The 57671-nt window shown below is 70.7% G+C and carries 37 protein-coding genes and 2 riboswitches (1 of these 39 running past the window's edge); of the genes, 18 read left to right on the forward strand and 19 right to left on the reverse strand.

Going from position 1 to position 57671, the window contains the following annotated elements; translation table 11 throughout:
* The 4 genes from BM430_RS10120 to BM430_RS10135 form a co-directional block, all read right to left on the reverse strand.
* The coding region (locus BM430_RS10120) for a beta strand repeat-containing protein (RefSeq protein ID WP_093567136.1) at positions 1 to 7660 on the reverse strand (7660 nt) is incomplete at its 3' end.
* 111 nt (positions 7661 to 7771) lie between these two features.
* Positions 7772 to 9619 (reverse strand): ShlB/FhaC/HecB family hemolysin secretion/activation protein, encoded by a 1848-nt coding sequence (locus BM430_RS10125; RefSeq protein ID WP_244539422.1) that lies wholly within the window; start codon positions 9617 to 9619, stop codon positions 7772 to 7774.
* A 461-nt stretch (positions 9620 to 10080) separates the two neighbouring features.
* Positions 10081 to 11526, reverse strand: coding sequence for a short-chain fatty acid transporter (locus BM430_RS10130; RefSeq protein ID WP_093567137.1), 1446 nt, complete (start codon positions 11524 to 11526; stop codon positions 10081 to 10083).
* Positions 11527 to 11548: 22 nt separating this feature from the next.
* Positions 11549 to 14908 carry a molybdopterin-dependent oxidoreductase gene (locus BM430_RS10135; protein WP_093567138.1) on the reverse strand — a complete coding sequence of 1120 codons (3360 nt, stop codon included), beginning with the start codon at positions 14906 to 14908 and terminating at the stop codon, positions 11549 to 11551.
* A gap of 204 nt (positions 14909 to 15112) precedes the next feature.
* Between BM430_RS10135 and BM430_RS10140 the strand changes: the two genes are divergently transcribed.
* The gene (locus BM430_RS10140; protein ID WP_244539423.1) at positions 15113 to 15808 is read left to right on the forward strand and encodes a GntR family transcriptional regulator; all 696 of its coding nucleotides are present in this window, start codon (positions 15113 to 15115) and stop codon (positions 15806 to 15808) included.
* Positions 15809 to 15848: 40 nt separating this feature from the next.
* On the opposite strand, the gene BM430_RS10145 is transcribed toward BM430_RS10140, so the two are convergent.
* The 9 genes from BM430_RS10145 to BM430_RS10185 form a co-directional block, all read right to left on the reverse strand.
* Positions 15849 to 17036 (reverse strand): MFS transporter, encoded by a 1188-nt coding sequence (locus BM430_RS10145; RefSeq protein WP_093567139.1) that lies wholly within the window; start codon positions 17034 to 17036, stop codon positions 15849 to 15851.
* Positions 17037 to 17054: 18 nt separating this feature from the next.
* Positions 17055 to 18278, reverse strand: coding sequence for an MFS transporter (locus BM430_RS10150; protein ID WP_093567140.1), 1224 nt, complete (start codon positions 18276 to 18278; stop codon positions 17055 to 17057).
* A gap of 850 nt (positions 18279 to 19128) precedes the next feature.
* Positions 19129 to 19923, reverse strand: coding sequence for an ATP-binding cassette domain-containing protein (locus BM430_RS10155; RefSeq protein ID WP_093567141.1), 795 nt, complete (start codon positions 19921 to 19923; stop codon positions 19129 to 19131).
* Complete coding sequence (locus BM430_RS10160; protein ID WP_093567281.1) at positions 19907 to 20893, reverse strand: ABC transporter ATP-binding protein; 987 nt, start codon at positions 20891 to 20893, stop codon at positions 19907 to 19909. The genes BM430_RS10155 and BM430_RS10160 overlap by 17 nt, the downstream gene beginning before the upstream one ends.
* 13 nt (positions 20894 to 20906) lie before the next feature.
* Positions 20907 to 21833, reverse strand: a complete 927-nt coding sequence (locus BM430_RS10165) for an ABC transporter permease (protein ID WP_093567142.1) — start codon at positions 21831 to 21833, stop codon at positions 20907 to 20909.
* The gene (locus tag BM430_RS10170; RefSeq protein ID WP_093567143.1) at positions 21833 to 22840 is read right to left on the reverse strand and encodes an ABC transporter permease; all 1008 of its coding nucleotides are present in this window, start codon (positions 22838 to 22840) and stop codon (positions 21833 to 21835) included. Before BM430_RS10170 ends, BM430_RS10165 begins: the two co-directional genes overlap by 1 nt.
* Positions 22841 to 22876: 36 nt before the next feature.
* Entirely contained in the window at positions 22877 to 24460 is a 1584-nt protein-coding gene (locus tag BM430_RS10175; protein WP_093567144.1) for an ABC transporter substrate-binding protein, read from the reverse strand.
* 16 nt (positions 24461 to 24476) lie between these two features.
* Positions 24477 to 25142: an AroM family protein gene (locus tag BM430_RS10180; protein WP_093567145.1), complete on the reverse strand. Its 666-nt coding sequence runs from the start codon at positions 25140 to 25142 to the stop codon at positions 24477 to 24479.
* A 232-nt stretch (positions 25143 to 25374) separates the two neighbouring features.
* Positions 25375 to 27537, reverse strand: coding sequence for a TonB-dependent siderophore receptor (locus tag BM430_RS10185; RefSeq protein ID WP_244539424.1), 2163 nt, complete (start codon positions 27535 to 27537; stop codon positions 25375 to 25377).
* Between the two features lie 376 nt (positions 27538 to 27913).
* Here BM430_RS10185 and BM430_RS10190 point away from each other — a divergent pair, with 376 nt between their 5' ends.
* Positions 27914 to 29380: a PepSY-associated TM helix domain-containing protein gene (locus BM430_RS10190; protein WP_244539425.1), complete on the forward strand. Its 1467-nt coding sequence runs from the start codon at positions 27914 to 27916 to the stop codon at positions 29378 to 29380.
* Between the two features lie 273 nt (positions 29381 to 29653).
* Here BM430_RS10190 and BM430_RS10195 read toward each other — a convergent pair whose 3' ends face one another.
* A complete protein-coding gene (locus tag BM430_RS10195) occupies positions 29654 to 30580 on the reverse strand; it encodes an AroM family protein (RefSeq protein WP_210188428.1) in 927 nt (308 codons plus the stop codon).
* A gap of 99 nt (positions 30581 to 30679) precedes the next feature.
* Here BM430_RS10195 and BM430_RS10200 point away from each other — a divergent pair, with 99 nt between their 5' ends.
* The 5 genes from BM430_RS10200 to bhcC all read left to right on the forward strand — a co-directional run bounded on the left by BM430_RS10200 (position 30680) and on the right by bhcC (position 38050).
* A complete protein-coding gene (locus tag BM430_RS10200) occupies positions 30680 to 31759 on the forward strand; it encodes a DUF917 domain-containing protein (protein ID WP_093567148.1) in 1080 nt (359 codons plus the stop codon).
* Positions 31756 to 33300, forward strand: a complete 1545-nt coding sequence (locus tag BM430_RS10205; protein ID WP_093567149.1) for a hydantoinase/oxoprolinase N-terminal domain-containing protein — start codon at positions 31756 to 31758, stop codon at positions 33298 to 33300. The genes BM430_RS10200 and BM430_RS10205 overlap by 4 nt, the downstream gene beginning before the upstream one ends.
* A gap of 320 nt (positions 33301 to 33620) precedes the next feature.
* Positions 33621 to 33718: riboswitch (glycine riboswitch) on the forward strand.
* A 3-nt stretch (positions 33719 to 33721) separates the two neighbouring features.
* A riboswitch (glycine riboswitch) is annotated at positions 33722 to 33814 on the forward strand.
* A complete protein-coding gene (locus BM430_RS10210; RefSeq protein WP_348273077.1) occupies positions 33772 to 35154 on the forward strand; it encodes a D-amino acid dehydrogenase in 1383 nt (460 codons plus the stop codon). (Overlaps the previous riboswitch by 43 nt.)
* A 229-nt stretch (positions 35155 to 35383) precedes the next feature.
* Positions 35384 to 36715: an MFS transporter gene (locus BM430_RS10215; protein ID WP_244539426.1), complete on the forward strand. Its 1332-nt coding sequence runs from the start codon at positions 35384 to 35386 to the stop codon at positions 36713 to 36715.
* 147 nt (positions 36716 to 36862) lie between these two features.
* Positions 36863 to 38050, forward strand: a complete 1188-nt coding sequence (gene bhcC / locus BM430_RS10220; RefSeq protein WP_093567151.1) for a 3-hydroxy-D-aspartate aldolase BhcC — start codon at positions 36863 to 36865, stop codon at positions 38048 to 38050.
* A gap of 128 nt (positions 38051 to 38178) precedes the next feature.
* Here bhcC and BM430_RS33885 read toward each other — a convergent pair whose 3' ends face one another.
* The gene (locus tag BM430_RS33885) at positions 38179 to 38853 is read right to left on the reverse strand and encodes a GntR family transcriptional regulator (protein ID WP_177303005.1); all 675 of its coding nucleotides are present in this window, start codon (positions 38851 to 38853) and stop codon (positions 38179 to 38181) included.
* A 151-nt stretch (positions 38854 to 39004) separates the two neighbouring features.
* Between BM430_RS33885 and BM430_RS10230 the strand changes: the two genes are divergently transcribed.
* From BM430_RS10230 to BM430_RS10280, 11 genes are all read left to right on the forward strand, one after another.
* Positions 39005 to 40432: an FAD-binding oxidoreductase gene (locus BM430_RS10230; RefSeq protein ID WP_093567152.1), complete on the forward strand. Its 1428-nt coding sequence runs from the start codon at positions 39005 to 39007 to the stop codon at positions 40430 to 40432.
* A 32-nt stretch (positions 40433 to 40464) separates the two neighbouring features.
* Positions 40465 to 41193 (forward strand): SDR family NAD(P)-dependent oxidoreductase, encoded by a 729-nt coding sequence (locus tag BM430_RS10235; RefSeq protein ID WP_093567285.1) that lies wholly within the window; start codon positions 40465 to 40467, stop codon positions 41191 to 41193.
* A 53-nt stretch (positions 41194 to 41246) separates the two neighbouring features.
* Positions 41247 to 42587, forward strand: coding sequence for an MFS transporter (locus tag BM430_RS10240; protein ID WP_093567153.1), 1341 nt, complete (start codon positions 41247 to 41249; stop codon positions 42585 to 42587).
* Entirely contained in the window at positions 42584 to 43456 is an 873-nt protein-coding gene (locus tag BM430_RS10245) for an isocitrate lyase/PEP mutase family protein (RefSeq protein ID WP_093567154.1), read from the forward strand. The genes BM430_RS10240 and BM430_RS10245 overlap by 4 nt, the downstream gene beginning before the upstream one ends.
* A gap of 342 nt (positions 43457 to 43798) precedes the next feature.
* The gene (locus tag BM430_RS10250; RefSeq protein ID WP_210188429.1) at positions 43799 to 44863 is read left to right on the forward strand and encodes a LacI family DNA-binding transcriptional regulator; all 1065 of its coding nucleotides are present in this window, start codon (positions 43799 to 43801) and stop codon (positions 44861 to 44863) included.
* A 157-nt stretch (positions 44864 to 45020) separates the two neighbouring features.
* Positions 45021 to 45860 carry a D-xylose 1-dehydrogenase gene (locus BM430_RS10255; protein WP_093567156.1) on the forward strand — a complete coding sequence of 280 codons (840 nt, stop codon included), beginning with the start codon at positions 45021 to 45023 and terminating at the stop codon, positions 45858 to 45860.
* 595 nt (positions 45861 to 46455) lie between these two features.
* Positions 46456 to 47991 carry a sugar ABC transporter ATP-binding protein gene (locus tag BM430_RS10260; RefSeq protein WP_093567157.1) on the forward strand — a complete coding sequence of 512 codons (1536 nt, stop codon included), beginning with the start codon at positions 46456 to 46458 and terminating at the stop codon, positions 47989 to 47991.
* Positions 47988 to 49013, forward strand: coding sequence for an ABC transporter permease (locus BM430_RS10265; protein ID WP_093567158.1), 1026 nt, complete (start codon positions 47988 to 47990; stop codon positions 49011 to 49013). Before BM430_RS10260 ends, BM430_RS10265 begins: the two co-directional genes overlap by 4 nt.
* An 81-nt stretch (positions 49014 to 49094) precedes the next feature.
* Positions 49095 to 50069 (forward strand): substrate-binding domain-containing protein, encoded by a 975-nt coding sequence (locus BM430_RS10270; protein WP_093567159.1) that lies wholly within the window; start codon positions 49095 to 49097, stop codon positions 50067 to 50069.
* Positions 50070 to 50312: 243 nt separating this feature from the next.
* Positions 50313 to 51365 (forward strand): sugar phosphate isomerase/epimerase family protein, encoded by a 1053-nt coding sequence (locus BM430_RS10275; RefSeq protein WP_093567160.1) that lies wholly within the window; start codon positions 50313 to 50315, stop codon positions 51363 to 51365.
* 13 nt (positions 51366 to 51378) lie between these two features.
* A complete protein-coding gene (locus tag BM430_RS10280) occupies positions 51379 to 52551 on the forward strand; it encodes a Gfo/Idh/MocA family protein (protein ID WP_093567161.1) in 1173 nt (390 codons plus the stop codon).
* Between the two features lie 49 nt (positions 52552 to 52600).
* Here BM430_RS10280 and BM430_RS10285 read toward each other — a convergent pair whose 3' ends face one another.
* The 4 genes from BM430_RS10285 to BM430_RS10300 form a co-directional block, all read right to left on the reverse strand.
* Positions 52601 to 53626 carry an SMP-30/gluconolactonase/LRE family protein gene (locus tag BM430_RS10285; protein ID WP_093567162.1) on the reverse strand — a complete coding sequence of 342 codons (1026 nt, stop codon included), beginning with the start codon at positions 53624 to 53626 and terminating at the stop codon, positions 52601 to 52603.
* A gap of 124 nt (positions 53627 to 53750) precedes the next feature.
* Positions 53751 to 55859: an ABC transporter permease gene (locus tag BM430_RS10290; RefSeq protein ID WP_280142271.1), complete on the reverse strand. Its 2109-nt coding sequence runs from the start codon at positions 55857 to 55859 to the stop codon at positions 53751 to 53753.
* Positions 55859 to 57400, reverse strand: coding sequence for a sugar ABC transporter ATP-binding protein (locus BM430_RS10295; protein WP_093567163.1), 1542 nt, complete (start codon positions 57398 to 57400; stop codon positions 55859 to 55861). The genes BM430_RS10290 and BM430_RS10295 overlap by 1 nt, the downstream gene beginning before the upstream one ends.
* A protein-coding gene (locus BM430_RS10300; protein ID WP_093567164.1) for a sugar ABC transporter substrate-binding protein crosses the window boundary here: on the reverse strand, positions 57397 to 57671 show its 3' end. Its footprint extends 853 nt past the window's final position; 275 of the gene's 1128 nt are visible here — the last part of the coding sequence; the start codon falls outside the window, past its right edge; its stop codon occupies positions 57397 to 57399. Before BM430_RS10300 ends, BM430_RS10295 begins: the two co-directional genes overlap by 4 nt.

The raw sequence follows: 57671 nt of genomic DNA on the forward strand, positions 1-57671 counted from the left end.
CATAGGTCAGGCTGCCGAGCGGCGCGGTGCCGGTGCCGTCGTAGACCTTCGTGGCGGTGCCCGCGAGCGAGGCGGTCAGCGACGCCTTGCCGACGTTCAGGGCGCCGTCCGCGAAGCTGACGGCATAGTTGGCCGAGGTCAGTCCGGACGGGGTGATGGCGTAGGAGCCGGCATTCACTGCGCCCTGCGCCGTGCCGCCATAGGTCAGGGTGCCGCCCAGCGCCGAACCGGTCTCGCCGTTGACGAGGCCCGCATACGAGACGCCGTTGCCGCCGGTGAACGCCTGACCATCGTAGGTCTTGCTCGCGGCGTTGGCGGTGACCGTCAGCGGCGCCGGTGTGATCGCGCCGATCGCCGCGGAGGCGGTGGTCGAGGTGAGCGCGTAATTGCCGGAGGCCGCGCCCGAGAGCGAGAGCCCCGAGACCGTCACGGTCTTGCCGGTGCCCGCCTGGGCGGAACCGTAGGCGGCGGCGGTGCCCGCCACCGTCACGGCGTCGGTGCCGACGCGGCCCGACAGGCCATAGGTCAGGCTGCCGAGCGGCGCTGCGCCGGTGCCGTCGTAGACCTTGGTGGCGGTGCCCGCGAGCGAGGCGGTCAGCGACGCCTTGCCGACGGTGAGGGCGCCGTTCGCGAAGCTGATGGCGTAGTTGCCGGAGGTCAGGCCGGACGGGGTGATGGCGTAGGAGCCGGCATTCACCGCGCCCTGCGCCGTCCCGCCATAGCTCACGGTACCGCCCAGCACCGAAGCGGTCTCTCCGTTGACGAAGCCCGCATAGGTGACGCCGTTGCCGCCCGTGAACGCCTGGCCGTCATAGGTCTTGCTCGCCGCCTTGGCGGTGACGGTCAGCGGGCCCGGCGTGATCGTGCCGATCAACCCGGAGGTCGTGGTGGCGGCGAGCTGGTAGTTGCCGGCGCCTGCCCCCGCCAGGGCGAGACCCGACACGGTCACCGCCTTGCCGGTGCCGGCCTGGGCAGTGTCGTAGGTCGCGCCCGAGCCCGCCACCGTCACCGCGTCCGTGCCGACGACGCCGGACTGGATGTAGGTGCGGCCGCCCAGCGGCTTGGCGGCGTAGATCGTGGCGCCGGACAGGGTGTAGGTGAGGCCGTCCAGCCCGGCGACGGCGTTGCCGTCATAGACCTTCGCGGCGACGCCCCCGATGGTCACGGCCAGCGTCTTGGCGTAGACGCTCAAGGCGCCATCCGCGAAGGTGATAGCGTAGTTGCCGGAGGTCAGGCCGGACGGGGCGATGGTGTAGGAGCCGGCATTCACCGCGCTCTGCGCCGTGCCGGCGTAGGTTACGCTGCCGCCGAGGACGGACGCGCCTTCGCCGTTGACGAAGCCCGCATAGGTGACGCCGTTGCCACCCGCATAGGCCTGACCGTCATAGGTCTTGCCCGCAGCCCTGGCGGTGACCGTCAGCGGGCCCGGCGTGATCGTGCCGATCGACCCGGAGGTCGTGGTGGCGGCGAGCTGGTAGTTGCCGGCGCCTGCCCCCGCCAGGGCGAGACCCGACACGGTCACCGCCTTGCCGGTGCCGGCCTGGGCGGTGTCGTAGGTCGCGCCCGAGCCCGCCGCCGTCACGGTGTCGCTGCCGACGATCCCCGACAGGGTGGTGGTGATGGCGCCGAGCGGGGCCGTGGCGGTGCCGTCGTAGGTCTTGGTGGCGCTGCCGCCGAGGGAGGCGGTGAGCGGGGCCTTGTTCACGGTGAGGACGCCATCCGCGTAGGTGATGGCATAGTTGCCCGCGGTCAGGCCGGACGGGGTGATGGCGTAGGAGCCGGCATTCACCGCGCCCTGCGCCGTGCCGCCGTAGGTCACGCTGCCGCCGAGGACGGAGGTGCCTTCGCCGTTGACGAGGCCCGCATACGAGACGCCGTTGCCGCCCGTGTAGGCCTGACCGTCATAGGTCTTGCTCGCCGCGTTGGCCGTGACCGTCAGCGGCGCCTGGTTCACGCTCAGGGCGCCGTCCGCGAAGGTGATGGCGTAGTTGCCGGAGGTCAGGCCGGACGGGGTGATGGCGTAGGAGCCGGCATTCACCGCGCCCTGCGCCGCGCCGCCATAGGTCAGCGTACCGCCGAGCACCGCGGCGGTCTCGCCGTTCACGAGGCCCGCATAGGCGACGCCGTTGCCGCCCGCATAGGCCTGTCCGTCATAGGTCTTGCTCGCCGCGTTGGCGGTGACCGTCAGCGGCGCCGGGGTGATCGTGCCGATCGCCGCCGAGGCGGTGGTCGAGGCCAGGACGTAGTTGCCCGCAGCGGTCCCCGACAGGCCGAGGCCCGTCACGGTCACGGTCTTGCCGGTCCCGGCCCCGGCGCTGTCGAAGATCGCGCCGGTGCCAGCGACGGAGACGCCGGGGGTGTCCGCCGGCGCCACGCCCGAAAGGCTGTAATTGGTCGGCAGCAGCGAGGCGGTGGTGCCGTCATAGGTCTTCGAGACGGTGCCGACCAGCGAGGCCGTCACCGTGGCGGGGATGATGGTGAGGCCGTACGGGTTCGGGACGGTGACGACGCGGTAGACCCTGCCCGCCGAGCCGGTCACCACCGCGTCCGACGCGGTGACGTCGTAAGTGCCGACGGGCGAGGTGAGGGTCGCGCTCGTCGAGAAGATGCCGGGATTGGTGACGAAATCGCCGGGCCGGAGGCCGGCATAGATCCCGACGAAATTCGGGTTGCTCGTGTTGTACGGGCGCCTGACGGAGACCGGCGTCACGCCGATGACGGGTGAGACGCCGTAGAGCTCCGGGTAGTGGGCGGTCGAGACGCCGCCCTGACCGGCCTGGTTCGGCGGGGCCCAGACGTATTCGAAGCTGAAGCCCGGATAGTTGGTCCTGAACGACGCCCGGTCCTGCATCTGCGCGGTGGTCAGGCCGGTGGCATTGGTATTGGCTGTATTGCCGTACGGATTCTGAACTCCCGCCGTGTCGACGTTCCAGTAGGCTCCATAGACGTTGCCGCCTTCGGCGCCGACGAGCGCGCCGACGTCGCCCTGGCCCGAGACGGCGCCGGTGGCGTAGACCCCGAAGATGAGGCCATATGTTCCGGCCCGGCCGGTCACTCCGCCGACGGCGCTCGTGCCGCCGACGTTGCCGGTGGCATAGGCTTGGCCAAGTTGGCTGAACGACCCGCTCTGGCCGATCAGGCCGCCGACGTCGAAGCGGCCGTTCACGTCGCCGCCGGCATAGGACGCATAGACGAACCCGTCGTTCGTTCCGATCAGGCCTCCGGTCCGGTCGGTGCCGAAGACGGGACCGGTGGCGTAGGACTGGACGATAGTACCGCCGTTGGCGCCGACCAGGCCGCCCACGTCGTTCGAGCCGGTGACGAGGCCGGTCGAGGAGGATCCGGTGATGGCGGCGGCGAGATTCTGGCCGACCAGTCCACCCGTGTATTGGCCGCCGGAGACCGGGCCGGTGTTGGAGGCGCGGGTGATGGTGCCGAAATTGAGGCCGACCAGTCCACCCGTGTATTGATTGCCGACGACGTAGCCGCCGACGAGGGCGATGTCGGTGATCGTGCTGGCGCTCCCGAGGGCGCCGATCAGCCCGACGGCGGAGCTCGATGGTCGGTTGATGGTCAGCCCGGTGACGGCGCGGCCGGCCCCGTCCAGGCGACCCGTGAAGGGCACGTAGAGGTCGCCGACCGGCACGAAACCGCCGCTCCCGAAGATGCCGGCCGCGTTCGTCCCCGCTGTCTCCCTCGCGTCGATGTTGGAGGCGAGCCGATAGCTGCCCGCGAGGTCCGTCCCCATCAGCTGCAGCTGGTGCAGGTTCGACACCGCGACCACGCCGCTGGCGTCGGCAGCGGCCGCCTCGGCGCGCAGGATCGGCCGCATGTCGCCGGCCTGGTACCAGGTGCTGGTGAAATCCCAGTTCGTGTAGCTCGACGATGACCGGGCGCTGGATCCAGCGCTGCTCAGACCCGTCAAGCCGACGACGTTGCTTGAACCGAGTCCCGTAGATTTACCGGAACTATCCTTGTCCCAAAAACTTGAGACGAAACTGCTTCCGCTTCCAATCATTCCACCGGCAAATCCCCCGACATGCGTGCTGCCTGTCACGTTCCCGGAAGAGTACGATTCGCTGATGCGGCCGAAACGGGAGGTCGAGAAACCGTTCAAGCCGACCAGGCCGCCAACGTAGTCTGTTCCCGTCACCTTCCCCGTCGAATAAGATTGGTCGACCTTCCCTACATTAAGCGTTCCGCCGGTTCCATCGTTTGCGCCGAGCAGGCCTCCGACCTGTTTAGCTCCCGACACCTCTCCGGACGCATATGACCGCGAGATGGCGCCTGTATAATTCTGCCCGACCAGGCCGCCGATCGATTCGCCGCTGCCTGTCACGCGGCCGGTTGCATAGGACAGGTTCACCGTGCTGTTGTTCCAGCCGACGAGGCCGCCCACGTAGCTCGCGCCCGAGACGCTGCCGGTGACGTAGGACTGGCTCACCATGCCGTAGTTGCGACCGACGAGGCCACCCACCATGCTGTCGCCGGTGACGCTGCCGCCGACGAGGCCGACACCGCTCACGGAGCCGCCCGCGTTGAGCTGGCCGATCAGCCCCGTGTAACTGAAGCCCGGACGGGCGATGGTCAGGCCTGTGATCGTGCGGCCCGCTCCGTCCAGAGTCCCCGTGAAGGCCGTTCCCGGGTTACCCACCGGTACAAAGCCGCCCGTTCCGAAGATGCCGGCCGCGTTCGTGCCCGCCGTCTCGCTCGCATCGATGTTGGCGGTGAGCTGGTACTGCCCGGCGAGGTTCGCGCCCATCAGCTGCAACTGGTGTGCGTTGGAGATGGCGATGACGCCGTTGGCATCCGCCGTCGCCGCCTCGGAGCGCAGGATCGGCCGCATGTCGCCGGCCTGGTACCAGACGGTGGTGAAGTCGAAGCCGGAGTAGTTCGAGGCAGAGCGCGCCTGCGCGCTGGTCAACCCCGTGGCGCCTGTCGTCGCGCCGCCAGCCGTCTGACCCGTGCTGTCCTTGTCCCAGTAGCTGCTCGTTATGACGCCAGAGTTGCTGCCGACCAGACCGCCCGAACTGCCGCTCCCGCCCGAGAGCGATACTCTGCCGGACGCATAAGACTGGATGACCCTGGACGCCCCGCCGCTGACGTTGCCGACGAGACCGCCGATCAAGCCGGTACCTACGACGCTTCCGGTGGCGTAGGACTGGCTTACAGTGCCGGCGAGGGCTCCGACGAGGCCGCCCACGCTACTTGAAGTGCCTGAGACACTGCCGGAAGCATAGGATTGGCTCACCGTGCTGCCTGTGTCGGCACCGCCGATGAGGCCGCCGACCCCGGCCGCCCCCCGGACACTGCCTGTCGCGTAGGACTGGCTCACCGCGATGCCTTTGGTGTAGCCGATGAGGCCGCCCACGAAGTTGCCGGAGCCCGAGACGCTTCCTGTGGCGTAGGACTGTCTCACAGTGCCGCCGTTGCTGTAGCCGATGAGGCTGCCCACCTGGCTAGCGCCCGAAACGCTGCTTCCGGCGAGTCCGACGTTGCTCACGCTCCCGCCTGAGCCGAGATAGCCGAACAGCCCGACGTTGCTCTGGGTCGGCCGTGTGAGGGACAATCCGGTGATCGTGCGGCCCGCCCCGTCCAGGCTGCCGGTGAACGTGGCGGCGTTGCTACCCACAGGCTTGAAGCCGGCGCCGCCGTTCCAAGCGACGGTGCCCGACGCATCCACGTCACCGGCCAGCTGATAGCTCGCCGCCCGGTAGCCCGCCGACGTACCCATGCCCTGCACGCCGTAGATGTCGGTCAGCTGGTACGGGCCGGCGCTCGTGCCCGCCCCTCCCGACGCCCGCAGGAACGAGCCCCCCGTCACCTGGAAGTCGCCGGCCGCGAAGCCCGGCAGGCTCGCGGCGTTCTGGATCCAGTCGCCGGACGTCAGCGCGAAGCGGCCCACCGAGACCGCGTCCGTCGCCGAGATCGTCTGGCCGCTGCCGGCGGTCAGGGTCAGGCCACCGGCCGTGGCGTTGATCGTGCCGTTGAGCGCGATGGTCCCCGCCGCCTGCAGGGTCAGCACCGCCCCGCTGCCCCACGCCAGCGGCGCCGCCACCGTGATCGTTCCGGCCTGGCTGCCGCTCGTCCCGGTCGAGACCGTCACGTTGGCGCTGCCGAGCGCCGTCAGCAGCGTGCCGGCATTGATCACCGAATCGTCGCCGGTCGCGGCAAAGCCGTCGCCGGTGGTCTGCACCCCCGACGAGATCGTCACGTTGTAGGGGTCGAGCAGCAGCGTGCCGAAGGCGCCCTTCGCGGCGGTCAGGTCGGTGCGGCCGTCATAGGCGAGGTGCCCCTTCGACGACACCTCCGCCTCGCCGCCGTTCCCGCTCAGTGCGCCGCCCCGGGCGCTGATCGTGCCGGCGAACCGCGTGCTCGCATCCGACCACACCACCACGTCGCCGCCCGTGCCGGCCGCGATCGCGTCCGCCCGGATCTCCGTCCCGGCATCGATCGTCACGCTCTGCGCGTGCGCCAGCCGCCCGGCGCCCTCGCGCCCGCCGCCGAGCCGCACCACGCCCCCGCCCGTCGCGCCGGAGACGTCGATCCGCGCCAGCGTCAGCGCCATCTCCGGCGCCGTCGCCACGACACGGCCGCCCTGGCCGCTCCGGCCCGTCGCCGAAAGCGTCCCGGTGAGCGCCAGGCCTTCCGTCGCCCGCACCGAGATCCGCCCGCCGCGCCCGCCCGAGGCGTCGAGGTTGCCCGCCACCGTCACGTTGCGCCCGGTGACCCGCACCCGGCCGCCGGATTCCGTCCCCGCCCCCGAGGCGTCGAGCCGCGCCTTGACGCCGACCGTCACCGTTCCGTCGCCGCCCGAGAGCGTGATGCTGCCGTTGCGCCCCGAGACCGCGCGCGCCTCGACCGTGCCGGACAGGTTCACTGCCTGGCGCGCCATGTCCCGCGCGGCGGCCGCCGTCAGCACCACGCTGCCGCCATCGGCCGAGATCGTGCCCGAATGCGAGACCAGCGCGCCGCGGCCCTTGGCGTTCGTCGGCACCTGCACCTGCAGGAACCCGTCGCCCGAGAGATCCAGCGTCGCCCGCTCGCCCGAGCCGAGGCCGACTTTGCCCATCGGCACCGCGATCGTGCCGGTGTTCGACACCCGTCCGCCGATCAGCGCCGCGTAGCCGCCGCGCCCGACCGTGATCGTGCCGTGGTTCGTCACCTTCGCCGAGGCGCCCGAGCCGCGGAACTGCCGCCGGCCCGCCTTGAAGTCCTCGTCGGCGATGCCGAGCGTCGAGGCGACGAAGCCGCCCTCGGCATTGACCCGGCCGGACCGCGTGATGGTGATGCCGTTCGGGTTGACGAGGTAGACCTGCCCGTTGGCATTGAGCTGCCCGGCGATGGTCGAGGGCGTGTCCCCGGTCACCCGGTTGAGGATCGCCGATTGCGCGTCGGGCTGGCGGATGTCGACCCGGTTGTTGCTCCCGATCGAGAAGCCCTGCCAGTTGACGATCGCCGACTGGCTCGACTGCGTGATCGTCATCGCCCCGCCCGAGGGCGCGCCGATCGTCACCCCGCCCGAGACGACGTGGCCGCCGGTCGGCAGAGCTTGTCCGCCCGCCGGCAGGCCCTGCGCCCGGGCGGGCACGATTCCGACGAGCGCGGTCGAGGTGAGGAGGACGGCGACGAGCGACGAGCTGAGACGGGCGACGGGCATCACGGCCGGATCCTCTGGGCATCCTCGGGTCGGCGCGCGACCGGCGCAGCCGCGACCCTGGTGCGGGAACGGGAAGGGGGAGGCGAGCGGACGCGCGACCCGCGCGTCCGCTCAGAACTGGAGCGCGACGCTGAAGGTCAGGCGGTTGTCGGCGGGCAGGCGGTCCGAGCGCTCGGACCGGCCGTATTCCACCGTCACCGCCGCGTTGGTGAAGCTGAAACTCGGGGCCGTCGCGATCCGCAGGCCCGCCCCGTAGGACAGGCCCCGCACCATCGGCCGCTCGAACGCCGTCGGCCGCTGCTGGCGCACCAAGCCGAACGCCCCGAACCCGTACGGGCTCAGCACGACGGCGCCGGGCGTCGCGTCCACCGGCGGCAGGCCGGTGCCCTGCTGGGCCGGGATCGACGGCAGGGCGAAGGGCAACGTCACCGGCACGATGAAGGGAAATTGCAGCTCGCCCCGGGTCACGTAACCCTCGTCGCCCTGGAGCAGGCCGGAATCGAAGGTCGAGAGCCCGGAGAGATTCGCGATGCCGATCTGCTCGGCGCGGGCGAGCGCCTGGTTGAACGAGGTCTGGGCCCGGGCCCGGACGTCGAAGGTGAGGTGCTCGGCCAGCGGCTGGGTGAAGGCGAGCGCGGCCTCCACCTTCTGGAATTCCGGCCGCGCGCCGAGGCGCGACAGGGCCGGCAGCCCGGCGCCGGCCAAAGGCGCCTCGCGCGCGCCGAGACCGTCGATGCCGAACGAGGCGGTCAGGCGCCCGCTGAGCACGCCCTCGCTGGGCAGGAACCACAGGAAGTCGGTGGCGCCGCGGGCGACGCGCAACCGGTCGAGGGAGAAGGGCGCCTCCACCGGCACGCGGATATTCACCCGCTCCTCCTGCGCGTCGAAGGCGGCCTCGGTGTTGAGGGTGAAGTCGCGCGAGCGGATCAGCGGGTAGCGCAGGCGGGCCGAGTAGCGCGAGAACTCGGAGCCGAAGCCGACCGAGCCGGGCAGCACCCGCGGAGTGGTGCGGGTGTCGGTGGCCTCGAGCGTCAGGGTCAGGCCGTCGGTGCCGAGCGGCAGGATCAGGCCGACGGCGAGCGCGCGATTGCGCGGTTCGCCCCCCAGGAAGGCGGCGGTGCCGCCGGTGGTCGGCAGGCCGAAGGTGCGGAAGTACAGGACCTCGCCATGGCCGGTGGGCGAGTTGAGGTCGAGCCCGAGCGAGGCGGTGTAGCGGCCGAGGGAGGAGGCCAGCACGTTGTCGATGCCGGTGAAACCTGTGACGGCCTTGTAGCGGGCCTCGACGACGAGGACGCTGGCGCCCGGCACCTGGCCCGGGGCGAGGGTGGAGCGCAACGCGGTCCCGGGCATGTCGCCGGCGAGCAGCAGCTTGCGCTCGAGGAGGCCGAGGGTCAGGCCGCGTGTGCCGACGAGGGGGGCGAGGATGGCGGCGGCGCGGTCGCGGATCTCGGGGGGCAGGGTGGAGACGTCGACGCGCTCGATGACGCCGTCGACGACGAGGAGGCGGACGTCGCCGCCGTCGCGCAGCTGCTGGGCCGGGAGGACGACGCGCACGAGGGCGAAGCCGGCTCTGGCATAGGCCTGTTCGAGCTCGCGCGCGGCGGCGAAGATCTCGGCGGCGGAGACGTCGCGTCCGGAGAGACGGGCTTCGAGGGCGGCGGTGGCGGCGCCGAGGGCGGGCAATCCGCCCTGGACGTCGAGGCGCCGGACGCGCACGGAGAGCGCCTCGGCGCCGGCGGGCGCTTCGAGGCCGGTACCCTCCGGAATGGCAATGGCGCCGCCCTGGCGCTGGAGCGGCGGGCTGAACGACGGCGGGGTGATCTGCGACGCGGTCTGGGCGAGGGCCGGAGCGGCGCTCAGGGCGAGGAGGAGCGCGAATGCACTGACAGAGCGTCCGACCCGGCGCGACGGATCGGAAAATATTCCGCCCCGGTTCGCGCTTTGAATGCTGATCGACACGCTCTCTCTCCGCCCACCCGACCCCGAAGCGCTGCACTTATAGGGTAAGCCCGTAAGTCGAGAATTGGTATTTTCGTTGTTCCTCGACCAAGAGCCAGAAGTGTTGCAATTTTGTGTCGCCAGCGCGACTTGCAATCAGAAGTTCATCAGATTTAAATCCTAGGTGTTTATTTTCTTATCTCTATGCATTTGTATTGCGCACGAATCTGATCGATGGACACGTCAAAGCTGTCAAGAGAAATATTATTCAACAGATGTGTTGTGAAAATATTACCTGCGCTCGACCTGAGCGTGCAATGCAGATCGCATTTCGAACAAACCATCTCTTCAATGTCGCAGCGTCATGATCGTCTCGGCTTCCGGATAGGAAAGTCCGGTTCCAGACGGATCATATCGTCAGGCGCGCGAGTCATACAGGCTCGGTCATGCCAAGCCTGATCTTGATTTCATCGAGCGACGCCCTACGGAATCACTGGCGGCGCGTAGGTGAAGGTCGTCATCAGGATGGAGGCCAGGATCATCACGATCGGGAAGTGGATGAAGAACTGCATCGACGTGTAGCCGATCAGGTCCTTCGACTTCAGTCCGAGCACGCCGAGCAGCGGCAGCATCCAGAACGGATTGATGAAGTTCGGCAGCGTCTCGGCGATGTTGTAGACCATGACGGTCCAGCCGAGATGGGCGCCGACCTCGTTGGCGGCCTTCATGACGTAGGGTGCCTCGATCACCCACTTGCCGCCGGCCGAGGGGATGAAGAAGCCGAGCGTCGCCGAATACAGGCCGACGATGGCCGAGAACGTGCCGGTGTCGTGCGCCAGGCTGACGAATCCGTGCGCGATCGTGTCCGACAGGGTGGTCCCGGAGGCGTTCTTCACCCGGGTCAGCATGTAGGCGATCCCGCCGTAGAACGGGAACTGGAGCAGGACGCCGGCGACGCTCGGCATCGCGTGCGAGAAGCTCGTCAGGAAGCTCCGCGGCCGCCAGTGCAGCAGGGCGCCGAGGAGCAGGAAGACGAAGTTGTAGGTGTTGAGACCCGACAGCGTGATGAGCGGGTTGCCGGCCCGGAAGGTCTCGTAGAGCCACCCCGCCGCCAGGACGACCGTGAGGATCGTCAGGATCGGGCTGAATTCGAGGAAGTCGCCGGGCCGGGTCGGGCGCTGCTCCGCGATCCGCGACTCCGCCACGCTCACGCCGAGATCGGACGCCGTGACGGCGTTGGCGTCGGACGGCGTGGTGAAATGGCAGATCGCCGCCGAGAGCAGGGTGCCGACGCCGATCACCACGAGGTTCTGCCAAGTCAGGATTGTCTCGTAGAAGCTGATCACGCCGGTGATCGGCATCAGCGAGGCCGGGATGCTGGCGGGCGTGGCCTGGAGCTGGGCGGCCGACGAGCTGATCCCGAGCGTGAACCCGAAGCCGAGGCCGAGATAGCCCGCCGCGCCCGCGGCGCGGTAATCGAGCCGGATGTCGGTGCGGCGGGCGATCTCGCGCACCAGCAGGCCTGAGAAGATCAGGCTCACGCCCCAGTTCACCAGGGACAGGAGGATGCTGACCACGCCGACGAAGACGACGGCGCTTCGCCCGGTCCGGGGCAGGGACGCCGCGCGGCGCATCAGCCGCGCCACCGGCGGCGACACCGCAACGACGTAGCCGCCGACCGCCACGAGGGCCATCTGCATGGTGAACGGGATCAGGCTCCAGAACCCGTCGCCGAAGGCCCGGCTGACGCTCACCGCCTCGCCGCCATGGAGGAGCGCGCCGGCGGCAACCAGGATGGCGGCCAGCAGCACGAAGACGTAGGCGTCGGGAAACCACCGCTCGGCGAAGGCCACCATCACCTGCGACAGGCGCACCAGGACGTTCTCGCGCGGCGGCGCCGCGGCTTTGGGAGCGTGGACGGTGTTCATGACGGGGATCCTTCTCGGAAAATCAGGCGTCGAGCACGCAATCGGCGAGCGGGACGGCGCGGCAGGTCAGGCAATGGTCGGGGGGGCCGTCATAGGCGGCGAGATGCGCGACCGACCCGGCCGCGACCCGGACCTGGCAGCTCTCGCACTGGCCGGTGCGGCAGCCGCTCGGCAGGCGGAGCCCGGCGGCCTCCGCGGCGTCGAGCAGGGTTCCCGCCCCGGGCGACCAGCGGAAGGTCGTCTCGCTGCGGGCGAGCGTGACTGTGCGCGGCGCGAGGTTCGCCGGGACCTCCGTGCGGGTGGTGAACAGTTCGCTCGCGATGTCGTAGAGCGGCAGCCCCCAGGCGAGCAGAAGGGCGCTGGCATCCGCCACGAACGCCTCCGGGCCGCAGAGATAGGCGAGGGGGCGCCGGCCCGGGAACGGTGACGTCATCGCGCGCAGGGCGAAGCGGGCCCGGTCGTAGTCCCGGCCGGGGACGTCCTCGGGTGCCGGCCGCGTGAAGATCTGCGTCGCAGTGAGGCCCGGCAGGCGGGAGGCGAGCGCCCGCAGCCGGGAGCCGAACGGATGGGCGCGCCCGTCGCGGCAGATCGAGACGAGATGGATGTCAGGGGGACGGGTGCCAGCCTCCGCCAGCGCCGCGAGATAGCTCACGAAGGGGGTGATGCCGATGCCGGCGGCGAACAGGAGGACGGGCCGGTCCCCGTCGCGGGGCGGGGTGAAGGTGCCCTGCGGCGCCTCCAGCACCAGGCGCGCGCCCGTCTGAAGCCCGTGGAGATGCGTCGACATCCGCCCCGGCGCCGCATTCCCCGGATCGACGCGCTTCACGGCGATCTCGTAGCGGTCGGGATTCTCATGCGGCCCGGTGAGGGAGTAGGACCGCGCCAGCCCGTCTTCCGTCGCCACCCGCACGTGCTGCCCGGGCCGGAAACTCGCGAGGGGAAAGCCATCCGCGGGGGCGAGCGACAGGGCGACGATGTCCGCCGCCTCGCGCCGGATCTCCGCGACCGTGAAGGCCCGCCCGCCGCTCCACCAGCCCCGGCTCCGCTCCTCGTCCCGGGCGACCTCGCAGGCGACCGCGCGCAGCGGCACCGAGCCGCTCACCGGATCCCGGTCCGCGTCGGAGAGCGCGTCGTTGACGTTCAGGGTGCCCGGTCCGGTGCTCGGGCTGCGCGGCCGGCCGAGCGGCGGGCAATCCTCCCACCAGCCGAATTCCGCGATGACGACGTCGTCCGCCAAAGCCGGGTCGATCCGGGCGCGCAGCCGCGCCGTCCCGTGTGCCGTGCGCAGGACGATCCAGTCGCCGTCCTGGATGCCCCTGGCCGCGGCGGCCGCGGGGCTGAGCTCGGCTTCAGGGTCGGGAGCCTTGCGGCGCAACGAGGCGACGTGCCGGTGCGAGCTGTGCACGTACCAGCCCGACTTCGCGGTCGAGAGCCAGAGCGGCAGAGCCGGGTCGCCGCCGCCGGCGGGCGGGACATAAGCCGCCAGCGGAGGCTGGCCGTGCGCCAGCAGGAGCTCGGAATAGAGCTCGGCCCGGCCCGTCGGCGTGGCGAAGCCCCGCGGCCGGCCGTCCTCGCCCGGCGCGGCGTACTTGCGCTCCGAGAGGACTTGCGGGACGCGGATGCCCTCCGGGCGGGCGCGCAGGTCCGCCACGGTGAGCCCGAGCGGCGCGAGCTGGTGGTTCCAGCCCGCCTCGACCGAGCCGCCGAAGAACGCCTCCGCGTGGCCGAGCCGGCAGGCCAGGTCGAACACGATGTCGTAATCCGCCCGGGTCTCGGGCAGGCCTGAGACCATGGCCTGGCGCAGCTGCACCAGTTCCGCGGCCTCCTGGGTGATCTCGAAGCCGACCCGCAGCGCCTCGCGCTCCCAGGGCATGCTGGCCGGGAGCACGATGTCGGCGTTCTCCGCCGTCGGGTTCAGGAACATGTCGACGTGGACGTGGAAGCCGAGGGCCCGCAGCGCGTCCCGGTTGCGCGACGACGCCCCTTGCGAGACCACGATGTTGGAGCCGAAGCTCATCAGCGCCTCGACCCGGTAGGGCTCGCCCTCGGTCACCGCGCGGGCGAAGTCGCGGGCGGTGATCCAGCCCCTTGACGGCGGACCGAGGGGAAGCGCGTCGATCCCGAGGGCCTTGGCGCGCTGGTGCGGCGCCAGCAGCCCGTAATCGTTCACGCTGCGGGAGGGCGGCGGCACGGTCCACAGATTGCCGCCGGCCCGGTCGCTGGCGCCGGTCAGCGCGTAGAGGGAGGCGATCGCCCGCTCGGTCTGGGTCGCGTTGGTGTGCTGCCCGACCCCGGTCCAGGAATGGTAGGCGAGGCGGGGCGAATCCTCGAACAGCGCGTTGAACCGGGCGATGTCGTCGGGCGGAAGGCCGGTGACCGCCGCGACGTGTTCGGGCGTGTAGGCCGCGGATTCTCGCTCCAGGAGCGTCAGCGCGGTCGCGCAGGGCAGCGCCCGCCCGTCGCGCGCCCGCAGGACATCCTCGCCCCGCAGCAGGATCGCGGCATCGTCGGGATTCGCGTCGGCCGGGCGCGGCCCGTCGGCACCGAGCACCACGAACGAGGCCTCCGCGCCGCCGGGCCAAAGCTCGCCCGCCCGCACGAAGCGGCCGGTGTTGCGGTTCACCAGGAACGGCGCGTTGGTCCAGCGTCGCACGAAGGGCGCGTCGTAGCGGCCGGTCGCGATCAGGTGCCGGATCGCCCCGAGGGCGAGGGCGGCATCGGTCCCGGGGCGGATGCGCAGCCACAGATCCGCGTCCTCGCCCGAGCCCCCGCGCTTGGGGTCGACCACCGCCACCGTCGCGCCGCGGCGGCGCGCGGCCGCGACCCGGGTCGCCTGGGCGAGCCAGGTCCGGGCCGGGTTGTGCCCCCACAGCACGATCGCCTCGGCCCGGTCGTAATCGGGCACGCCGATGCCGCGCCCGAAGGTCAGCGCCTGCGCGTAATCCTTGTGCCAACCGCAGACCTCGACCGCGTAGATCAGGTTCGGGCTGCCGAAGACCCGGATGAACCGCTCGACCCACTCGAAGCTGTCGACCATCGGCGTGCCGCTCGGCGTCGTCACCGCGAAGGCGACCGCCTCGGCGCCCCGCCGCGCCCGGATCTCGCCGAGGCGGGCCGCGACCTCGGCCAGGGCCTCGTCCCAGGAGATCGGCACGAAGCCCGGATCGGGATCGTGGCGCGGCCGCGTGCGCCGGAGCGGGACGGTCAGGCGCCGCGGGCTGCCGACCATCTCGGGCGCGGCCCGCCCCTTGGCGCAGAGCGCGCTGCCGGTCGGATGGGCCGGGTTCGGCCGCACGGCGACGAGGCGACCGTCCTCGACCACGTTGAGGGAGCCGCACCGCGAGCGGCAGAGCGTGCAATAGCCGGCCTTGACCTCGGACATCACGACCCCCCGAGAGAGCATTTTCCGACGAGGCGGATGCCGGTTCGTCGGAGGTATGCAGCAAAATCAGCGAACTGCCGCGCTTCGCGACGCGGCGCGATCACGAGGCGCGTCAGGTAGCGCGTCACGCGCTAGTGTGGACCGCGTGACGCGCTACCGCAAGCGGGGTCGCGGCGCGTATAAGAGGCAGCCGGAGGGTGAAGAATGGTCAGCCAGCAGACGGACGCCGCACCGATGACCAGCGAGGCCAACCTGCGCGAGCAGGTGCAGCAGCGCCTGCGCCTCGACATCGTGTCGGGGGAGATCGGTCCGGGTACCATCCTGTCGGTGCCGGGCCTCGCCCGAACGCTCGGCATCTCGACCACGCCGGTGCGCGAGGCCCTGCTCCAGCTCTCCGGCGACGGCCTGCTGCAGCCCCTGCGCAACCGCGGCTTCTGCATCGTCCAGCCGACGCTGGAGGATCTGCGCAACCTGTTCGAGGTCCGGCTCCAGCTCGAGACCTCCGCCTTCGTGAAGCTGGTGCGGTCGGGGCTCGCCGACGTCGCGGAGCTCACGCGTCAGGCCGACGCCATCGCCCGGGCGGTGCGCACGCGCGACGTGCCGCTCTACCTCGCCGCCGACCGTGCCTTTCACCGGGAACTCCTGTCCCGGGCCGGCAACGCGGTCCTGACCGGCATCGTGATGCGGCTACGGGACACGATGCGGCTCTACGGGATCAACTCACCCGCCGGGCTGGCGCGCCAGGAGGAGTCGGTCCCCGAGCATTACCGCATCGTCGCGCTCCTGCAGCAGGGCGGTGAGGCCGAGGCGGCGGCGCTCATGCACAAGCACATCATGGATTGGGAGCCGATCTTCTCGGAGTACCTGGAATCACCGGGCGGCGCGGCGATCCCGGCGTGATCCGGGACGAGGTCTACGACGCCGGCACGACGCCAGGGTTTCACCCCCGGTCCGGCCGCAAACCCGCCGCCACGGGCAAGGCCGCGAGGCACAGGGCCGCCATGGCCCAGAACGCGCCCGGACCGAGGCGGCCGTAGAGCATGCCGCCGAGGGCGGTGAGAAGCGCGGAGGCCACGCCGAGCCCGAGGGTGCCGTAGAGGGTTTGCGCGGTCGCGGCCACGCGCTCCGGAACGTGCCGGGCGATCAGGTGCATCGCCGCGAGGTGCAAGAGTGCGAAGGTCAGGCCGTGCAGCGGCTGGATGGCGGCCAGCACCGGGACCGAGGCCGTCGAGGCCATGACCGACCATCGCAGCGCGCCGAGCCCGGCGGCGAGCATCGCCGCCCGGGCGGTGCCGAGGCGGGCCAGCAGCCAGGGGCCGGCGAGCACGAAGACGAGCACCTCCGAGGCGACCGCCTCCGACCAGAGCAGGCTGATCGCCCCCGGACCGATGCCGGCCTCGCGCCAGCGGATCACCGCGAAGCCGTCGTTCAGGGCGTGGCTGCCGATGACGAGGGCCGCGACGACGAGCATCTGCCGGAACGGCCGCAGGGCCAGGAGTTCGCGGATGCCGCCGAGCCCGGGGCGCGGCAGCCGCTCCCGCGCCGGGGCGGGCGGGACGCGCGCCGCCGCGACCGCCATGACCAGGAACATGAGGCCGCTCGACACGACGATGCTCGCGAGGCCGGCCTTCGCCACGAGCAGCCCGGAGGCGAGGGTCCCGAGCACGAAGGCCGCCGAGCCCGCGCCCCTGACCCAGCCATACGAGAAGGTGCCCTCCCGCTCCGCCGCGGCGAGTGCGAGCGCGTCGGCGAGCGGCGCGAGGGCCGCGATGGCGCCCGCGTGCAGCACGCTCACCGCCAGCAGCGGCCAGAAACCGGATCCGGCCAGGTAGGCGAAGGAGATCAGCCCGGCCGCCGCGGCGGCGATGCCGAGGACGCTTCGGGTCGCGTCGTAGCGGTCGGCGAGGTGGCCGGCGACGGGCCCCGCGGCGAGGCGCATCAGCGTGCCCGCGGCGAGCGCGATCCCGATCTCGCCCGGCGTCAGGCCGCGCTCGCCGAGGAAGCTCGGAAGAAAGGGCGATTCCGTGCCGTAGGCGGCGTAGAGCGAGCCCTGGAGCAGCACGAAGGCGGGGAACGACCCCGCCAGGGTGCCGGCAGCGGCCTTGGTCGCGCGGGTCGGCGTTTCCATCTCGCTCGCTCCTGGCCGTCACGCCGGGTCGGCCGAGGCCCGGCCGGTCCGCTCCCCCGTCGGGTCCTCGCCCGGGACGCCGCCGCCCGAGAACCGGCGCCCCACCATCCACGCCCCCAGCCCGACGGCCGCGACGGCCGCGAGGGTGAAGAACGTCGCCGGAAAGCCGAGAGACTGGGCGACGAGGCCGGCCAGGAGCGGGCTCAACGCCGCGCCCGCCCCGTAGGCCGTCATGACGCCGCCGAGCCCTGCACCGGCATGGCCCGAGCCCTTCATGATCTCGGCCACGAGCGCCGGGATGGCGACGCCGCCGAGACCCATCGCCAGGCCTTCGAGCACCTGGACCGGGATGACCAGCCACCACGACGTCGCGAAGGCCGCAAGGATGCCGCGGACCACGACCAGGCCGAGGGCCAGGGAGAGCACGCCGGCATGCCCGCGCCCCCTCGCGACGCGGGCGGCGAGCAGCGCGGCCCCGACCATCGTGGCCTGCGCGACGACGGTCATCACCCCGGTCGTCAGGCTCGGATCGGCGCCGGCCGCCGTGCGCGCCTGCGCCAGGAACGGCAGCATGGCGCCGTTCGCGGTCTGGTAGGCGAACACGACCGCCGCCAGGATCAGGAGCGGCCTGGTCTCGAGCAGGACGCGCAGCGTCGAGCGGTCGTCCTGCTCGCCGCCGCGGGCGGTGCCGTGATCGATGCTGCCCGCGTCGAGGGTCAACAGGACGCCGCAGGTGGCGACCGCCATGACCACGATGGCGATGGAGACGAAGCCCAGCCCGAGCGTGTAGCCGAGCACGCCCGAGAGGGCGGCGTTCGCGGCGTTGCCGGCATGGTTGAAGGCCTCGTTGCGCGAGACCCGGTGGCCGTAGGCCCGCTGCCCGACGATGCCGAGGGTCAGGGCCGCGACGAGCGGGGCGATGCTGGTATCGGCGACCCCGATGACGAGCTGCGACAGGCCGATCAGCCACAGGTTGTCGGTCGCGACCAGCGCGACGGCGCCGGCCGCGATGGCGAGCACGGCGAGGCCCAGCCCCGCGCGCTTGTACGCGGTCCGGTCGATCAAGGCGCCGACCGGCGTCGTGGCGAGCAGGCCCGCCAGGCCGGCGAGACCCATGGCGAAGCCCGTCGCGGCCGGATCGAAGCCCCGCTGCTGCAGGTACACGCCGAGGAAGGGGCCGAAACCTTCGCGCGCGCCCGCCAGGGCGAAGTTCAGGGCACCGAGGCTCGTGGCTGGATGCATCGCGCAGGGTCTCCGACGGTCACAGAGGTGTCGCGGCCCGCGATCGGGGTACGACGGTCTTCCAAGCCAAGAATTTCTTCCAAGAAACTTCCTGGCGGCGGAGTCTCCACCAGGTGATTTCCGGGGCACGGACGGTCGCGACGCGACGGACCGGAGACATCCCCGATGTCCGACCTTCCATCGGTTGCTCCGAATTTCGGCGGTGACTGGGCATCACCCCGGCCGTTCGTCGGTTGTCGTCGTCATCCCGTCGCGAAACGGACCGACCGCGTCGGGAATAGCCTTCGCGTTCGATGCGAGGGACAGTCGCGGGGCAAGCGATGACAGTGTGGGGCGGTTCCTGGACGATCGCACGGATAGTGCCGCGCACGTGGTCGCAGGCCTCTCGCGGGATTGAACTGCGACGCGACGAAGCGCGACGAATGGGATAGAGACCACAGGGTCATCTCCCTCCGCGACCTCATCCTGAGGTGCTGCGTAGCAGCCTCAAAGGAGGCCTCCAGAAATCTCTGCGACTCCTGGAGGCCTCCTTTGAGGTCAGTTGATTTTCAATCGACCGACACCTCAGAGCCTGTTTGAGTTGGTCGACCGCATTGAACCCCTCGATGTCATCCCGGGGCCGCGGAGCGGAACCCGGGATCCATAACCGCTGACGGTGCAGGATGAAGCGGAACGCTGCCCGCCCTTTCAGGCTGCGTCAGCGGTTATGGATCCCGGGTTCTCGTCTTCGACGAGCCCCGGGATGACGTCGAGAGATGTCGGCCTGTATGCAGATCGATCGGCGTAACCGCTCAAACAGGCTCTCAGGATGAGGGTGTGGGTGGGACGTGCTGAACGTGATCGAACGGCGCTAAATCCGCGGCAGCCGCGGCACGCTGTCGAGAAGGGTGCGCGTATAGGCCTGCGACGGGTTGGCGAAGACCGCCGCGACCGGTCCCTCCTCGACCACGCGCCCCTGGCTCATCACCAGCACGCGGTCGCAGAGGGTTCGCACGACGGCGAGGTTGTGGGAGATGAACAGGTAGGTGAGCTGGAGCTCGCGGCGCAGTTCGCCGAGGACCTCGAGGATCTGGGCCTGCACCGACACGTCGAGGGCGGAGGTCGGCTCGTCGAGGACGAGGAAGCGGGGTTCCAGCGCGAGCGCGCGGGCGATGCAGACGCGCTGCTTCTGCCCGCCCGAGAGCTCGTGCGGGTAGCGGTGCCGGAAGGCGCGCGGCAGGCTGACGAGGTCGAGCAGGCGGTCGACCCGCGCGTCGAGCGCCGCGCCCCGGGCGACGCCCTGCACGCGCAGCGGCTCGCCGATCGCCTCGCCGATCGTGCGCCGGCCGTTGAGGGCGGAGTGCGGGTTCTGGAACACGATCTGCATGTCGCGGCGCAGGCGCCGCATCGCCTCGCCGCCGAGCGCCGTGATGTCCCGGCCGTCGAACGTGATCGTGCCGGCGCTCGGCTCGATCAGGCGCAGGACCATGCGGGCGATCGTCGACTTGCCGGAGCCGGACTCGCCGACGATCCCCAAGACCTCGCCGGTCCGAATCGAGAAATCGACGCCGTCGACCGCCTTGACCGCTCGCCCTCCGCTCGCTGGGAAGGTCTTGGCGAGGCTGGTGGCCAGCAGGAGCGGCGTTGCGTCAGGCGAGGTCGGCATGGTGGCACGCGACTGTGTGGACGGGGTCGGCGCGGCGCATCGCGGGCCGCTCGGTCGTGCAGATCGCCGTGGCGCGGGGGCAGCGCGGGTGGAAGCGGCAGCCGGAGGGCGGGTCGATCAGGCTCGGGATCGTGCCGGGCACGCCCGTCAGGCGCCGGATCTCGCCGTCGATCTCCGGCAGGGCGGCGAGCAGGCCCCGCGTGTAGGGGTGGAGCGGACGCGCGAGGACGCGCGCCGTCGCCCCCTCCTCGACGACGTTGCCCGCATACATGACGGCGACGCGCTCCGTCAGCGCCGCGATCGCCCCGACATCGTGGCTGATCATCACCACCGTCAGCCGCAACGTCTCGACGAGGTCGCGCAGGAGCCGCAGCACCTGGGCTTGCACCGTCACGTCGAGGGCGGTCGTCGGCTCGTCGGCGATGAGGAGGCGCGGCTTCCCCGAGAGGGCCAGCGCGATCAGCACGCGCTGGCGCATGCCGCCCGAGAGCTGGTGCGGATACGAGTCGAGCACCCGCTCCGGCTCGCGCAGGGCCACCTGCGCCAGGAGTTCGGCCGCCCGGGCCCGGCGCTCGGCCCGGCCGGGCTTTGTCGCGCCTTGCGCCCGCGCATGGGCCGCGATGGCGTCGCCGAGCTGCCGCCCGATCGTGAAGAGCGGGTTCAGGTAGGTCATCGGGTCCTGGAAGATCATCGAGATCTTCACGCCGCGCACGCCCCGCCAGTCGCGCTCGCTGAGCGCCCCGACGTCGCGCCCCTCGAACAGGATGCGCCCGCCGGTGCGCCGCGCCCGGCCCGGGCCGATGCCGAGGATCGACCGGGCGAGCACGGTCTTGCCGCAGCCGGACTCGCCGACGATGCCGAGCGTCTCGCCCTCGTCGAGCGCGAGGTCGATGCCGTCCAGCACCCGCGCCGGCCCGTCGAAGGTCGGAATCGCGAGGTGGTAATCCTCGATCGCGAGCAGCGGACTCATCGACCAGCACTCCTCATCGACCAGCACTCTTGGGATCGAGGATGTCGCGCAGGCCGTCGCCGAGCAGGTTGAAGCCGAGCACGGTGAGGAAGATCGCGAGGCCCGGGCAGGCCGAGTACCACCACCAATCGGGCATGTAGGAGCGGGCGACCGAGATCATCGCGCCCCATTCCGGATCCGGCGGCTTGGCGCCGAGACCGATGAAGCCGAGGCTCGCGGCCGAGAGCACGGCGAGGCCCATATCCATCGACAGCTTGACGATGATCGGCGACAGGCAGTTCGGCAGGATGTGGTGCCACAGGATCCAGGGCGTGCGGGCGCCCGCCGCCCGGCTCGCCTCGACGAACAGCTCCTCCTTGACCGACAGGGTCTTGGCCTCGACGAGGCGGACGTAGCCCGGCCACCAGACGAGGGCGAGCGCCGCGATGCAGTTGGCGATGCCGGGGCCGAGCGCCGCCACGATCGCCAGCGCCAGCGCGAGGCCCGGCACGGCGAGGAAGAGGTCGGTGAGGCGCATGATGGCGCCGCGCAGCAGGCGGCTCCTGGTGTAGCCGGCGATGATGCCGAGCGGCACGCCGATGCCGGCCCCCACCACCGTGATGATGAGGCCGATCCACAGCGAGATGCGCGTGCCGACGATGACCCGCGACAGGAGGTCGGCGCCCATCTCGTCGGTGCCGAAGGGATGGGCGAAGGACGGCGGCAGTAGCCGCTGCGACAGCTTCACTGCGCCCATCGTGTCGCCCGGATAGGGCGCGAGCCAGGGACCGAAGGCGGCGAGCACCAGGAACAGGACGACGAGGGCGAGGCCCAGCATCGAGGAGAACGAGCGGGAGAAGAGATGCGCGGTGAGCCGCCACTGGCGGATCGTGGTCGCATGGCGCGCCCGGAAGCTGGGCGGCGCATCGGCAAGGGCCGGAGAGGCGTCGGGGAGCGCCATCACGCGGCCCTCAGGCGCGGGTCGATCCACGCATAGGCGAGGTCGACCAGGATGTTGACGGTCATGAAGCAGAAGCCGATCGCCAGCGTCACCCCGACGACCGGCTTGAAGTCCGAGGCGAGCGCCGAGGAGACCGCGTAGAGGCCGATGCCGGGCCAGTCGAACACCGTCTCGACGAGGACGGTGGAGCCCAGCATCCAGCCGAAGCGCAGGCCGATGATGGCGAGGGTCGGGATGAGCGCGTTGCGCAGGGCGTAGATCGCGACGATGCGGAACGGCGCGATGCCGTGGGCGCGCGCCGCCACGACGTGGTCGGAGTGCAGCGCCTCGATCATCTCGGCGCGGTTCACCCGGAGGATCGAGGCGAGGCAGGGGAAGGAGAGCACGATCGCCGGCAGCAGGATATGACCGAGCGCCTCGCGAAACGTCTCGAACTGCCCGCGCAGCAGCGAGTCGACGAGGATGAGGCCGGTGATCGTCTCGGGCGGCGCCTCCGAGAGCGGCAGGCGGCCGGAGACCGGCAGCCATTCGAGGTGCACGGCGAAATAGAGCTGGAGCAGGATGCCGAACCAGAAGGCCGGTAGCGCGACCCCTGAGATCGACAGGATGCGGGTGAGGTGGTCGATGGCGCCGTCGCGCTTGAGCGCCGACAGGATGCCGAGCGGCAATCCGAGCCCGATGCCGATCGTCATGGCGACGAGGACGAGTTCGAGCGTCGCCGGGAAATAGCGCCCGAGCTCGGACAGGACCGGCCGCGTCGTGACGATCGAGGTGCCGAGGTCGCCCGTCGCGAGGTCGCGCAGGTAGATGCCGAGCTGCACCGGCAGTGGGTTGTCGAGGCCGTATTCCCGGCGGACGGTCTCGACCATGTCGGCGGTCGCCTCGGGGCCGGCGACGAGCCGGGCGGGATCGCCGGGCGCCACGTTGGTGATGAGGAAGGTCAGCACGGCGAGGCCGAGCATCGTGCCGGCGACGGTCAGGAGCTTCTTGAGCGCGAAGCGCAGCAAAGCCGTTTCCCTTCAAGCCTACTGGCCCCTTCGGGCCTATTTGGCGTCGATCCAGAGCGGGTAGAGATCGACCTCGCCGGTGAACCGGACCGGGCTGAAGCTGAAGCCCTTGAGCGCGTCGCGGCGGGCCCAGCGGCGGTTCTGCACCATGGCGAACACCTCGGGCTGGTCGGCGACGATCCGCTTCTGGATCTCGGCGTAGAGGGGCGCGCGCTTGTCCCAGTCGGGCGTCGAGCGCGCCTCGTCGATCATCCGGGCGACCTCCGGGTTGTCGTAGAACGACATCGCGAAGTACTGGCCCCAGGAATTAGGGTGGTACTGGTAGGCGACGGCGTCGGGATCGGTCGAGATCGGCGTCACGAAGACCGAGGTCAGGTTGGGCGAAGTCTCCGGTTTCGAGCCCTTGGCGACCATGTTCGGCCATTGCTCGGGCCGCATGTCGACCTTGATGTTGAGGGCGGCGAGGTTGTTGAGGAGGAGGAGGCCGATGCGGCGCGCCTCCTCGAGCCCGGCGATGTGGTAGTATTCGAGGGTGATCCCGCCATTCGGGGTCGCGGACTTCGCGAGGTATTCCTTCGCCTTGGCGAGGTCGCGCCGCGGCATGCCCGGCACGTCGATATGGCCCTTCATGCCGGCCGGGAAGACGCTGGTCTGGAGCCTGGCGGCGCCGTTGTAGATCTGGACCAGGCCGTCATAGTCGATGGCGTAGGCGATCGCCTTGCGCAGGTTCGGGTCGGCGGTCGGCCCGACCTTGTTGTTCATCTTGATGCCGAAGGTCGTCATGCCGGCATGGTCCTCGATCGCCACGCCCTTCTGGCGCGCGACCTGGACGTAGTCGTCCGGCGTCAGGCCCTCGACGATGTCGGATTCGCCCCGGAGCAGCGAGGCCTTCTGGGCGGCCGGCTCGCGGACGATGCGGTAGATCACGCCGGCCGGGCGGTGCGCCTCGCCCTGCGGCCAGCCCTTCCAGTAATCCGGCACGGAGGCGAGCTCGTGGAGCACGTTGGGCTCCCAGCGCTTGATCGTGAACGGGCCGGATCCGGCCTCGTGGTCGGTGAGCCACTTCTGGCCGTCGTCGCCGTCGACGGCATGCGCCTCGACCTGCTGTTTGTCGACGACGTACCACCAGGGCAGGAAGGACAGGAATGCCGCGTAGGGTTTTTTAAGCGTGAAGCGGACCGTCTTCGCGTCGACCGCCTCGATGCCCTCGGGCCCGAGGAAGTCCTTCAGCATCCAGGCGACGCCCTTGTTGAGCTTCAGCCCCCGGACGAAGGAGTAGCGCACGGCCTCGGCATCGACCGGGTCGCCGATATGGAACTTCGCCGTGCCGGTGAGGTGAAAGGTCCAGGTCTTGCCGTCGGGGCTCGTCTCCCAACGTTCGGCGAGCCACGGCTTCACCTCGGCCGGGTTGCCCTCGTACTTGACGAGGGCGTCGTAGACCGCCTGCTGCAGCATGCGGGTCGACCAGTCGTAGCGCACGTGCGGATCGAGCACCGGCACCTGCTGGCGCCCGCCGAACACGATCACCTTGCGGTCGCCGACGCGCTCGAAGGCCCCGGCGGGACCGGCGGCACTCGCGAGCAGGGCCGCCGCGAGCAATCCGAGGCCGAATGTGCGCATCGGGCGATTCCTTTGATCAGAGAAGCTGGCGGACGGCACCGGCGACGATCCGGCGCGACAGGAGGACGGGGGCATCGACGGCGGCGCGGACCTCGCGGCGCATCGCCTCGGTGTAGCCCATGCAGTGCATGACGATCAGGTCGCGGTCGGCGAGCGAAGCGGCACGCTCCGCCATGGCGTCGCCGGCGTAGGGCGAGGCCACCACCACCTTGGGCTCACCGCGAAAGACGTGCCGCGCCGGAAATTCCTCGACCTGGCGGGCGAGCGGCACCATTACGCCGAGCTTCGGGCAGGAGGCGGCGAGCGCCTCGACGGTGGAATCGACGATGCGCTGGGCCTCGACGAGGAGCGTGCGCTCCAGCGGCTCGACCTGCGTTCCGGTGCACAGGAGGACGACCGCGTCATGGCCGTGGCAGTCGATGGCCCTGAGGAGATCGGACAGGCGCTCCTCGATCCGGGCCTTCGACAAAACCGCCTCGCGTCCGTCGCGCAGGCGGCTCGCGAAGGAAGCCTCGCCCGAGCCCGGATGGAGGGCGGCGATCTCGGCCTCCGAGGCGTCGTCGAGCACGCCGTATTCCTGCGCCTCGACCGCCCCGCCGATCTCGGCCAGCATCTCCGGCACCATGTCGATCCGCGGCGACTGCCCGATCGTCACGAAAGCCAGCCGGCTCGTCCGTCCCATGCTGTCCCCTCCGCTCCGGCGCTGTCGATCTGTTCGAAGCTAGTCCTGCGCCGGACAGGCCCGCTATAGGGGAGGGCCCTTAGGGTGGGGGTGATGACGGCGTGGGCTTCTGCCCTCCGGGTGGGCAATCGGGGTCGGACGTCCGCACGACGATGCCGACGGAATGTCGGGCCGATGGCCTGCATCGACGCCCGAGACCCGTTCCGCCGTGCCGGATCCTGTGAGCCCGCCTCTACCAGCGGTAGGACAGCGTGCCGAACACGTTGCGGGGCTCGCTGTAACGGCAGCCATTCACGGTGACGCAGGTCACGTAGGAATGGTCGAGAACGTTGCGCGCGTTGATCTGCGCCCGCCATCCTTTGAGGCTCGGGTCGGCGACACCGAAATCGTACAGCGCGATCAGGTCGAAGAGCGTGGCGGCGTGGGTGTCGAACGTCGCGCCCGAGATGTTCGAGCTGCCGACATACCGCACGCCGCCCCCGAGCCGCAGGCCCGGGATGCCGAACGTGCCCATGTCGAAGGTGCCGAACAGCGCGGCCTGATTGTAGGGCACGAGGTCGATGCGCTGGTTCAGGTTCGCCGCCACGGTGGTCCGCGTCTGCCGGGCGTCGGTGTAGGAGTAGGACGCGATCGCCTCCAGCGGCCCGAAATTCGTCCGGGCTTCGGCCTCGAAGCCCTGCGATCGGATCTGCCCGGTCTGCGTGCTGAACGTCGGGCTGACCGGGTCCGGCACCAGCGCGTTCGTCTGATCGATGCGGTAGAATGCGGCGCTCAGCAGGGTGTCGGCTCCCGGAACCTCCCAGCGCAGGCCGCCTTCGTACTGCTCGCCCAACGACGGCTGGAAGGGGTTGCCGTTCCGGTCGGTGACCGCGAACGTCTGGAACGACTGGCTGTAGGAGACGTACGGCGCCAGCCCGTAATCGCCGAGGTAGAGCAGGCCGAGCCGGCCGCTGAAGGCGCTGTCGTTCTGGTCGAGGCGTCCGCCGGTCCGGTAGGTCAGGATCTGTGTGCGGGCGAAATCCTGGCGACCGCCGGCGAGCAGGACGAAGCGATCGAACTTGATCTGATCCTGCGCGTAGATGCCGACCTGATCGAGCAGGCTCTTCGACCCGGTATTGATGGCATAGTTGATCCGCGGATATGTCGTGCCGTATACAGGGCTATACACGTTGAGATTGCCGACGGTGCCGTTCGTGTAGCGCTCCGAGTTCAGGAAGCTGCGATAATAGTCGATGCCGGTCAGCAGGGTGTGGGAAGTCGGGCCGACGACGAACTTCGTCTCCAGCGACGTGTCCGAGGCGACGCCGGTCGCATTCTCGTTGCGCATGCTGAGGCTGCGCGTCGCGACCTGCCGGTTCGCCAGCAGCGAGGTCGGGGTCAGGTAGTCCCAGTCGACCCCGGACTGGTAGTAGCGCAGGGCGTGGCGCAGGCGCACCGCATCCGAGAAGGCGTGATCGATCTGGTAGCCGATCGTGCCCGATCGGGCGTCGAAGCGGTCGAAGGCCGGCTCGCCGTAGAACCGGTTGAAGGCGAACCGGGGAAGTGGTCCGTTGGGCAGCAGCGTGCCGACCGCTGAGAGCGGCGCCTGGAAGCGCGTGTGGATCTCCTGGTAGTAGCCGAGCAGCGTGACGGAGGTCGCCGCCGACGGCCGCCACGTGATCGCGGGCGCGATGTAGCGCTTGTCGTCGGGCGTGAAGTCGAGATAGCTGTCGCTGTTGCGGATCAGCCCCGTCAATCGGTACGACCACGCGCCGTCGTCCGACAGCGGCCCGGTGAAATCTCCTGATACTTCCTTGCGGTTGTATTGGCCGAAGGTGACGTTCATCTCGTTGAACGACGTCTGGAGCGGGCGCTTGCTGACCGCGTTGACGACGCCGCCGGGCGAGAGCTGGCCGTACAGGATCGACGACGCCCCCTTGAGGACTTCGAGGCGCTCGAGTCCGTAGGGCTCCTGCGTCCCGTCATAGACGCCCGATTGCAGCTTCAGCCCGTCGCGCAGCAGTCCCGAATTGCCGGTCTCGACCGTGAAGCCGCGGATCGTGAAGCCGTCGGAGGTCCTGGCGAAGCCACCCACGGCCTGGCTGGTCATGCCGGACGTGTAGGCGAGGGCCTGGGCCAGCGTCGAGGCACCCTCGTCGCGGATTTGACGGGCGCCGACGACGTTGATCGTCTGCGGCGTCTCGATGATCGGCGTGTCCGTCTTCGTCCCCGACGCACTCACCTTGGGGACGTAGCCGTTGACCGGCCCGGTCGCGGGATTGGGCGGGAGCCCCCCTTGTCCGGCCACCTGGATCTCGTCGAGGGCGACGGTCGTCTCGCCCCCGCTCAGGGATTGCGCGGCGGCGATCGGTGCCGGCACGACGCAAGCCAGGGCGGAGAGCGTGGCGACGGACAAGGCCGCGCTTCCGAGGTATCGGCCGGTTCGGGCCTGCCGGGTGCGTACGTCTCCAACTGAGCGGTCCATGCGGAAATCTCCCGGGCCTGTGCGCAGCACCGCTCCCGCTCCACTGCGCCGGACGGGCCGCCCATGAGCCTCAGTCCATCGATCGCATCGTGTTTGCGCGAAGCGCCTGCATCAGCAATACCGATCTCTATATTAAGCTGTTGGGAGCCAGGCTTGTGATAATTACGACACAAACCATAATCATAACGATTCAAAAGTATGGCGTGACGACTGGCTTCGTTGAGAGTCGGCTTGTCCCGCACTTGACGAAATCGGATCGTTGCGGTGACCAGGGGGCCGTGGCGTGAGGGGCAGCTTCCGTCGATCAATGGCCTGGCTGCATGCCTGGGCGGGGCTCGTCGCGGGCTGGCTCCTGTTCGCGGTGTTCGTCACCGGCACCGCGAGCTACTACCGGGCCGACATCTCCCGCTGGATGCGGCCGGAGCTCGGCGCGGAGCGCGAGGTCGATCCGGGTCGCGCGGCCGACATGGCGGCCGCGGCTCTCGCGGTCCGCGCGCCAGATGCGCGGCAATGGTTCGTGCGCCTGCCCCATGCCGGGGAGCCCTCGATCGGCCTGCAATGGCGCGGCAAGGGCGGCACCCGGGAGAGCGTGCTCCTGGACCCCGTCACCGGTGCTCCCGTGACGGTGCGCGAGACGCTGGGCGGCGAATTCCTGTACCGCTTCCACTACGAGCTGCACCTGCCGCCCCTCTGGGGGCGGTGGATCGTCGGGAGCGCTACCCTGATCATGCTGGTGGCGATGGTGACGGGCATCGTCACGCATCGACGGATCTTTGCCGACTTCTTCACCTTCCGGCCCGCGAAAGGCGGGCGTCGTGCCTGGCTCGACGCCCACAACGTCCTGGGTGTCCTGGCGCTGCCCTATCACATCATGGTCTCCTACAGTGGCCTGGTCCTCCTCTCCCTGACGCTGATGCCGTGGGGTGTGGCGGCGGTCTATCGCGGCGACACGCTGCGTTTCGCCCAGGAATTCGGACTGACGGCGACGACCCCCCGGCCCGCCACGGGCCGGCCGGCCGCCCTCGCGCCGCTCGCCCCGATCATCGCCGACGCGACGCGGCGCGCCGGCACGCCGCCGGAGCACCTGGTGATCGACAAGCCCGGCGACGCGGCCGCGACGGTCACGGTGTTGATGGAGCCTCCGCACGGGATCGCCCACCACCACCCGCAGATCGCGTTCAACGGCGCGACCGGCGCGTTCATCACGGCAACCGGTGAGCTGCGGCCGGCCGCCCGGACCTACTTCACCGTGAGCGGCCTCCATCAGGCCGACTTCGCCGGGGCCGCTCTGCGCACGCTCTACGCCCTCTGCGGCGCGATGGGTGCAGCGATGATCGCTACCGGGCTCGTGCTCTGGACCCGCGCACGCCTGCCCGGTGCCGGCGAGGAGCCGCCGCCGGCCGTACGCCTCGTGCGGGGCCTCAACCTGGGCGTGATCGTCGGGCTGCCTGCCGGGATCGCCGTCTATTTCCTGGCGAACCGGGGATTGCCGGTCGAACTGGCGGATCGTGCGGCCTGGGAGGTTCGGCTCTTCTTCGGGGTCTGGGCTTTGACGGCGCTCGCGCCCTGTCTCCTCGCACCCGCCTCGGCCTGGCGCGCGACGCTGGGCGCCACCGGCTTGCTCTATCTGGCGATCCCGGCCCTCGACGCGATCACGGTCGGCCGTTCGGACGTTCCGTTCCTCGTCTTCGACGGGACGATGCTCGGTCTTGGCTTGCTCTGCTGGCTCGCGATGCGGAGCATCGCCCCGTCAGCGCGTGCAGCCCAACCGTGATGTGAACCGCCAGCACCTTCGAGCGGACCCGTTCGACGGCGCTGGCTAAGCCCGCAAGCTCCCCTTTTCCTTGCGTCCGCGCGTCGATGCCAAGGCGCGAGGGTATGAGGGGACCGGCGATGTGGGGGTCGACAGGCCCCCTTCCGCACCGCCGGGCCATGAGATCCGCGTCCCAGACCACGACCCGATCACGTGCAATCGGGCAGCGCTCCGGGTCGTTGACGTTTCACCGTTGTCTGCGGCGAGCCGGTATCCCCTTCGCCGGATCATGCTCTAGGAGTTCGGCGCCTCCGACGCCATCACCAGCCGGATCAGCGCGCCGAGCGAGCCGACCTCCATCTTGCTCATCACCTTGGAGCGGTGGATCTCCACCGTCTTCGGGCTGATCGCGAGCTGGCGACCGATCGCCTTCGAGGTCAGGCCTTCCGCCATCAGGGACAGGACCTGGCGCTCGCGCGGAGTAAGCCGGGACAGGCGCTCGCCGTAATCGGCGGGCGCGCCGCGCGGCTCGCCCGCGGGATCGACGCCCTGGTCGAGCAACAGGCGGATCGCGCCCGCGACGATGCGGCGGGCGAGCACGACCGGGCGGCCGGTCGCCCGCGCGACGATCGCCCGGTCGCGCTCGTCGAAGGCGACCGAGTTCAGCACGATCACCTCGCAGCCGCCGAGATCGACGATGGCGCGGGCGAGCGCGTCGCGGTCGCCCGGCATCGCGTGGGTGACGGTCACCGGGTAATCGGCGAGGGTGGGCAGCTGGACCTCCTCGATCTGGCGGGCGATCGGCTGCACGATGCCGAGACGCTGCTCCTCCGCCGCCAGTGCCCGGATGCCGGATTCGATGGCGCGCTGGGCGTTCACCATCGGGGTCGGGCTGTCGAAGTCGCGCAGGAGCCCGGTCGAGAGGATCACCACGAGGTCGAACTCGCGCGGGCGCAAGGAGGCCAGGATCGCCGCCATCCGCTCGCCGACCGCCGCCTTCGAGACGACGACGTCCTCGCCGCTGCGCAGGCGCGTGACGAGCGACGCCTCGCCGGGCCCCGGCACGAGGGCGGCGATCCCGGACGGCGACAGCCCGTCGAGGGCGCCCCGCTCGACCGGCTCGACCGGCCCGTTCAGCTGCAGCAGGATCTCCGGGACGATGTCGTCCCGCGGGCTCTGGCCGGCCTCGATGAACACCACGCGCTTGAGGCGACCCGCCACGAACAACCCGCTCCCGCCCGTTTCCCGGGTAGGGGCCTCTCCGGATAGGCGAGGCCCGCCCCCGACCTTACCCTCGCGGCCCATCAGTGAGGAGGGGTCATGATCCGCGAATTCGAGCCCGAGGAGATCGCGCCCCTCGGCATCGGCGCCTGGATCCTCGGCACCGGCGGCGGCGGCAGCCCGTATCTCGCCGAGCTCAACCTCAAGACGCTCTACGCGGAGGGCAAACGCTGCCGGCTGATCGACCCGCGGGCGCTCGACGACGACGACCACGTGGCGGTCGTCTCCAAGATGGGCGCCCCCCTCGTCGGCCAGGAGCGCCTCGTCGATCCGGCCCACCTCGCCCGCGCCGTCCGGCTGATGGAGGAGGTGACGGGCAAGCGCTTCCGCGCCGTGATGAGCGTCGAGATCGGTGGCGGCAACGCCGTCTCGCCCTTCCTGGCGGCCGCGCATCTCGACATCCCGGTGGTCGATGCCGACGCGATGGGACGCGCCTATCCGGAGGCGCAGATGACGAGCTTCGCCATCGGGGACCTCCAGATGTACCCGCTGACCCTCGTCGATTGCCGCGACAACGAGGTGGTGGTGGCCCGCGCCGCCTCCTGGACCTGGATGGAGCGCATCTCCCGCAAGGCCTGCACCGAGGTCGGCTCGACCGCCGCCACCTGCAAGGCGCCCCGCACCGGGCGCGAGGTCAAGGAATGGGGCGTCCTCGACACCGTCACCAAGGCGACCGGCCTCGGCCGGGCGGTGCTGGAAGCGCGGGCCGCCCATACCGACCCGGTCGCGGCGGTGGTGGCGCATGAGGGCGGCAAGGTGCTGTTCCGCGGCAAGATCGGCGACATCGACCGCACGGCGACGGGGGGCTTCCTGCGCGGCTCAGCCCGCATCGACGGGCTCGGCGACGATGCTGGCAGCCGCATGGAGCTGGCGTTCCAGAACGAGTGGGCGGTCGGCTTCCGCGACGGGGCGCCGGTCGTGATGACGCCGGACCTGATCTGCGTCCTCGACACGGTTTCGGGCGAGGCGATCGGCACCGAGACGGCGCGCTACGGCCAGCGCGTCACGGTGGTGGCCCTGCCCGCTCCGGAGATCCTCCTGTCGCCGAAGGGCCTCGCCCATGTCGGCCCGCGGGCCTTCGGCTACGACATCGACTTCACTTCGGTCTTTTCCTCATGAAGCGCATCGGCATCGACGTCGGCGGCACCAACACGGATGCCGTGCTGATCGACGGCACCCAGGTCCTCGGGGCCGTCAAGACCCCCACCACCGCCGACGTGATGTCGGGGGTGCGGGCGGCCATCCGCGACCTCGGGGCAGTGTCCCCGCTCCAGGGCATCGACGCCGTGATGATCGGCACGACGCACTTCACCAACGCGGTGGTCGAGCGCGCGCGGCTCGAGCGCGTCGGGGCGATCCGCATCGCGCTGCCCGCCGCCCGCTCCCTGCCGCCGACGGTGGACTGGCCGGACGATCTTCGCGAAGCGGTCGATCCGCTGTCGGTCATGGTGGCGGGCGGGCACGAATATGACGGGCGCGAACTCGTCCCCCTCGACCGCGCGGCGATCCGTGAGGCCGCCTGCCGCATCCGCGACGCCGGCATCACCTCGGTCGGCATCACCGCCCTGTTCTCGCCGCTGACCGCCGTGTGCGAGGAGGAAGCCGCGGGAATCGTCCGCGACGTCATCCCGGACGCGCGGATCACGCTCTCGCACACCCTCGGCCGGATCGGGCTCCTCGAGCGCGAGAACGTCACGCTGCTCAACGCCGCGCTGCAATCCTTAGGGCTTCGGACGGTCGCCGCCTTCGAGGAGGCGCTCGCCGCCTCCGGCGTCGCGGCACCGTTCTTCCTGACCCAGAACGACGGCACCGTCGTGCTCGCCGAGGTGGCGGCGGCCAACCCCGTCCACTCCTTCGCCTCGGGCCCCACCAACTCGATGCGCGGCGCCGCCTTCCTGTCGGGCCGCGACGGCGCGATGGTGGTGGATGTCGGGGGCACGACGAGCGACGTCGGCTCGCTCGTCAACGGCTTCCCGCGCGAGGCCAACAACGTCGTGGCGATCGGCGGCGTGCGCACGCTGTTCCGCATGCCCGACCTTCTGCCGATGGCGCTCGGCGGCGGCACGATCATCGATCCCGCGACGGGGACCATCGGACCGCGCTCCGTCGGCTACCGCATCACCGAGAAGGCGCTGGTCTTCGGCGGCGACACGCTGACGGCGACCGACATCGCGGTGGCGGCGGGCCGGGTCGAGATCGGCGACCGCGACCGGGTGCGCCACCTCGATCCCACCTTCGTCGCCGCGATGCTGGCGCGCATCGGCGGCATGGTCGAGGAGGGCGTCGACCGGATGAAGACATCGGGCAGCGCCACCGACCTCGTCGCGGTGGGCGGCGGCGCCTTCCTGATTCCGGACCGGCTCGCCGGCGTGAGCGAGGTCGTGCGCGTCGCCCATGCCGGCGTCGCCAACGCGCTCGGCGCCGCGATGGCGCAGATCTCGGGCGAGGTCGACCAGATCTTCTCAGACCTCTCCCGCGACGCGGCGCTGGCCGAGGCGCAAGGCATCGCCGAGCGCCGGGCGGTCGAGGCGGGGGCCGAGCCCGGCAGCCTCAAGGTCATCGAGGTCGAGGACATCCCGATCGCCTACCTGCCCGGCGGCGCCCGCCGCGTCCGCGCCCGCGTCGTCGGCGACGTGCGGGAGCGCGCCGCCGTCGCCTGAGGGGACGGGATCATTCCTTCCAGGAATGATAGTGTTCCTGATCGGTCTTTGACAGGGAACGGCCGGCCGGCCAGATTTCGCCCGGGAGGAGACCGAACAAGAGAAGACCAGACCGGCCAGCCGGACGCGCGGGCGGTGCGACCCACCGACGTTCGGGCGGCCGAGAGGGTGACGGATTTACGCTAGACAGGCGCGCGGCCATCGAGACCTAGACCTGACCAAGGCCGCGAACATCCTGGATTTGTTCACCATTGACCAAGACGCTGTCGACACGCGACTTGACGAACGGACAAGCTACGGCTAAGGCTTTCAAGGTCCATTACGACGATGCGGGAGAGATCGAGGGGCTTCGCGCTGCCTCGACGCCGACGGAGCAACCGCCCCGGAAACTCTCAGGCAAAAGGACCGTATCGTCAGGACGCTCTGGAGAGAGGCGGCTGAAACATGCCGTCCACCGAAGGGGATGTCTGCCTGCGCCAGCGGGCGGATGACGCTCTCAGGTACCGTGACAGAGGGGGCGCATGGGCGGGGTCATCCCGCCTCCACTCGCGCTCATTCACGGAATCCAGATCCATGCCCCACATCGCCGTCATCGGCGCCGGCATCACCGGCGTGACCACCGCCTATGCGCTTCGGGAGCGCGGCTACGATGTCACGGTCCTCGACCGCCACCGTTACGCCGCCATGGAGACCTCCTTCGCCAATGGCGGCCAGCTCTCGGTCAGCAACGCCGAGGTCTGGAACAAGACGGCCACGATCCTCCAGGGCCTCAAGTGGATGATGCGGCGCGACGCGCCGCTCCTCGTCAACCCGAAGCCGAGCTGGCACAAGTATTCCTGGATGGCCGAGTTCATCGGTCAGATCCGTCACTACGAGGCCAACACGGTTGAGACCGTGCGCCTGGCGCTCGCCGCCCGCCGGCAGATGCTCGCCATGGCCGAGCGGGAGCGCATCGATTTCGACCTGGAGCAGCGCGGCATCCTGCACTTCTACCGGGACGCGGCCGGCTTCGAGAAGGCGCTCGCCGTCAACGCGCTCCTGCGCAAGGGCGGGCTCGCCCGCGATCCCGTCACGCCCGAGGAGATCCGGCAGATCGAGCCGACCCTGCAGGGCACGTATCACGGCGGCTTCTTCACCCCCTCCGACTCGACCGGCGACATCCACAAGTTCACCCGCGGCCTCGCCGCGGCCTGCGCCCGGCGCGGCGTCGCCTTCCTGTACGATGCCGCGATCGAGGCGATTGAGGCGATCGTGCCGGCGGGCACGGGCTGGCGCATCCGCTGGCGGCCGGCCTCGCGCGACGAGGGCGGCGCACCGGTCGCGCCGGGGGAGCCGCTCGACGTCGACGGGGTGGTGATCTGCGCCGGCTGCGCCAGCCGGGACCTCGCCGCCGGGCTCGGCGACCGCCTGAACATCTATCCGGTCAAGGGCTACTCGATCACCGTGCAGCTGCACACGCCCGAGAGCCAGGAGGCGGCGCCGCAGGTGAGCATCCTCGACGACGCGACGAAGATCGTGACGAGCCGCCTCGGGCGGGACCGTTTCCGCGTCGCCGGCACGGCGGAGTTCAACGGATTCAACCGCGACATCCGGCACGACCGGATCGAGCCGCTGGTGCGCTGGACGCGCGAGCAGTTCCCGCGCGTGGCGACCGACCGGGTGGTGGCCTGGACCGGCCTGCGCCCGATGATGCCCGGCATGCTGCCGCGCGTCGGACCGGGCCGGCAGCCGGGCATCTTCTACAATACCGGGCACGGCCATCTCGGCTGGACCCTGTCGGCCGCCACCGCCCAGATCGCCGCCGACGCGGTGGAGGGCGGCCTGCCGGTCGAGGGACGCCGGCTCGCCGCCTGATCCGGCGCGCGCCCTGCACCTGAGGGATGCCCGCCCGGCGTCCCGGCGCAGTGGCGCGCTCCGCCCCGTCGCGAGATGCTGGCTGCCCGGCGAGACGCGGGCCGGGCCTGTGGCGAAACCATGCCCGCGCGACTCCGCGCGTGCAGGAACCATCCGCGCGAAAATATCCACCAAGAAAAACCATCAATAAAAATCTGCAACGAGCCGCGACGCGGCCGGAGGAACGCCCGTGAACACTGCCACGAACGCCGCCCTGCTCACGCCTCTGCCCGACGCGGCGGTTTCTCCCGTCTCGGACGACGCCGCGCGCCGGCGCGGCGTCGTCGCCGCCGTCATCGGCAACACCCTCGAATTCTACGACTTCACCACCTACGCCTTCTTCGCCGTCACGATCGGCCGCACCTTCTTCCCCACCGGCGACGCCTGGATCAGCCTGCTCGCCTCGGTGGCGACCTTCGGGGTCGGCTTCGTCACTCGGCCGATCGGCGGCGTGTTCATCGGCGCCTATGCCGACCGGGCCGGCCGCAAGCCCGCGATGATGCTGACCATCGGCCTGATGGCGGTCGGCATGCTGATGCTGGCCCTCACCCCGGGCTACGCCACGATCGGCCTGGCCGCCCCGGTCCTGATCGTGATCGGGCGCCTGATCCAGGGCTTCGCGCTCGGCGGCGAGGTCGGCCCCTCGACCGCCTACCTCATCGAGAGCGCGCCGCCCGGCAAGCGCGGCCTCTACGCGAGCTGGCAGCTGGCGAGCCAGGGCCTCGCGACGCTCGCCGCCGGCGCGATCGGCCTCGCCCTGTCGCTCGCGCTGACGGCGGAGCAGATGCAGTCCTGGGGCTGGCGGATCCCGTTCCTGCTGGGCCTGCTCATCATCCCGGTCGGGATCTACATCCGCCGCGCCATGCCGGAGACCGCCGGCGAGGGCTCGGGCCACGCCGAGGCGACGACCGGCGCGGTGCTCTCGCGGCTGATGCGCGACCACGGCGGCAAGCTGGCGCTGATGGTGCCGATCCTGCTCTGCGGCACGGTCTCGACCTATGTCAGCAACTACATGACCACCTACGCGATCACGACGCTGAAGCTGCCGGCGAGCCTGTCGATCGCCGCGACCGCGGTGGTCGGGCTCTGCGTCCTCGTCTTCTCGGTCCTGGCGGGGGCGCTCGCGGACCGGTACGGCCGGCGCCTGGTGATGATCGTGCCGCGGGTCCTGCTGCTCGTCGCCGCTTACCCGGCCTTCCTGCTGATGACGCAGCACCCGGGCCCTGCGACCCTGCTCGGCATGTCGGCCCTGATCGCGACGCTCGGCGCGATGAGCGGCGCGGCGAGCCTGGTGGCGATCCCCGAACTCCTGCCGCGCAGCGTGCGCAGCGCCGGCCTCTCGGTGGCCTACGCCTTCGTCGTCACGGTGTTCGGCGGCACGACGCAGCTCGTGGTGACCTGGCTGATCGGCGTCACCGGCGATCCGCTGGCGCCCGCCTACTACGTCATCGCCACGAGCCTCGTCGGCGTCGCCGCGATGCTCGCCACGCCCGAGACGCGGGCGGAGGCGCTTGCGGCCTGAGCGAGGCGGCCGGGTGGCGATACCTCCGGCTCGACCCGGGATCCTCGCCGGCGAGGGCGTGAGTGTGATCCTCACCGGCGAGACCATCACCCTCGACATCCTGCCTTCGGCAGTGAACAGTCGTCGGCCTCCAGGGAGCCGAGTGCCATGACCGTCGCCGTGAGGAACGCCCCGCTCGCCGCCGACCCGCTCGCCGGCCTCGAGGTCGGCTACGACGTCCCGGCCCTGCCCGGGATGCGCGAGGACGAGATCCAGACGCCCTGCCTGATCCTCGATCTCGACGCGCTGGAGCGCAACATCCGCAAGATGGGCGACTACGCCCGCGCCCACGGCATGCGCCACCGCGCCCACGGCAAGATGCACAAATCGGTCGACGTGCTGCGCCTGCAGCAGGAGCTCGGCGGCGCCGTCGGCGTCTGCTGCCAGAAGGTGTCGGAGGCCGAGGTGTTCGCCCGCGCCGGGATCGCCGACATCCTGGTCTCGAACGAGGTGCGCGACTTAGGCAAGATCGACCGTCTGGCGCGGCTGCCGCGCCACGGCGCCCGGGTCACCGTCTGCGTCGACGATCCCGCCAACGTGGCCGACCTCTCGGCGGCGGCCGTGCGGCACGGCACCGATCTCGACTGCTTCGTCGAGATCGATTGCGGCGCGGGCCGCTGCGGCGTCGGGACGGCCGCCGAGGCGGTGGCGCTCGCCCGGGCGATCGCGGCCGCCCCGCACCTGCACTTTGCCGGCCTCCAGGCCTATCAGGGGGCGATGCAGCACCTCGAAGCCTACGCGGAGCGGCGCGCCGCCCTCGACGCCGTGATCGCGCAGGTGCGGGAGACGGTCGACGCCCTGACGGCGGCGGGGCTCGCCCCGGAGATCGTCAGCGGCGGCGGCACCGGCAGCTACCGGTTCGAGAGCGGCTCGGGCGTCTACACCGAGCTCCAGTGCGGCAGCTACGCCTTCATGGACGCCGATTACGGCCGGATCCGCGACGGCGACGGCGCGCGCCTCGACCGGGGCGAGTGGGAGAACGCGCTGTTCATCCTCACCAGCGTGATGAGCCACGCCAAGCCCGATCAGGCGGTCTGCGATGCCGGGCTGAAGGCGCAGTCGGTCGATTCCGGCCTGCCGCTGGTCCATGGCCGGAGCGACGTGACCTACGTCAAGTGCTCGGACGAGCACGGCGTCATCGCCGATCCGGACGGCGTGCTCGCGATCAACGAGAAGCTCCGCCTCGTGCCCGGGCATTGCGACCCGACCTGCAACCTGCACGATTGGTATGTCGGGGTGCGCAACGGCCGGGTCGAGACGCTGTGGCCGGTCTCGGCGCGGGGCAAAGGGTATTGAGGCACGGCGTCGGCCGGGCGGAGCGGGACGGTGCCTTGTTACCAAAACGGCGATTTTGGTAACAAGCCGTTGGCCGGGAGGGGCGTCGCGTCGTTGCCCGGCTCGCGCATCCGGGGGCGCGCGCGGCGCTACTTGGCGAAGGCGCGGATCGCCTCCCGGTAGACCGCCGCCGAGCGCAGGATGTGCCGGCTCAGGATCTCCAGCAGCGCCTCGACCGCGCCGGCCTCGAAATGCCCGATCATCGCCGCGTGCTCGGCAAACGACGTGTCCTGCTCGTGGCTGCGGGGCACCGAGAGCTGGGCGCGAAGCGCCGCCACCTGCCAGGCGATCGAATCGTAGGCCTTGGCGAGGTAGGCGTTGCCGCAATCCCGCAGGAAGCTGGCATGGAACGCGGTGTCGGCGCGGGCATAGGCGCGGCCGTCGCCGGCCTGCCGCGCCAGCTCCATCGCCGCATGTGCCGCCCTCAAGCCGGCGAGCGCGGCCGCGGGGGCGGAGGCGAGGCTCCGGCGGACCGCCTCGCCCTCGAGCATCAGCCGGAACGCCGCGAGCTGGTCGACGTCCTCGGGGGAGGGGTCGAACACGAACGTGCCTTTCTTCGGCACGATCACCACCAGACCCTGCGCCTGGAGGCGGGTCAGGGCCTCGCGCATCGGCGTCCGGCTCACCCCCATGGCGAGGCCGACCCCGTCCTCCGGCAGCGCCTGGCCGAAGGCCAGCTCGGCATTCACGATGGCGTCGCGGATCCGCTCCTCGACGGCGGCGGAGAGCGATTTCGGGACCGCGAGATCGAGCTGGATCGGCATGCCCGGCTTATCGCACACCCGGACCGTCCTCGCGACCCGGCTGCATCCTGTATCCAAGGTACAAGGTACTTGATCGCTTGGTGGGAATGTCGCAAGGTGCTCGCGAGAGAGCCGGACAGGCCGCACGAACAAACGAAGAGGGGGAGGGGACATGGAAGGAAGCATCGCGGCCCGGCCGCTCCGGGCCGGCCTGCCGGACGCGCTGATCGAGACCCTGTCGGGCCTTCTCGGCGAGCGCTTCAGCCTTGGTCTCGCCGAGCGCGAGCATCACGGCCGCGGCGAATCCTACCACGCGACGCAGCCGCCCGACGCGGTCTGCTACGCCCTCTCCACCCGGGAGGTGTCGGAGATCGTGCGCGCCTGCGCCGGGCACCGGGTCCCGGTGATCCCGTTCGGCGGCGGCACCTCGCTGGAGGGGCACGTCGCGGCGCTCCAGGGCGGCGTCTGCCTCGATCTCAGCCGCATGACCGGCATTCTCGCCGTCCGGCCCGAGGATCTCGACGCGACGGTGGAGGCGGGGGTTACGCGCCACCAGCTGAACGCGCATCTGCGCGACACCGGCCTGTTCTTTCCGGTCGATCCGGGCGGCGAAAGCACGCTCGGCGGCATGGCGGCGACCCGGGCGTCGGGCACCAACGCGGTGCGCTACGGCACGATGAAGGACAACGTCGTGTCCCTCACCGCCGTGATGGCGGACGGCACGGTGATCCGCACCGGCACGCGCGCGCGGAAATCCTCGGCCGGCTACGACCTGACCCGGCTCCTCGTCGGCTCCGAGGGCACGCTCGGCATCATCACCGAAGTGACGGTGCGCCTCCACGGCATCCCGGAGGCGGTCGCGGCCTCCGTCTGCGCCTTTCCGAGCGTCGAGGCCGCGGTCGCCACGGTGGTCGAGATCGTCCAGTGCGGCGTGCCGATCGCCCGGGTCGAGCTCCTCGATCCCGTCACCATCGCGGCGGTGAACCGCCATTCGGGCACTGCTCTGCCCGAGGCGCCGACGCTGTTCATGGAATTCCACGGCACAGCGGCCGGCACCGCCGAGCAGATGGCGCTGGTCGGCGCGCTGGCCGAGGGCAACGGCGCGCTCGGCGTCGAGACCGCCGCCGATGCCGAGTCCCGGGCCCGCCTGTGGAAGGCGCGCCACGACGTCCACTACGCGATCCAGTCCTTGCGCCCGAACGGCCGGGTCTGGAGCACCGACGTCTGCGTGCCGATCGCGAGCCTGCCGCGCTGCCTCGCCGAGACGCGGGCCGACATCGCCGGGGCCTCGTTCCCGATCACCACGGTCGGCCATGTCGGCGACGGCAACTTCCATCTCGGGCTCATCGTCGATCCGACGAGCGAGGCGGAACTGGCCGAGGCCGCGGCACTGAACGACCGCCTGGTGCGCCGCGCCATCGCGATGGACGGCACCTGTACGGGCGAGCACGGGATCGGCTCCGGCAAGATCAAGTTCATGGACCTCGAGCACGGCGCCGCGGTCGGCGTGATGGCGGCGATCAAGCGGGCGCTCGACCCGCTCGGGATCCTCAATCCCGGCAAGGTGCTGCCGGCGCAGGACGGGAGCGGCGCGCGATGAGCGGCGGCAAGAACGGCTCCGAGACAGGGGTCATGAGCGACGCGGTCGTCCTCGTCACCGGCGGGGCCTCCGGCATCGGCCGCGCCATCGTCGATGCGGTCGTGGCCGAGGGTGGCCGGGCGATCGTCTGGGACGTCGATGCCGCCGGCCTCTCGGCCTGCGCCGCCGCGCACGGCACCCGCGTGAACCCCGCGCGGGTCGACGTCGCCGATGCCGGCGCGGTCGCGGGCGCGATGGCCGACCTCTCGCAGGATTGGGCGCCGACCCACCTCGTGAACAATGCCGGCATCATCGGCCGCCGGATGCGGCTGTCCGACATGGATCCGGCGGAGATCGACCGGGTGCTCGCGGTCAACCTCAAGAGCGTGCTCCACTGCACCCGCGCTTACCTCGAACGGCGCCGGCCGCATCCGGGCGCGGCGATCGTCAACCTGTCGTCGATCGCGGCCCGCACCGGCGGCATGCCGGGCAACGCGCTCTACGCCACCACCAAGGGCGCCGTCGCCGCGCTGACGGTCGCCGCCGCCAAGGAGCTGGCGCCGGAGGTGCGGGTCAACGCCCTGGCGCCCGGGGTGATCGACACGCCGATCCAGGACGACGTGTTCGGCGGCGACCGGAGCCGGGTGGCGGAGGTCGCCCGCGCGATCCCGCTGCAGCGGCCCGGCACGGCGGCGGAGGTGGCGGAGGCGGCGCTCTGGCTGCTCGCGCCGGCCGCGTCCTACGTCACCGGCACGGTGCTCGACGTCGCCGGCGGGCGCTAAAGGCCTGCCCGCATCGAACCGCTCGCACGACAACAAACGACGGGAAACGCCCAATGACATCTATCACCGCTCCATCACCAACGGAGACGGAGGCCGCCGTCGCCACCGCCCGGCGCCGCCTGGTGCCGTTCCTGGTGCTGATGTACCTGCTGGCCTATCTCGACCGCGCCAACGTGGCGTATGCCAAGCAGGCGCTCCAGCTCTCGACCGGGATCTCGGAAGCCGCCTTCGCCTTCGCGGCCGGCATCTTCTTCGTCGGCTACGCGGTGTTCGAGCTGCCGAGCAACCTGATCCTGCACCGGATCGGCGCGCGGGTCTGGCTGTCGCGCATCATGGTGACCTGGGGCCTGCTCGCCGCCGCGATGGCCTTCGTGCAGGGCGACACCTCGTTCTGGATGCTCCGCGTGCTGCTCGGCGTCGCCGAGGCCGGGTTCTTCCCCGGCGTGCTGCTCTACCTGACCTACTGGTTTCCGGCGAAGGAACGGGCCCAGATCCTCGGCCTGTTCTATCTCAGCCAGCCGCTCTGCTTCATCCTCGGCGGGCCGATCTCGGGGCTCCTCCTCGACATGCACGGCGCCTTCGGCCTGTACGGCTGGCAGCTGATGTTCCTGGTCGAGGGCCTGGCCGCCTCGCTCGTCGGCGCGTGGGCGTATTTCTACCTCACCGACCGGCCCCGCGACGCCGCCTGGATGCCGGCCCGGCAGCAGGCCGCGCTCGAGGCCGCCATCGCCGCCGAGAACGCCGCCAAGTCGGTCCACGGCGCGGTGAAGCTTTCCGCGATCTTCCGCAACCCGCTGCTGATCCACTTCGCGCTCACCTACTTCTCGATCGCGATCTGTGGCTACGGCATCGCCTTCTACCTGCCGGCGCAGGTGAGTGCGCTGCTCGGCACGAAGATCGGCTTCACCGTGACCCTGGTCACCAGCATCCCGTGGCTCTGCGCCTTCGCGGTCAGCGCGTTCTGGCCCGCGCTCGCCCAGCGCACCGGCCGCCGGCGGACCTTCGCGGCGGTGTCGCTTCTCTGCGCCGGCCTCGGCATGATTGCCTCGGGCTACCTGCCGCCGCTCGTCGCCGTGCTGGCGCTCTGCGTCTCGGTCGCCGGCCTCATCAGCGCGCAGCCGATTTTCTGGACCTTCCCGATGGGCTATTTCGGCGGCTTCGCGGCGGCCGGCGGCATCGCGATCATCAACGCGATCGGCAATCTCGGCGGCTTCGTCGCGCCCAACCTCAAGGTCGCGGCGGAAGGCTGGGCGGGCACGGGCCTCGCCGGCCTGTGGGTGATCGGCGGCGGCGCGCTCCTCGCCGCGCTCCTCGTCGCGCTGATCCCGGCCCGGGCCGAGCTCAAGGAGGAGCCCCGCACCGGCGCGGTCGCCTCGAAGGGAGCGCTGGCATGACGCTGAGTCGGAGCCCCGCCGCGCGGCTGCGCGCGGCCATGGCGGAGGGCATCGTCATGGCGCCGGGCGCCGCCGATGCGCTGACGGCCCGCCTCGTCGAGCGGGCCGGCTTCCCGGCGGTCTACATGACCGGCTTCGGCGCCACGGCGGGCCGGCTCGGCCTGCCCGATCTCGGCCTGATGACCCAGACCGAGATGACCGAGCACGCCCGCATCATGACCCGGGCGGTGACCATCCCGGTCGTCGCCGACGCCGATACCGGCTATGGCGGGCCGGCCAACATCCACCGCACGGTGCGCGAATACGTCCAGGCCGGCGTCGCGGCGATCCACCTCGAGGATCAGGTGGCGCCCAAGCGCTGCGGCCAACTCGCCGGGATCCGCCTCGTCGATGCCGAGGAGAACGCCCTGCGGCTGGCCTGCGCCGTCGAGGCGCGGGGCGAGGACGACCTCCTGGTCATCGGCCGCACCGACGCACTGCCGGCGGCCGGCCTCGACGAGGCGGTCCGCCGGGCCGTCCTCTACCGAGAGGCCGGGGTCGACCTCGTCTTCGTCGACGGCGTCAAGCGCATCGCCGAGGTCGAGGCGATCGCCCGGGCCGTGCCGGGACCGAAGGTGGTCTCGATCGTCGACGGCAACGAGACCGTGGCGCTCACCGCCGCCGACCTCCAGGCGATGGGCTTCAGCCTCGTCTTCTACGCGCTGAGCACCCTGTTCTCCGCTGTGAAGGCGATGGAGGACACCCTGGCCATGCTCAAGCGCGACGGCACGCCGCGCGCTCGCGCCGACGCGATGACGACCTACGGCGAGTTCGCGACCCTGGTCGACCTCGCCGGCCATCAGGCCCGTGCCGACCGGTTCGGCGGCTGAGGGAGGCCGACCTGGCGGCGGGTCCCGGAGGCGGGACCCGCCGGCCGATCCGCAGGCGCGCGTCCGTGCCGGCATGACGGCGGACCGGAACCGTCGGGGGGAAAGCCCCGGCCCACCGGCCACGCCGAACGGGGGAGAACGGCGCGGCACGGCCACTTAATTGAATTGTGATCGACTTAATAGCGCAAAATTAAAAAATCTCGGCTGGCGGGAGACCTCGCCCCGCCGTGGACGAGACGCGCACGGGCCTTCCGCCCGGCTTTCCTCCGTGATCGAATGGACACCCGCGCGACGGGAATCCCCGCGGCGGCGCCGGACGAAACCGGGGAGTGGGAACGAGGCGTGGCCGCATCGGACAGCAAGGCCGGCAAGGCGCCGACCCGGCGCCAGACCGGGGCGCCGACGCTCAGCGACGTGGCGCACGAGGCCGGCGTCTCGCCCATGACCGTCTCCCGGGTCATCAACGCCGACGGGAAGGTCCGGCCGGGCACCCGCCAGCGGGTGGAGCGCGCCATCGCCACCCTGAACTACCGGCCCAACATCTCGGCGCAGATCCTGGCCGGGGTGAGCCAGCTCCGCATCGGCCTGCTCTACAGCAACCCGAGCGCGGCCTATCTCAACGAGTTCCTCGTCGGCTGCCTCGGTGCGGCGAGCCAGGCCCAGGCCCAGCTCCTGGTCGAGATCTGCGAGCCGGGGCAGGAGGGCGCCACCGCCGCCCGCGTCCTGTCCGGCGGGATCGACGGGCTCCTCCTGCCGCCGCCCCTGTGCGACTCGGAGGACGTGCTCGCGGCCCTGGTCGGATCTGGCCTGCCGGCGGTGCGCGTCGGCACCTGGTATGCCGAGCCGGCGACCGGCGCCGTCAGCATCGACGGCTACGCGGCGGCCCGGACGATGACCGCGCATATCGCGGCGCTCGGCCATCGCCGGATCGGCTTCATCCGGGGAAACCCGGACCAGACCGCGAGCGAGCGCCGCTTCCTCGGCTATCGCGACGGCATGCGGGAGGCGGGCCTCGCCGTCGATCCCGACCTCGTCGCCCCCGGCCTGTTCACCTACCGCTCGGGGCTGGAGGCGGCCGAGCACCTGCTCGCCCGGCCTGAGCCGCCGACCGCGATCTTCGCCAGCAACGACGACATGGCCGCCGCGACCGTCGCGGTCGCCCTGCGCCGCGGCCTCGCCGTCCCCGACGACCTGACGGTGTGCGGCTTCGACGACACCGCCATCGCGACGACGATCTGGCCCGAGCTCACCACCATCCGCCAGCCGATCCGCGAGATGTCGCATGCCGCGATGGTCCTGCTCCTGAAGGCCGCGCGGGCGTGTCGCCTGGGCCAGGAGCCGGAGCGCACGCACATCGTCCTCGACCACGCCCTGATCCGCCGCGCCTCGGACGGCCCGCCGCGCTGAGCGGGGCGGTTCGCCTCGTCTCCGTACGGTCGATCACGCCGGGACGCTTGACAGGACACGGCCCGGCAGCGGTATGGTAGCGCTATCAAATGAGAGCGCTATCAGAACGGCGTTCGGTCATCATGACGGTCGCTCAGGCCGGGCGAGGGGAGGGGGCATGACGGTGTCCGACGAGGCTTCGCCTTCGCTGCGGGACGGCCGTAGGCCGGAATTCCCTGCCGCATCCCACCCATCCTCCGCGGGCGCGACCTATCCCAGCCTGCGGTCCCGGCGGGTCCTCGTCACGGGCGGCGCCTCGGGCATCGGCGAGGCCCTGGTCGAGGCCTTCGTCGCGCAAGGCGCGCGGGTGCTGTTCTGCGACATCGCCGACGCCGCGGCCGCCGCCCTGGTGGCGCGGCTGACGCCCGGCGCGGCGCATCCCCCGCTCTACCTCCATTGCGACTTGACCGATCTCGACGCGCTCGTCGCGATGGTGGCCGAGGCCGAGACGGCGCTCGGCGGGCTCGACATCCTCGTCAACAATGCCGGCAACGACGACCGCCACCCGGTCGCCGACGTGACGCCGGCCTACTGGGACGAGCGCATGGCGGTGAACCTGCGCCACGTGTTCTTCGCCGCCCAGGCCGCCCTGCCGGGCCTGCGGCGGGCCGGCGGCGGGGTGATCCTCAACTTCGGATCGATCAGCTGGCATCTCGGGCTGCGCGACCTGCCGCTCTACCAGATGGCCAAGGCCGGGATCGAAGGGCTGACGCGGGCGCTCGCCCGCGACCTCGGGCGCGACGGCATCCGTGTCGCCACGATCGTGCCGGGCAATGTCCAGACCCCCCGGCAGGAGCGCTGGTACCGGCCGGAGGACGCGGCCGAGATCGTCGCGGCCCAGTGCCTGGACGGCCGGATCCAGCCCGCCGACGTCGCCGCCCTGGTCCTGTTCCTCGCCTCCGACGACGCGCGCATGTGCACCGGCCACAGCTACTTCGTCGATGCCGGCTGGCGCTGAGCGGAGGGAGACCCGAACGGCATCGGGTCTCCGTGGCCGATCGTTTCGGAACCTGTTCGACTAGGCCTCGACGGATTTGACACCCTGCCCGTCATTCCGGGGCCGCGCAGCGGAACCCGGAATCCAGAAACTCAGGTTGTTCAGAAAGGAGCGGAAAACGTTTCGCATTACCCTGAGTCATCCGCGGTTCTGGATTCCGGGCTCCGCTGCGCGGCCCCGGAATGACGAGGAGGGTTTTGAGACTGTCGAGCATGCCGAAATGTTCCCGGGGATGGCTCCGCCGCATCGGCAGCTGCTAGCTCATCTGCAGAGACGAGCAGAACGTGCTCTTATGATCGCGACAATTCGAAAAATTATTTAGGGATTTGTAGTTTTATACTTGCAGAAACGCAATCGCCATGCGAGTCTCGGAACCAAGCCGACAGGCAAAGACGAAGCGAAACCGGGCAGACGCCAGACGGTCCGGGCGAACCTGAGGGGGGAGGAAGCCGATGTCCGATGCGCCGGGGCATGATCCCTCAGCCCATGCCGCCGTGGGTAGCCTACACGAAACCCGCGACCGTCTCCGGATCTCGCCCGCCCGGGACGCGCGCACATGAACCCGGCCGACGCCTCTGCCGGCCCCGCGCCGAACGCCCCCGTCCTCGAAGCCTCCGGCCTCTCGAAGTCGTTCGGCGCGGTGGAGGTTCTCAAGGGCATCGACCTCGCGGTCCGCGCCGGCGAGGTGCAGGCGATCATCGGCGAGAACGGCGCAGGCAAATCCACCCTCATGAAGATCCTGGCCGGCAACCAGCCGCCGTCGCGCGGCGAGATCCGGATCGACGGCGAGGCCGTGTCGTTCTCCGGGCCGGCGGATGCGGAAAGCCGCGGCATCGTGCTGGTCCACCAGGAGATCCTCCTGGCGCCGGACCTGACGGTCGCGCAGAACATCTATCTCGGCCGGGAGATCGGCCGGGGCATGACGCTCGACGAGCGTACGATGAACGAGGGCGCCCGCCGGGCGATCCGCGACCTCGGCGGCGACCTCGATCCGGATATCATCGTCTCGCGGCTGTCGATCGCGCAGCGCCAGCTCGTGCAGATCGCCCGCGTGCTGCTCGTGCCCCACCGCATCGTCATCTTCGACGAGCCGACGGCCTCGCTGACCCCGCACGAGACGGACGCCCTGCTCAACGTGATCCGCGCGATCCGCCGCAAGGGCGTCGGCGTGCTCTACATCTCGCACCGCTTGACCGAGGTGAAGGACATCGCCGACCGGGTGACGGTCCTGCGCGACGGGCGCCTCGTCGCGTCCCATCCGGCGGACGCGCTCCAGCCGGCCGACATGGCACGGCTGATGGTGGGCCGCGACGTGGCGAAGCTCTACCCGGACCGGCACGCGGCCGAGACCCGCGAGACGGTGCTGGAGGTCGACCGCTTCACCGTGCCGGGCTACGCGCAGGAGGCGTCGTTCCGGCTCGGCAGGGGCGAGATCCTCGGCTTCGCCGGCCTCGTCGGCGCCGGCCGGACGGAACTGATGGAGGGCCTCGTCGGCCTGCGGCCGGGGCGCGGGTCGGTCCGCCTGTTCGGCCGCCCGGTGCGCTTCACCGATGTCCAGGCGAGCCTCAAGGCGGGCGTCGCCTACCTGTCGGAGGACCGCAAGGGCAAGGGCCTGCTGCTCGCCAAGGATCTGGTCGTCAACCTGACGCTGGCCTCGCTGAAGCAGTTCGGCGGCCTGTTGCGGATCGACCGGCGGAAGGAGGAAGCGGCCCTCGACCGGGCGATCCGCGACTTCGACATCCGCACCGGGTCGCGGACGATCCTGGCGGGCCAGCTCTCCGGCGGCAACCAGCAGAAGCTCCTGCTCGCCAAGATGATGCTGCTCGATCCCAAGGTCGTCATCATCGACGAGCCGACCCGCGGCATCGATATCGGCAACAAGGAACAGATCTATTACTTCATCGCCGCGCTGGCCGGCGAGGGACGCGCGATCGTCGTCGTCTCGTCGGAGATGCCGGAACTGATCGGCATCTGCGACCGCATCCTGGTGATGCGGTCCGGCCGGATCGTCGGCGAGGTCGCGGGGGAGCGCATGACCGAGAACGAGATCGTCCAGCTGGCGACGGGCGTGACGGCGGGAGAAGCGGCATGAGCGCGACCTCAGCCCCTTCCGGCCCCGGTGAGGCGGCGGCGCCCGCCGTGCGGGCCAGAGCGTCCCGGGACTGGGACATGGCGGCGATCGCCCCGTTCGTCGCGCTGGCCCTGCTGCTGGTGCTCGGCTACTTCGCCAACCCGAACTTCGTGTCGCTCGCCAATCTCGGCAACGTCGTCACCCGCAGCGCCTTCATCGCCGTCATCGCCCTCGGGGCGACCTACGTGATGACCGCCGGCGGCCTGGACCTGTCGGTCGGGTCGATGCTCGCCTTCGTGGCGAGCCTGACGATCCTGTTCTTCAACGCCGCCGGCATCGCCGACCCGCTGACCGAGCTGCTGCTCGGGATGGCGCTGGCGCTGGCGCTCGGCGCGGCCTGCGGCCTGGTGAACGGCCTGATCACCACGGTCGGGCGGATCGAGCCCTTCATCGCGACGCTCGGCACGATGGGGATCTTCCGCGGCCTGACCTACTGGCTGTCCCAGGGCGGCGCGATCACCGTGCGCGACCGGGACCTGATGGCGCTCTACCGGCCGGTCTACTCGGGCAGCCTCCTCGGCGTGCCGGTGCCGATCGTCGTCATCCTCGTGGTGGCGGCGATCTGCGCCTTCGTGCTCTACCGCACCCGGTACGGCCGGCACGTCACCGCGATCGGATCGAACGAGGAGGTCGCGCGCTATTCCGGCATTGCGATCAACCGGGTCCGCACCCTCACCTACGTGATCCAGGGGATCTGCGTCGGCGTGGCGGTGATCCTCTACGTGCCGCGCCTCGGCTCGACCTCGGCCACGACCGGGAGCTTCTGGGAATTGCAGGCGATCACCGCGGTGGTGATCGGCGGCACGGCGCTCCGGGGCGGCGTCGGGCGGGTCTGGGGCACGGTCTGCGGCGCGGTCATCCTCGAGGTGGTCGGCAACATCCTGCTCCTGTCGAACTTCGTCAGCGAATACCTGATCGGCGCGATGCAGGGCGCCATCATCATCGTCGCCATGCTGGTGCAGCGCTCGCTGATGCGCAAATAATCCGAGTTCATCACGACAACGGCCGGGCTCAGAGGGTCGCGCCCGGCCTTCGACCATAAGACCCGACCCGGGAGAGGAACCATGCTCAGAAGACCATTCGGGCTCGCGGCCGCCGCCTTTGTCGCCGCCTTGGCCGCCTCGGTCGCCCTGGCCCCTGCCGTCGCTCTCGCGCAGGACAGGAAGGTGACGATCGGCGTGTCGATCCCGGCGGCGGACCACGGCTGGACCGCCGGCGTGGTCTTCCACGCCGAGCGCGTCGCCAAGCTCCTGATGAAGGAGCATCCGGGCCTCAAGGTCATCGTCAAGACCTCGCCGGACGCCGCCTCGCAGGCCAATGCCGTGCAGGACCTGGCGGTGCAGGGCCTGAACGCGCTCGTCATCCTGCCGACCGATCCGGACCCGCTCGTCAACGCGATCAAGGACGTCAAGGACAAGGGCACCTTCGTCGCGCTGGTGGACCGCGCGCCCTCGACCAACGACGATTCCATCCGCGACCTCTACGTCGCCGGCAACAACCCGGCTTTGGGCGAGGTCGCCGGCCGGTACATCGCCAAGACCACGCCGGACGCCCAGGTCGTCGTCATCCGCGGCCTGCCGATCCCGATCGACCAGCAGCGCCAGGACGGCTTCGACAAGGGCATCGCCGGCTCCAAGGTCAAGGTTCTGGCCCGCCAGTTCGGCAACTGGAGCCGCGACGACGCGTTCCGCGTGATGCAGGATTACCTGACGAAGTACCCCAAGATCGACGTGGTCTGGTGCCAGGACGACGACATGGCGGTCGGCGTGATGGAGGCGATCACCCAGGCCAAGCGCACCGACATCAAGTACATCGTCGGCGGCGCCGGCTCCAAGGACATGATCAAGCGGGTGATGGACGGCGACAAGATGGTGCCGGTCGACGTGCTCTATCCACCGGCGATGGTCTCCACCGCGATGCAGCTCACCGCCGCCAATTTCTACGATCAGGTCCCAGTCAGCGGCACCTACATCCTCGACGCCACGCTGGTGACCAAGGACAACGCCAAGGCTTATTACTTTCCGGATTCGCCGTTCTGACACTTGAGGTGCCAATCGGTCCGTTGAGGGGCGTCGCACTCGCCCTCGTCCTTACGTCCGACACGGCAGATAGATTGGAGCCTGTTTGATTGGCCTCCATCGGCTTCCACCCCTCTTGGTCATTCCGGGCTCCGCTGCGCGGCCCCGGAATGACGCGGAGAATGTCTCTACTGTCGAGCAAGTTGAACAGGCGTCGAGGATTCCGGAACACCGACGCTCTCGTTTCTCAAAGAGGACACCCCGATGAAGACGATCAAGGGGCCGGCGATCTTCCTCGGCCAGTTCGCCGGCGATGCCGCGCCGTTCGACACCTGGGACGGGATCACCCGATGGGCGGCGGAGAAGGGCTATGTCGGCGTGCAGGTGCCGTCCTGGGCCGGCCAGCTGATCGACCTGAAGCGAGCCGCCGAGTCAAAAGATTACTGCGACGAGTTCGCCGGCATCGCCCGGCAGAACGGCGTCGAGGTCACGGAACTCTCGACCCATCTCCAGGGACAGCTCGTGGCGGTGCATCCGGCCTATGACGAGGGCTTCGACGGCTTCGCCGCGCCGGAGGTGCGCGGCAACCCGAAGGCGCGCCAGGAATGGGCGGTCGATCAGGTCAGGATGGCGCTGAGCGCGTCGAGACATCTCGGGATCGACGCCCACGCGACTTTCTCCGGCGCGCTCGCCTGGCCCTACCTCTATCCCTGGCCGCAGCGTCCGGCCGGCCTGATCGAGACCGCGTTCGACGAACTGGCGCGGCGCTGGACCCCGATCCTGGACCATGCCGAGGAATGCGGCGTCGACGTCTGCTACGAGATCCATCCGGGCGAGGACCTTCACGACGGCGTCACCTTCGAGATGTTCCTGGAGCGGGTGAAGCATCATTCCCGCGCCAACATGCTCTACGATCCGTCGCATTACGTCCTGCAATGCCTGGATTATCTTGACAACATCGACATCTACAAAGACCGGATCAAGATGTTCCACGTCAAGGACGCGGAGTTCAACCCGACCGGCCGGCAGGGCGTCTATGGCGGCTACCAGGGCTGGGTCGCCCGGGCCGGCCGGTTCCGCTCGCTCGGCGACGGGCAGGTCGATTTCGGGGCGGTCTTCTCCAAGATGGCGGCCAACGATTTCGACGGCTGGGCGGTGGTCGAGTGGGAATGCGCGCTGAAGAACGCCGAGGACGGCGCGCGCGAGGGGGCCGAGTTCGTCAAGGCGCACATCATCCGCGTGACGGACAAGGCCTTCGACGACTTCGCCAGCGGCGGCACCGACGAGGCGGCCAACCGGCGCATGCTGGGGATCTGAAGGGGAGCGTGCCATGGCAATCGAGGGCAAGCAGGACCAGGCGCGGCCGCCGCGCATCCGGCTCGGCATGGTCGGGGGTGGGACGGGCGCCTTCATCGGTGCGGTCCACCGCATGGCCGCGCGGCTGGACGACCGGTTCGAGCTCGTGGCCGGAGCCCTGTCGTCGACGCCCGACAAGGCGATCGCCTCCGGGCGCGACCTCGGCCTCGACCCGGGCCGCACCTATGCCGACTACCGGGAGATGGCGATCCGCGAGGCGGGCCGGGCGGACGGGATCGAGGCGGTCTCGATCGTCACGCCGAACCACCTGCATTACGACGCCGCCAGGGAATTCCTGCAGCGCGGCATCCACGTCATCTGCGACAAGCCGCTGACCTCCACCCTGGCCGACGCGGAGAAGCTCAAGACGGTCGCCGACGAGAGCGACGCGCTGTTCATCCTGACGCACAACTACACCGGCTATCCGATGGTGCGGCAGGCGCGCGAGATGGTGGCTGCAGGAGACCTCGGCACGATCCGCGTCGTCCAGGTCGAGTACCCGCAGGACTGGCTGACGGAGGCCATCGAGCAGACCGGCGCCAAGCAGGCGGTGTGGCGGACCGACCCGGCGCAGTCGGGCGCGGGCGGGTCGACGGGCGATATCGGCACGCATGCCTACAACCTCGCCTGCTTCGTCACCGGACTGACGCTCGACAGCCTGGCTGCCGATCTCGACTCCTTCGTCGAGGGCCGGCGGCTCGACGACAACGCCCACGTGCTCCTGCGCTTCAGGGGCGGCGCGAAGGGCATGCTGTGGTGCAGCCAGGTGGCGCCGGGCCACGAGAACGGCCTCAAGATCCGCGTCTACGGCACGAGGGGCGGGCTCGAATGGGTGCAGGCCGACCCGAACTACCTCTGGTTCACCCCCTTCGGCGAGCCGAAGCGGCTGCTCACCCGGGCCGGCGCCGGAACCGGCCCCGCGGCCGCCCGCGTGTCGCGCATTCCGTGCGGCCATCCGGAGGGCTACCTCGAAGCCTTCGCGACCATCTATTCGGAGGCGGCGCAGGCGATCAACGCCCGGAAGAGCGGCGCGGCGGTCGAGGCGGCGGTCGTCTATCCGACGATCGACGACGGGCTCAAGGGCGTGGCCTTCGTCGAGGCCTGCGTCGCGTCGTCGAGGCGCGACGGAGCCTGGGTCAAGCTCTGATCCCGGGCTCCTCCCGGCGGGCGCGTCCGCCGGGAGCGGCGGGACCGCTCTACCAGTGGACCATGGGCAGGCCCGCGACGGGGCTCGCGAAGGACGGCACCGACGTCGTCCTCAGGCCCCCGAGATAGACCGTCGACAGGTCCGGCCCGCCGAACGTCACGCTCGTCATCATGGGGCAGGTGGGCCCGCCGCAGGCCATGATCACGTCGACCGGAACGGGAAGTCCAGTCGCGAAGGCCTGCTCGAACCGGCGCGTCGCCGCGGCGTCGCCGTCGTCGAGCAGTTCGAGGAGGTTCCCCTCCGGCGTGATCGCCACCAGCCGGTCGGCGAAGATCATCGTGGCCCAGAGATTGCCAAACCTGTCGAAGGCGATGCCGTCGATCAGCCCGGCGCCCAGGTTGGACGGGCCGTAGGTCTCGCGATCGGTGAGGGACCCGTCGGGCTGGACGCGCAGGCGCGTGACGCACTTGCCCGTCGTCTCGGCGACGTAGAGCCACTCCTCCGTCGCATCGAGCCGGATCTCGTTGGTGAAGCGGAACCCGTCCGCGACGATCCGCGGGCCCTTCTCGTCGACGAGCACGACGTAGCCGTCCGCCAGGGCGGTGCTGATCGCCTCGCTCCACGGATTCACCGTGGTCGACACCGTGATCCAGAGTCGGTCCTTCGAGTCCCGCAGGACGAAGTTGACCTTGCCGAGCGGCCGGCCGTCGATGCTGTCGAGCACGACGCGCGTCCGGCCCGACCGCGTCATGCGCTCGAGCCGGTCGGTGCCGAAATTGGAGACCAGCACGTCGCCATCGGCCGCGAAGGCGAGCCCGTTCGGCAGCGTCCCGGACAGGAGGTCGCCGGTCGCGCCCGCCGCCGTGCCCGTCTCCTGGAGGACGAGCCGCTGCGTGCCGTCCGGCGCGATATGGACCACGCCGCCGCGGGCGTCGGCGGTCCAGAGGCTGCCGTCCCGCTCGGCGAGGATGCATTCGGGCCGGTTCAGGTCGCGCCCGACGTGCCGGATGGCGCCGGGATCGACCTTGAAGCCGGCGAGCGGGTTCCGGCCGCGGCCGTGGCGGATGATCGTCATGCGTTTCTCCCAGTCTCTTCGTCGACCGGCCCGCTCGCCGGGGCCGGCGTGATGGCGTGGAATCCTCGCCGTACGGATCGTCGGAAGGCGATCCCGTGTGCTTGCCCGGGTGGCGGCGGGCGCCCTATGGACGGCGCTCCCGCAACGCCGTCACTGCTCCGAGGACGACGAGGCCGAGCAGGATCGACCGGGCCGCGTAGGGGACGGTCGTGCCGGCCAGCAGGGTCTGCAGCGCCGTCAGCAGGAGCACGCCGCCGAGCATGCCGGGGTACGAGCCGCGGCCGCCCGTGATGAGGGTCCCGCCCACCACCGCGACCGCGATCGAGGGCAGCAGGTACTCGTCGCCCATGCCGAGGCTGGCTTGGCCCGAGAAGCCCGTGAGCAGGATGCCGACGATCGCCGCGCACAGGCCCGAGAGCATGTAGACGAGGAGCAGCACCGGTCCGACCGCGACGCCCGACAGGGCGGCGGCCCGGCGGTTGTTGCCGATCGCGTAGACGCGCCGCCCGAACGCCGTGCGGCCGAGCAGCAGCACGGCCGCGGCGGCGAACACGGCCAGGACGACGACGACGGGCGTCGGTCCGAAGACGTGGGAGGTCATGAAGGCGCGCAACGCCGGCGAGGCGAAGCCGTCGGGCGTGCCGCCCGACCAGACGAGGGCGATCCCCTGAAGGATGCCGTTCGTCGCGAGCGACATCACGATCGGCGACAGGCCGAGCAGGACGATCCCGAGGCCGTTGACGAGCCCGATGGCGGCCCCGAGCCCGAGCACGCCCGGGACGGCGTAGAGGAGCGCCGCATCCGAGCCCTTGACCATCCCGGCGAGGACGATCCCGCACAGGCCGATCGTCCATGGGACGGAGAGATCGAGGCCGCCGGTGAGGATGACCGTGCCCTGGCCGAGGGCCAGGACCGCGAGGAAGGACGAGAGCACGAGGAGGCTGTCGTAGTAGGACCCGCTGAACAGGGCCTTCCCGAACAGCGCCTGGGTGGCGACGACCATGAGGGCGAAGCCAAGATAGGCGGGCAGCGCGCGGCGCAGGCCGTCGCCGTGCCGGGCGAGGAATCCGGGATCCGCCGTGCCGCCGCGCTCCGGCGGGTCCGGCAGCCGCAGGCGCGTCGCCTCCAGGCCGACCTGCCGCGGCAGCCGGCCGGCCGCCCGGGCCGCGAGGTGCCGGCTCCCGGCGCGGAGCGCCCCCCACAGGGCCGAACCGCGCCTGAGGGAGGCCGCGAGGACCGCCAGGAGCAGGATCAGGCTCTCCGCGACGGTGGAGTAGGACGCCGAGACGTTGAGGACGAGCAGGATGTTGACGGTGATCATCAGGATGTAGGCACCGAGCACCGAGCCGGTGCAGCCGCCGCGCCCCCCGCCCAGCGGGGTTCCGCCGACCACGACGGCGGCGAACATCTGCAGGAGCATCGGATTGCCGACGAGGGGATCGCCGGAGCCGGTCTGGGCGCTGACGAAGACGCCCGCGAGGCCGTAGCAGGCGCCCCCGACGACGTAGGTGAGGAACACGGTGAGCCGCGAGCGGAGGCCGGCGGCGTGCGCCGCCTCCGCGTCGCTGCCGACCGCGTAGATCGCCCGTCCGAGCGGCGTCCGCTTGAGCCAGGCCCAGAGGAGCAGCAGCCCGACGACCAGCGCCACCGGCGCGGGCAGCACGCCCGGGACGAGGTCGCCGGTCATGAGGGCCGAGAGGGCGGGCGAGACCGTGCCGCCGGGCTTCTCCATCACCAGCAGGGTGAGGCCCTGCAGGATGAACATGGTCGAGAGCGTGACCACGATCGGCTGCAGGCGCAGCAGGGCGACGAGGATCCCGTTGAAGGCGCCGCAGGCGAGGCCGGTCGCGAGGCCGAGGCCGATGAGCGCGGGCGGCGAGCTCGATCCGTCCGGCGACCAGGTCGCGAGCACGCAATTGACGAGGGACACGACCGCCGCTGCCGACAGGTCGAGCCCGCCGGCGATGACGACGACCGTCAGGCCGGCGGACAGGATCGCCAGGGTCGCTCCCGAGGCCGCGAGCTGCGCGAGGTCCTCATAGCCGAGGGGCCGCGCGCTGCCCGCGGCGAGCAGACCCAGGAGGGCGAGGAGGACGAGGAACGCCGTGACCAGTCCCCGGTGGCGTCCGAGCCGGAGCCGGAGCCGGCGCGGCGCGGGGTGAGGCGTCCGGGGCGTGTGGCGCGGGGGCGTGTGGCGCGGCACGGTCGCGCCCGGCATGGCGGTGTGGCTCATCAGGCGGATCTCGCAGTCTCGGCATGTCCGCCCAGCGCCGCCGCGAGGATGGATTCCTCCGTCAGCCCGTCGCCGGACAGCTCCGCGGCCACGCGGCCGCCGTAGAACACCATCACGCGGTCGGCGAGGTGGACGAGTTCGGGGATCTCGGTCGAGTAGAACAGGACGGCGCCGCCCATCCGCGCATAGGCCTGGAGCAGGCGGTAGAGCTCGTTCTTGGTGCCGACATCGATGCCGCGGGTCGGGTCGTAGACCATCAAGATGCGGCTCTCGGCCAGCAGCCACTTGGCGATGGCGACCTTCTGCTGGTTGCCGCCGGAGAAGGCGCCGACCGGCGTCCAGAGCGCGCGCCGGTCGACCTCGACCAGCCGGAAGGCGCGCTCGACCGCGGCCCGCTCGCGTGCCGCGTCGACGAGGCCGAGCCGCGTGAAGCGGCCGATCGTCGGCAGCGAGGCGTTGTGCGTGCCGTCGAGCTTGAGGAACAGCGCCTCGGTCTTGCGGTCCTCGGGCAGGAGGCTGATGCCGATGCGCGCGTCGATGGCGTCGCGGGGCGAGGCGATGGCGACCTCCTTCCCGTCGACGCGGAAGCGGCCCCCGGTCAGGTCGGCCATGCCGAAGGCCGCCAGGAACAGGTCGAGCTGCCCCATCCCCTGCAAGCCGGCGACGCCCAGGATCTCGCCCCGGTGCAGGGAGAAGGAGGCGTCGCGGAGCTTGCCCGCCGTCGCGAGGCGCTCGCCGCGCAGCACCTCCGGGCCCCGTTCGTGCGGCACGGATGCGCGGGGCGGGAAGGAATGGACGAGGTTGCGCCCGGCGATCAGGCCGACCAGCTCGCCGTCCGTGAGGGCGTCCACGGCGCCGGTGGCGACGTGCCGGCCGCCGCGCAGGACGGTGACGCCCGAGCAGAAGGCCCGGACCTCGACGAGGCGGTGGGAGATGAAGACGATCGTCACGCCGGCCGCGCGCTGCCGGTCGATGACCCGCCCGAGCCAGTCGACGTCCGAGCCCGAGAGGGTGGAGGAGGGCTCGTCGAGGAGGAGGATCCGGGGCCGGCGGAAGACCGCGCGGGCGATCTCGACCTTCTGGCGCTCGGCGAGTTCCAGCTCGCCCACCTCGGCGGAGAGGTCGATGCCTTCGAGGCCGAGATCCGCGAAATGAGCCGAGACCGCGTCCTCGACGGCGCGGCCCCGCACCATCCCGAGCGCGTTCGTCGGGGCGGCCGGCAGCGCCATGTTGTCGAGGACCGTGAGGTCGCGGATGAGCGTCATCTCCTGGAACGCCGTCTGGATGCCCAGGCCCTGCGCGGCGCGCGGGCCGGACAGCGAGACCGGCCGGCCGGCGACGAGGATCTGCCCGGCATCCGGCCGGACGAGGCCGGACAGGATCTTGACCAGCGAGGACTTGCCGGCCCCGTTCTCGCCGAGGAGCGCGTGGACGCTGCCCGCCTCGATCGAGAAGCCGACATCGTCGAGGGCGACCGTCGGGCCGTAGGCCTTGCACAGGCCCGCCACAGCGACGGTTGCCGGGAGGAACGGCGCGCTCATGGCTCGGGCTGGCCGAGGAGGGCGGCGTTCAGGCCGAGCCCGGGCGTGTCGGGCGAGTAGATCGAGGCGAACCAGCCGGGATTGGTGATGATCGCGGGCTGGAACACGTTGCAGCCCGCCTTCATCTCGGCCCAGCTGCCCTCCTGGCACAGCCTGACGGTCGCGTTGGTCACGATGGCCTGCGGGACCTCGGTGAGCGGGGGGATCGTCTTGCCCTCCAGCTTGTCCACCGCGAGCTTCAGGGCGAGCGCGCCGGTGAAGTTCTGCGAGC

The organism is Methylobacterium sp. 174MFSha1.1, assembly GCF_900116815.1.
In the GTDB taxonomy this organism is placed as follows: domain Bacteria; phylum Pseudomonadota; class Alphaproteobacteria; order Rhizobiales; family Beijerinckiaceae; genus Methylobacterium.

Coding starts and splice junctions, on each gene's coding strand:
- BM430_RS10130 (WP_093567137.1), bottom strand. CDS start 11,526: ATGAACACCGTCCACGCTCCCAAAGCCGCGGCGCCGCCGCGCGAGAAC.
- BM430_RS10135 (WP_093567138.1), bottom strand. CDS start 14,908: ATGTCCGAGGTCAAGGCCGGCTATTGCACGCTCTGCCGCTCGCGGTGC.
- BM430_RS10140 (WP_244539423.1), top strand. CDS start 15,113: ATGGTCAGCCAGCAGACGGACGCCGCACCGATGACCAGCGAGGCCAAC.
- BM430_RS10145 (WP_093567139.1), bottom strand. CDS start 17,036: ATGGAAACGCCGACCCGCGCGACCAAGGCCGCTGCCGGCACCCTGGCG.
- BM430_RS10150 (WP_093567140.1), bottom strand. CDS start 18,278: ATGCATCCAGCCACGAGCCTCGGTGCCCTGAACTTCGCCCTGGCGGGC.
- BM430_RS10155 (WP_093567141.1), bottom strand. CDS start 19,923: ATGCCGACCTCGCCTGACGCAACGCCGCTCCTGCTGGCCACCAGCCTC.
- BM430_RS10160 (WP_093567281.1), bottom strand. CDS start 20,893: ATGAGTCCGCTGCTCGCGATCGAGGATTACCACCTCGCGATTCCGACC.
- BM430_RS10165 (WP_093567142.1), bottom strand. CDS start 21,833: ATGGCGCTCCCCGACGCCTCTCCGGCCCTTGCCGATGCGCCGCCCAGC.
- BM430_RS10175 (WP_093567144.1), bottom strand. CDS start 24,460: ATGCGCACATTCGGCCTCGGATTGCTCGCGGCGGCCCTGCTCGCGAGT.
- BM430_RS10180 (WP_093567145.1), bottom strand. CDS start 25,142: ATGGGACGGACGAGCCGGCTGGCTTTCGTGACGATCGGGCAGTCGCCG.
- BM430_RS10190 (WP_244539425.1), top strand. CDS start 27,914: ATGGCCTGGCTGCATGCCTGGGCGGGGCTCGTCGCGGGCTGGCTCCTG.
- BM430_RS10200 (WP_093567148.1), top strand. CDS start 30,680: ATGATCCGCGAATTCGAGCCCGAGGAGATCGCGCCCCTCGGCATCGGC.
- BM430_RS10205 (WP_093567149.1), top strand. CDS start 31,756: ATGAAGCGCATCGGCATCGACGTCGGCGGCACCAACACGGATGCCGTG.
- bhcC (WP_093567151.1), top strand. CDS start 36,863: ATGACCGTCGCCGTGAGGAACGCCCCGCTCGCCGCCGACCCGCTCGCC.
- BM430_RS33885 (WP_177303005.1), bottom strand. CDS start 38,853: ATGCCGATCCAGCTCGATCTCGCGGTCCCGAAATCGCTCTCCGCCGCC.
- BM430_RS10230 (WP_093567152.1), top strand. CDS start 39,005: ATGGAAGGAAGCATCGCGGCCCGGCCGCTCCGGGCCGGCCTGCCGGAC.
- BM430_RS10235 (WP_093567285.1), top strand. CDS start 40,465: ATGAGCGACGCGGTCGTCCTCGTCACCGGCGGGGCCTCCGGCATCGGC.
- BM430_RS10240 (WP_093567153.1), top strand. CDS start 41,247: ATGACATCTATCACCGCTCCATCACCAACGGAGACGGAGGCCGCCGTC.
- BM430_RS10245 (WP_093567154.1), top strand. CDS start 42,584: ATGACGCTGAGTCGGAGCCCCGCCGCGCGGCTGCGCGCGGCCATGGCG.
- BM430_RS10255 (WP_093567156.1), top strand. CDS start 45,021: ATGACGGTGTCCGACGAGGCTTCGCCTTCGCTGCGGGACGGCCGTAGG.
- BM430_RS10260 (WP_093567157.1), top strand. CDS start 46,456: ATGAACCCGGCCGACGCCTCTGCCGGCCCCGCGCCGAACGCCCCCGTC.
- BM430_RS10265 (WP_093567158.1), top strand. CDS start 47,988: ATGAGCGCGACCTCAGCCCCTTCCGGCCCCGGTGAGGCGGCGGCGCCC.
- BM430_RS10270 (WP_093567159.1), top strand. CDS start 49,095: ATGCTCAGAAGACCATTCGGGCTCGCGGCCGCCGCCTTTGTCGCCGCC.
- BM430_RS10275 (WP_093567160.1), top strand. CDS start 50,313: ATGAAGACGATCAAGGGGCCGGCGATCTTCCTCGGCCAGTTCGCCGGC.
- BM430_RS10280 (WP_093567161.1), top strand. CDS start 51,379: ATGGCAATCGAGGGCAAGCAGGACCAGGCGCGGCCGCCGCGCATCCGG.
- BM430_RS10285 (WP_093567162.1), bottom strand. CDS start 53,626: ATGACGATCATCCGCCACGGCCGCGGCCGGAACCCGCTCGCCGGCTTC.
- BM430_RS10290 (WP_280142271.1), bottom strand. CDS start 55,859: ATGAGCCACACCGCCATGCCGGGCGCGACCGTGCCGCGCCACACGCCC.
- BM430_RS10295 (WP_093567163.1), bottom strand. CDS start 57,400: ATGAGCGCGCCGTTCCTCCCGGCAACCGTCGCTGTGGCGGGCCTGTGC.